This window comes from Dyella koreensis, from assembly GCF_044904565.1.
GTDB lineage: Bacteria > Pseudomonadota > Gammaproteobacteria > Xanthomonadales > Rhodanobacteraceae > Dyella_D > Dyella_D koreensis.
On sequence record NZ_JADIKD010000012.1, the window covers coordinates 1,438,266 to 1,493,070 of the forward strand.

The 54,805-nt window shown below is 64.3% G+C and carries 60 protein-coding genes (2 of these 60 only partly in view); 20 read left to right on the forward strand and 40 right to left on the reverse strand.

Going from position 1 to position 54,805, the window contains the following annotated elements; genetic code table 11:
- The 4 genes from ISS97_RS21485 to kynU form a co-directional block, all read left to right on the forward strand.
- On the forward strand, positions 1–907 hold the 3' portion of the coding sequence (locus tag ISS97_RS21485) for an FUSC family protein (protein ID WP_379984136.1). The gene continues 1,181 nt to the left of window position 1, outside the view; only the last 907 of its 2,088 coding nucleotides appear in the window; its start codon lies off the left edge, out of view; its stop codon occupies positions 905–907.
- Positions 908–977: 70 nt separating this feature from the next.
- On the forward strand, positions 978–2,015 hold the full coding sequence (locus ISS97_RS21490; RefSeq protein ID WP_379984135.1) for an amidohydrolase family protein: 1,038 nt from the start codon (positions 978–980) through the stop codon (positions 2,013–2,015).
- A 22-nt stretch (positions 2,016–2,037) separates the two neighbouring features.
- The gene (locus tag ISS97_RS21495) at positions 2,038–2,544 is read left to right on the forward strand and encodes a hypothetical protein (RefSeq protein WP_379984134.1); all 507 of its coding nucleotides are present in this window, start codon (positions 2,038–2,040) and stop codon (positions 2,542–2,544) included.
- Between the two features lie 514 nt (positions 2,545–3,058).
- Positions 3,059–4,339 (forward strand): kynureninase, encoded by a 1,281-nt coding sequence (kynU, locus tag ISS97_RS21500; protein WP_379984133.1) that lies wholly within the window; start codon positions 3,059–3,061, stop codon positions 4,337–4,339.
- A 15-nt stretch (positions 4,340–4,354) separates the two neighbouring features.
- On the opposite strand, the gene ISS97_RS21505 is transcribed toward kynU, so the two are convergent.
- The 14 genes from ISS97_RS21505 to ISS97_RS21570 form a co-directional block, all read right to left on the reverse strand.
- On the reverse strand, positions 4,355–4,729 hold the full coding sequence (locus ISS97_RS21505) for a nuclear transport factor 2 family protein (RefSeq protein WP_404580157.1): 375 nt from the start codon (positions 4,727–4,729) through the stop codon (positions 4,355–4,357).
- Positions 4,719–6,017 carry a glutamate-5-semialdehyde dehydrogenase gene (locus tag ISS97_RS21510; RefSeq protein WP_379984131.1) on the reverse strand — a complete coding sequence of 433 codons (1,299 nt, stop codon included), beginning with the start codon at positions 6,015–6,017 and terminating at the stop codon, positions 4,719–4,721. The genes ISS97_RS21505 and ISS97_RS21510 overlap by 11 nt, the downstream gene beginning before the upstream one ends.
- Positions 6,014–7,156: a glutamate 5-kinase gene (gene proB / locus ISS97_RS21515; protein WP_379984130.1), complete on the reverse strand. Its 1,143-nt coding sequence runs from the start codon at positions 7,154–7,156 to the stop codon at positions 6,014–6,016. The genes ISS97_RS21510 and proB overlap by 4 nt, the downstream gene beginning before the upstream one ends.
- Positions 7,149–7,496 carry a cupin domain-containing protein gene (locus tag ISS97_RS21520; RefSeq protein WP_379984129.1) on the reverse strand — a complete coding sequence of 116 codons (348 nt, stop codon included), beginning with the start codon at positions 7,494–7,496 and terminating at the stop codon, positions 7,149–7,151. Before ISS97_RS21520 ends, proB begins: the two co-directional genes overlap by 8 nt.
- An 8-nt stretch (positions 7,497–7,504) precedes the next feature.
- Positions 7,505–8,800, reverse strand: coding sequence for an argininosuccinate lyase (argH, locus tag ISS97_RS21525; protein WP_379984128.1), 1,296 nt, complete (start codon positions 8,798–8,800; stop codon positions 7,505–7,507).
- Between the two features lie 45 nt (positions 8,801–8,845).
- Positions 8,846–9,799, reverse strand: a complete 954-nt coding sequence (gene argC / locus ISS97_RS21530) for an N-acetyl-gamma-glutamyl-phosphate reductase (protein WP_379984127.1) — start codon at positions 9,797–9,799, stop codon at positions 8,846–8,848.
- Positions 9,800–9,803: 4 nt separating this feature from the next.
- Positions 9,804–11,069, reverse strand: coding sequence for an acetylglutamate kinase (locus ISS97_RS21535; protein WP_379984665.1), 1,266 nt, complete (start codon positions 11,067–11,069; stop codon positions 9,804–9,806).
- A gap of 37 nt (positions 11,070–11,106) precedes the next feature.
- The gene (locus tag ISS97_RS21540; protein ID WP_379984126.1) at positions 11,107–12,207 is read right to left on the reverse strand and encodes an acetylornithine deacetylase; all 1,101 of its coding nucleotides are present in this window, start codon (positions 12,205–12,207) and stop codon (positions 11,107–11,109) included.
- A 34-nt stretch (positions 12,208–12,241) separates the two neighbouring features.
- Positions 12,242–12,682, reverse strand: a complete 441-nt coding sequence (locus ISS97_RS21545; protein WP_379984125.1) for a GNAT family N-acetyltransferase — start codon at positions 12,680–12,682, stop codon at positions 12,242–12,244.
- A gap of 14 nt (positions 12,683–12,696) precedes the next feature.
- The gene (locus ISS97_RS21550; protein ID WP_379984124.1) at positions 12,697–13,899 is read right to left on the reverse strand and encodes an argininosuccinate synthase; all 1,203 of its coding nucleotides are present in this window, start codon (positions 13,897–13,899) and stop codon (positions 12,697–12,699) included.
- A 32-nt stretch (positions 13,900–13,931) separates the two neighbouring features.
- Entirely contained in the window at positions 13,932–14,408 is a 477-nt protein-coding gene (locus ISS97_RS21555; protein ID WP_379984123.1) for an OsmC family protein, read from the reverse strand.
- Positions 14,398–15,030, reverse strand: a complete 633-nt coding sequence (locus ISS97_RS21560; protein WP_379984122.1) for an FMN-binding negative transcriptional regulator — start codon at positions 15,028–15,030, stop codon at positions 14,398–14,400. Before ISS97_RS21560 ends, ISS97_RS21555 begins: the two co-directional genes overlap by 11 nt.
- A gap of 19 nt (positions 15,031–15,049) precedes the next feature.
- Positions 15,050–16,057, reverse strand: coding sequence for an N-acetylornithine carbamoyltransferase (locus ISS97_RS21565; RefSeq protein ID WP_379984121.1), 1,008 nt, complete (start codon positions 16,055–16,057; stop codon positions 15,050–15,052).
- 426 nt (positions 16,058–16,483) lie between these two features.
- Positions 16,484–17,014: a glycine zipper 2TM domain-containing protein gene (locus ISS97_RS21570; RefSeq protein ID WP_090450564.1), complete on the reverse strand. Its 531-nt coding sequence runs from the start codon at positions 17,012–17,014 to the stop codon at positions 16,484–16,486.
- A 181-nt stretch (positions 17,015–17,195) separates the two neighbouring features.
- Between ISS97_RS21570 and cysS the strand changes: the two genes are divergently transcribed.
- Both cysS and ISS97_RS21580 read left to right on the forward strand, forming a co-directional pair.
- The gene (cysS, locus tag ISS97_RS21575) at positions 17,196–18,578 is read left to right on the forward strand and encodes a cysteine--tRNA ligase (RefSeq protein WP_379984120.1); all 1,383 of its coding nucleotides are present in this window, start codon (positions 17,196–17,198) and stop codon (positions 18,576–18,578) included.
- A 98-nt stretch (positions 18,579–18,676) separates the two neighbouring features.
- On the forward strand, positions 18,677–19,114 hold the full coding sequence (locus ISS97_RS21580; RefSeq protein ID WP_379984119.1) for a SufE family protein: 438 nt from the start codon (positions 18,677–18,679) through the stop codon (positions 19,112–19,114).
- A 66-nt stretch (positions 19,115–19,180) separates the two neighbouring features.
- Here ISS97_RS21580 and dksA read toward each other — a convergent pair whose 3' ends face one another.
- On the reverse strand, positions 19,181–20,284 hold the full coding sequence (gene dksA / locus ISS97_RS21585) for an RNA polymerase-binding protein DksA (RefSeq protein ID WP_379984118.1): 1,104 nt from the start codon (positions 20,282–20,284) through the stop codon (positions 19,181–19,183).
- Between the two features lie 147 nt (positions 20,285–20,431).
- Here dksA and yidD point away from each other — a divergent pair, with 147 nt between their 5' ends.
- From yidD to ISS97_RS21600, 3 genes are read left to right on the forward strand one after another with little or no spacing between them, the layout of a single operon-like run.
- The gene (yidD, locus tag ISS97_RS21590) at positions 20,432–20,671 is read left to right on the forward strand and encodes a membrane protein insertion efficiency factor YidD (protein ID WP_379984117.1); all 240 of its coding nucleotides are present in this window, start codon (positions 20,432–20,434) and stop codon (positions 20,669–20,671) included.
- Positions 20,661–21,998, forward strand: coding sequence for a dihydroorotase (locus ISS97_RS21595; RefSeq protein WP_379984116.1), 1,338 nt, complete (start codon positions 20,661–20,663; stop codon positions 21,996–21,998). Before yidD ends, ISS97_RS21595 begins: the two co-directional genes overlap by 11 nt.
- Positions 21,995–22,810, forward strand: coding sequence for a M23 family metallopeptidase (locus ISS97_RS21600; RefSeq protein ID WP_379984115.1), 816 nt, complete (start codon positions 21,995–21,997; stop codon positions 22,808–22,810). The genes ISS97_RS21595 and ISS97_RS21600 overlap by 4 nt, the downstream gene beginning before the upstream one ends.
- Positions 22,811–22,819: 9 nt before the next feature.
- Here ISS97_RS21600 and ISS97_RS21605 read toward each other — a convergent pair whose 3' ends face one another.
- The 9 genes from ISS97_RS21605 to efp all read right to left on the reverse strand — a co-directional run bounded on the left by ISS97_RS21605 (position 22,820) and on the right by efp (position 29,706).
- Complete coding sequence (locus tag ISS97_RS21605) at positions 22,820–23,257, reverse strand: YbaY family lipoprotein (RefSeq protein ID WP_379984114.1); 438 nt, start codon at positions 23,255–23,257, stop codon at positions 22,820–22,822.
- Between the two features lie 49 nt (positions 23,258–23,306).
- Complete coding sequence (folE2, locus tag ISS97_RS21610) at positions 23,307–24,257, reverse strand: GTP cyclohydrolase FolE2 (protein WP_379984113.1); 951 nt, start codon at positions 24,255–24,257, stop codon at positions 23,307–23,309.
- A 112-nt stretch (positions 24,258–24,369) separates the two neighbouring features.
- Positions 24,370–25,224: a squalene/phytoene synthase family protein gene (locus ISS97_RS21615; protein ID WP_379984112.1), complete on the reverse strand. Its 855-nt coding sequence runs from the start codon at positions 25,222–25,224 to the stop codon at positions 24,370–24,372.
- Entirely contained in the window at positions 25,221–25,898 is a 678-nt protein-coding gene (locus tag ISS97_RS21620; protein WP_379984111.1) for an HAD family hydrolase, read from the reverse strand. Before ISS97_RS21620 ends, ISS97_RS21615 begins: the two co-directional genes overlap by 4 nt.
- The gene (ubiG, locus tag ISS97_RS21625) at positions 25,895–26,602 is read right to left on the reverse strand and encodes a bifunctional 2-polyprenyl-6-hydroxyphenol methylase/3-demethylubiquinol 3-O-methyltransferase UbiG (RefSeq protein ID WP_379984109.1); all 708 of its coding nucleotides are present in this window, start codon (positions 26,600–26,602) and stop codon (positions 25,895–25,897) included. Before ubiG ends, ISS97_RS21620 begins: the two co-directional genes overlap by 4 nt.
- Before the next feature lie 43 nt (positions 26,603–26,645).
- Complete coding sequence (locus tag ISS97_RS21630) at positions 26,646–26,900, reverse strand: YciI family protein (RefSeq protein WP_379984107.1); 255 nt, start codon at positions 26,898–26,900, stop codon at positions 26,646–26,648.
- Positions 26,897–28,249 carry a TRZ/ATZ family hydrolase gene (locus tag ISS97_RS21635; protein ID WP_379984106.1) on the reverse strand — a complete coding sequence of 451 codons (1,353 nt, stop codon included), beginning with the start codon at positions 28,247–28,249 and terminating at the stop codon, positions 26,897–26,899. The genes ISS97_RS21630 and ISS97_RS21635 overlap by 4 nt, the downstream gene beginning before the upstream one ends.
- Positions 28,250–28,251: 2 nt before the next feature.
- Complete coding sequence (locus ISS97_RS21640; protein ID WP_379984105.1) at positions 28,252–29,055, reverse strand: PA3715 family protein; 804 nt, start codon at positions 29,053–29,055, stop codon at positions 28,252–28,254.
- Positions 29,056–29,136: 81 nt separating this feature from the next.
- Positions 29,137–29,706: an elongation factor P gene (gene efp, locus ISS97_RS21645; RefSeq protein ID WP_379984104.1), complete on the reverse strand. Its 570-nt coding sequence runs from the start codon at positions 29,704–29,706 to the stop codon at positions 29,137–29,139.
- An 84-nt stretch (positions 29,707–29,790) separates the two neighbouring features.
- On the opposite strand from efp, the gene epmB reads away from it, so the two are divergent.
- A complete protein-coding gene (epmB, locus tag ISS97_RS21650) occupies positions 29,791–30,801 on the forward strand; it encodes an EF-P beta-lysylation protein EpmB (protein WP_379984103.1) in 1,011 nt (336 codons plus the stop codon).
- A gap of 144 nt (positions 30,802–30,945) precedes the next feature.
- Positions 30,946–33,003 (forward strand): EAL domain-containing response regulator, encoded by a 2,058-nt coding sequence (locus ISS97_RS21655; protein WP_379984102.1) that lies wholly within the window; start codon positions 30,946–30,948, stop codon positions 33,001–33,003.
- Positions 33,004–33,141: 138 nt separating this feature from the next.
- Here the strand turns inward: ISS97_RS21655 and rplS are convergent, their stop codons facing one another.
- The 5 genes from rplS to ffh form a co-directional block, all read right to left on the reverse strand.
- Positions 33,142–33,531 carry a 50S ribosomal protein L19 gene (gene rplS, locus ISS97_RS21660; protein ID WP_379984101.1) on the reverse strand — a complete coding sequence of 130 codons (390 nt, stop codon included), beginning with the start codon at positions 33,529–33,531 and terminating at the stop codon, positions 33,142–33,144.
- Positions 33,532–33,562: 31 nt separating this feature from the next.
- Positions 33,563–34,324: a tRNA (guanosine(37)-N1)-methyltransferase TrmD gene (gene trmD / locus ISS97_RS21665; protein ID WP_379984100.1), complete on the reverse strand. Its 762-nt coding sequence runs from the start codon at positions 34,322–34,324 to the stop codon at positions 33,563–33,565.
- A gap of 33 nt (positions 34,325–34,357) precedes the next feature.
- Positions 34,358–34,873 (reverse strand): ribosome maturation factor RimM, encoded by a 516-nt coding sequence (gene rimM / locus ISS97_RS21670; protein WP_379984099.1) that lies wholly within the window; start codon positions 34,871–34,873, stop codon positions 34,358–34,360.
- Between the two features lie 2 nt (positions 34,874–34,875).
- Positions 34,876–35,130 carry a 30S ribosomal protein S16 gene (gene rpsP / locus ISS97_RS21675; protein WP_379984098.1) on the reverse strand — a complete coding sequence of 85 codons (255 nt, stop codon included), beginning with the start codon at positions 35,128–35,130 and terminating at the stop codon, positions 34,876–34,878.
- A 143-nt stretch (positions 35,131–35,273) separates the two neighbouring features.
- Entirely contained in the window at positions 35,274–36,653 is a 1,380-nt protein-coding gene (gene ffh, locus ISS97_RS21680) for a signal recognition particle protein (protein WP_379984664.1), read from the reverse strand.
- 107 nt (positions 36,654–36,760) lie between these two features.
- Here ffh and ISS97_RS21685 point away from each other — a divergent pair, with 107 nt between their 5' ends.
- Positions 36,761–37,558 carry a cytochrome C assembly family protein gene (locus tag ISS97_RS21685; protein ID WP_379984097.1) on the forward strand — a complete coding sequence of 266 codons (798 nt, stop codon included), beginning with the start codon at positions 36,761–36,763 and terminating at the stop codon, positions 37,556–37,558.
- 29 nt (positions 37,559–37,587) lie between these two features.
- Entirely contained in the window at positions 37,588–38,202 is a 615-nt protein-coding gene (locus ISS97_RS21690; protein WP_379984096.1) for a glutathione S-transferase family protein, read from the forward strand.
- Between the two features lie 25 nt (positions 38,203–38,227).
- Here the strand turns inward: ISS97_RS21690 and ISS97_RS21695 are convergent, their stop codons facing one another.
- The 8 genes from ISS97_RS21695 to ISS97_RS21730 all read right to left on the reverse strand — a co-directional run bounded on the left by ISS97_RS21695 (position 38,228) and on the right by ISS97_RS21730 (position 46,291).
- Complete coding sequence (locus ISS97_RS21695) at positions 38,228–39,919, reverse strand: hydrogenase maturation protein (protein WP_379984095.1); 1,692 nt, start codon at positions 39,917–39,919, stop codon at positions 38,228–38,230.
- A 202-nt stretch (positions 39,920–40,121) separates the two neighbouring features.
- Positions 40,122–41,501 (reverse strand): DNA repair protein RadA, encoded by a 1,380-nt coding sequence (gene radA, locus ISS97_RS21700; protein WP_379984094.1) that lies wholly within the window; start codon positions 41,499–41,501, stop codon positions 40,122–40,124.
- Positions 41,502–41,581: 80 nt separating this feature from the next.
- Positions 41,582–42,670, reverse strand: a complete 1,089-nt coding sequence (alr, locus tag ISS97_RS21705; protein ID WP_379984093.1) for an alanine racemase — start codon at positions 42,668–42,670, stop codon at positions 41,582–41,584.
- A 212-nt stretch (positions 42,671–42,882) separates the two neighbouring features.
- Complete coding sequence (locus ISS97_RS21710; protein ID WP_379984092.1) at positions 42,883–44,277, reverse strand: replicative DNA helicase; 1,395 nt, start codon at positions 44,275–44,277, stop codon at positions 42,883–42,885.
- 199 nt (positions 44,278–44,476) lie between these two features.
- Positions 44,477–44,926 (reverse strand): 50S ribosomal protein L9, encoded by a 450-nt coding sequence (gene rplI, locus ISS97_RS21715; protein WP_379984091.1) that lies wholly within the window; start codon positions 44,924–44,926, stop codon positions 44,477–44,479.
- A gap of 101 nt (positions 44,927–45,027) precedes the next feature.
- Positions 45,028–45,258: a 30S ribosomal protein S18 gene (gene rpsR / locus ISS97_RS21720; RefSeq protein ID WP_090450590.1), complete on the reverse strand. Its 231-nt coding sequence runs from the start codon at positions 45,256–45,258 to the stop codon at positions 45,028–45,030.
- A 14-nt stretch (positions 45,259–45,272) separates the two neighbouring features.
- Positions 45,273–45,698 (reverse strand): 30S ribosomal protein S6, encoded by a 426-nt coding sequence (gene rpsF / locus ISS97_RS21725; protein WP_379984090.1) that lies wholly within the window; start codon positions 45,696–45,698, stop codon positions 45,273–45,275.
- Between the two features lie 266 nt (positions 45,699–45,964).
- Positions 45,965–46,291, reverse strand: coding sequence for a HesB/IscA family protein (locus ISS97_RS21730; RefSeq protein WP_379984089.1), 327 nt, complete (start codon positions 46,289–46,291; stop codon positions 45,965–45,967).
- 157 nt (positions 46,292–46,448) lie between these two features.
- Between ISS97_RS21730 and asnS the strand changes: the two genes are divergently transcribed.
- The 7 genes from asnS (at position 46,449) to ISS97_RS21765 (ending at position 52,576) form a co-directional block, all read left to right on the forward strand.
- Positions 46,449–47,849 (forward strand): asparagine--tRNA ligase, encoded by a 1,401-nt coding sequence (gene asnS, locus ISS97_RS21735; protein ID WP_379984088.1) that lies wholly within the window; start codon positions 46,449–46,451, stop codon positions 47,847–47,849.
- Positions 47,850–47,863: 14 nt separating this feature from the next.
- The gene (locus ISS97_RS21740) at positions 47,864–48,742 is read left to right on the forward strand and encodes a MalM family protein (RefSeq protein WP_379984087.1); all 879 of its coding nucleotides are present in this window, start codon (positions 47,864–47,866) and stop codon (positions 48,740–48,742) included.
- Between the two features lie 31 nt (positions 48,743–48,773).
- Positions 48,774–49,091: a hypothetical protein gene (locus ISS97_RS21745; protein ID WP_379984086.1), complete on the forward strand. Its 318-nt coding sequence runs from the start codon at positions 48,774–48,776 to the stop codon at positions 49,089–49,091.
- Positions 49,092–49,115: 24 nt separating this feature from the next.
- Positions 49,116–49,907 carry an SDR family oxidoreductase gene (locus ISS97_RS21750; protein ID WP_379984085.1) on the forward strand — a complete coding sequence of 264 codons (792 nt, stop codon included), beginning with the start codon at positions 49,116–49,118 and terminating at the stop codon, positions 49,905–49,907.
- A gap of 114 nt (positions 49,908–50,021) precedes the next feature.
- Positions 50,022–51,473, forward strand: coding sequence for an aldehyde dehydrogenase (locus tag ISS97_RS21755; RefSeq protein WP_379984084.1), 1,452 nt, complete (start codon positions 50,022–50,024; stop codon positions 51,471–51,473).
- 9 nt (positions 51,474–51,482) lie between these two features.
- Complete coding sequence (gene can / locus ISS97_RS21760) at positions 51,483–52,151, forward strand: carbonate dehydratase (protein ID WP_379984083.1); 669 nt, start codon at positions 51,483–51,485, stop codon at positions 52,149–52,151.
- Positions 52,148–52,576 (forward strand): RidA family protein, encoded by a 429-nt coding sequence (locus tag ISS97_RS21765; protein WP_379984082.1) that lies wholly within the window; start codon positions 52,148–52,150, stop codon positions 52,574–52,576. Before can ends, ISS97_RS21765 begins: the two co-directional genes overlap by 4 nt.
- Before the next feature lie 75 nt (positions 52,577–52,651).
- On the opposite strand, the gene ISS97_RS21770 is transcribed toward ISS97_RS21765, so the two are convergent.
- From ISS97_RS21770 to gorA, 3 genes are all read right to left on the reverse strand, one after another.
- The gene (locus tag ISS97_RS21770) at positions 52,652–52,906 is read right to left on the reverse strand and encodes a hypothetical protein (protein ID WP_379984081.1); all 255 of its coding nucleotides are present in this window, start codon (positions 52,904–52,906) and stop codon (positions 52,652–52,654) included.
- A 189-nt stretch (positions 52,907–53,095) separates the two neighbouring features.
- The gene (gene hutG / locus ISS97_RS21775; RefSeq protein ID WP_379984080.1) at positions 53,096–53,875 is read right to left on the reverse strand and encodes an N-formylglutamate deformylase; all 780 of its coding nucleotides are present in this window, start codon (positions 53,873–53,875) and stop codon (positions 53,096–53,098) included.
- 23 nt (positions 53,876–53,898) lie between these two features.
- On the reverse strand, positions 53,899–54,805 hold the 3' portion of the coding sequence (gene gorA / locus ISS97_RS21780) for a glutathione-disulfide reductase (protein ID WP_379984079.1). The gene runs 440 nt beyond the window's last position; the window shows 907 of its 1,347 coding nt (coding positions 441–1,347); the start codon falls outside the window, past its right edge; the stop codon is at positions 53,899–53,901.

Below are 54,805 nucleotides of genomic sequence, written 5' to 3' on the forward strand. Positions count from 1 at the left end.
CTGGCTGCCGATGACCGCCGCCATCGTGCTGCGCCCCGACTTCGCCGCCACCTTCAACTTCGGTTTGCTACGTGTGGTCGGCACCATCCTCGGCCTGATCCTCACCACCGCGTTGCTGCACATCAGCCCGCACGAACCGTGGGCGCATCTCGCCCTGATGGCGGTGCTGTGCATGGCGTTCCGCTACCTCGCCACCGCGCATTACGGTATCGCCGTGGCCGCGCTTACCGGCACTGTGGTGATTCTGCTCTCGTTCGAAGGCGTCAACTCCAGCGACGCGGTGATGGACCGCGTGATCAACACCGCGCTGGGCAGCGGCATGGCCTTGCTTGCCTACGTGCTATGGCCCACCTGGGAACGCGGCCGCGCGCGCGCCGCCCTTGCCGACATGCTCGACGCCTACGCTGGCTATCTGCACGCACTGTCCCGTCCGGATCGCCGCGACAGCCATCGCGAAGCACGCACGGCCGCGCGCACCGCACGCAGCAATGCGCAAGCCTCGCTCGATCGCATGCGCGCCGAACCGGCGACGCCAGCGCACCTGCTCGACCTCGCCAACGCGCTGTTCGCCAACGGCAACCGCCTCGCGCGTACCGCGATGACCCTGGAAGCCCTGCTCGACGATCGCGAGCCGCTCCCCGAACAAACCGAAATCTCCGCCTTCGTCGAACACACTGCTGCCGCCCTGCACGCCATTGCTATCGCCCTGCGCGACAGCCAGTCCCCCGCCGACCTTCCCGACTTGCGGGCGCTCCAGCGCAGCCTCGCATCCCTGCTCGCTATGGCCGAAGACCGCCACACCGCCGATCTCCTCGGTCGCATCAGCGATCGCCTGGTCGACAACGTGAATACGCTGGCGCATATCGTGGGGCGTGGCGAACGGCAGAAGAGCGCTGCCACGGCATAAGGTTGAAGCGTCGCACAGAGCGCTGACCAGCAAGGAATCCGGCCTTGCGGCGGCGCGGCAAGGCCAGACCGTGCGGACGCTTTACACTGGCCGCATGCTCAAGATCGATACCCACGCGCACATCCTGCCCCGTGACTGGCCGAATCTTGCGGCCAAGTACGGCAACGACCGCTTCCCGGTGATGATCCATAACGACGGGCGTCACCGGATCTACAAGGACGGAAAGTTCTTCCGCGAAGTGTGGGAATCGGCCTTCGATCCCCAGCATCGCATCGACGACTACGCCCGCTTCGGCGTCGACGTGCAGGTGATCTCCACGGTGCCGGTGCTGCTCTCCTACTGGGCGCCGGGTTATCAGGCGCTGGAACTGCACCGGCATCTCAACGACCACGCCGCCTGCCTGTGCCGCGATTACCCGCGCCACTACGCCGGCATCGGCACCGTGCCGCTGCAGTCGCCCGAGCTGGCGATCCGCGAACTGGAACGCTGCATCGACGAACTCGGCCTGCAAGGCGTGCAGGTCGGCTCGCATTGCAACGAATGGAACCTCGATGCGCCCGAGCTGTTCCCGTTCTTCGAAGCCGCCGCCGATCTTGGTGCGGCCGTGCTGGTCCACCCCTGGGACATGATGGGCTCGGCCGAGATGCCCAAATACTGGTTGCCCTGGCTGGTCGGCATGCCGGCTGAGCAATCGCGTGCCGCCTGCTGCCTGGTGTTCGGCGGCGTGTTGGAGCGGCTGCCCAAGCTGCGCGTAATGATGGCCCACGGCGGCGGCAGCTTCCCGTGGACCATCGGTCGCATCGAGCACGGCTTCCGCATGCGTCCCGACCTGGTCGCCACCGACAACCCGCGCAACCCGCGCGAGTACCTGAAAAAACTCTATTTCGACTCCTGCGTGCACGACCCGCAGGCCCTGCGATATCTGCTGGATGTGACCGGCGTCGACCGCGTGATGCTCGGCACCGATTATCCTTTCCCGCTGGGGGAGCAACACCCGGGCAGCGGCATCGAAGCCCTGGGTCTGGACGACACCCAGCGCGCGCGCCTGTTCCACGGCACCGCACTGGAATGGCTGGGGCTGCCCCGCTACCGTTTCGCTACTGACTGAACTCGCACGCACAGGACCCGGCATGAGCTTTTTGCGCAACACCATCGCGGCTGGCGCCCTGCTGCTGGCAGGTACCACCCACGCCACCGACATCACCATGGCCAACGGCAGCGTGCACTTCAGCACGCCCGATAGCTGGCTGGGCATCATGGAAACCCAGGGCGACCCCGAACTGCGCGTATTCCAGGTCCCCGACACCTCCCCCACCGGCAGCACCGCCCTCGCCCGCGTCACCGTGACCGTAAAACAAGTCACCGACGTCAACGAATTCCAGCAATACGTAAGCGGCTTCACCGTCAAAGCCAAAGGCCTGACCGGCTACCAGCCCGGCAACACCCAAGGCCCCAACAGCGCCGCCTACACCGCCCAGGAAAACGGCGCCCAATTCAGCTACCTCGAGCGCTACTGGTTCAAAGATGGCCACGCCATCCAGCTACGCTGCGTGCGCCCCGCCCAGAGCCAGGCCGGCCCGGCATGGAAGGCGGCGTTCGATAAAGGTTGCGATGCGATCGCGGAACGCTTGAAGTAAATCGCCCCGCTCCACTAGAAAAAGCGCACGCAACGCGTGCGCTTTTTTCTTTTCGGCTTCTGACCTTGGGTCCCCTGTGGAGCGGTGAGGGTTGGACGATCAGGCCCCGAAGGGGGCATCGACAGGACGTCGATGCCTTTTCGACACGACATGGATGTCGTGTCGAAAAGCCTGGCCAACCCTCACGGACCCGCAGGCGTAGCCGAAGGGCGCGTAAGAGGGGTGCCTTTTCTTTTGGTTACTTTTCTTTGGGCAAGCAAAGAAAAGTAACTCGGACCGCGGCAGCGGTTCGAAACTCCGCCGCAGGCGGACCCAGTCGCGACAACGCGAACATCGAAGCGCTTCACTACTGGATCCCTGCCTACGCAGGGATGACGAGTAGGCAGGGATATCGCAAGGGCCGAACCCTCACCCCCGTCCCCCTAATATAGGGAGAGAGGGCAGAGCCGCAAAAGCGGAGAACCCACCCCAATCCCGCTAAGCTGTACCCACACCCATCCGAGATCCCCCTCCGATGTCGATCCCGTACCAAGCCACCGCCGAATGGGCCCACGCCCAGGATGCCGCCGACCCGCTGCACGCCTTCCGCGACGAATTCCTGATCCCCCCGCACGAGGGCCGCGACAGCCACTACTTCTGCGGCAACTCGCTGGGCCTGCAGCCGCGCGCCGTGCGAGAAGCCATCAGTTCGGAGCTGGATTACTGGGGTGAGCTGGCGGTGGAAGGCCATTTCAAAGGCCGCCTGCCGTGGATGGACTACCACGAATTCGTGCGTGACGACCTCGCCGAAGTGGTCGGCGCGCTGCCATCCGAAGTGGTGGCGATGAATACGCTGGGCGTAAACCTGCACCTGATGATGGTGAGCTTCTATCGCCCCACACCCGACCGGCACGCCATCCTCATCGAAGCCGGCGCGTTTCCCACCGATCGCTACGCGGTGGAATCGCAGATCCGCTATCACGGTTTCAGCCCCGCGCTCTCGCTGATCGAGCTGCAGAGCGACGAGCCGAACGGCACCATTTCGATGGCCGCCATCGAGCGCGCATTGGCGGAACACGGCGAACGTATCGCGCTGGTGCTGCTGCCCGGCGTGCAGTACCGCACGGGCCAGGTGTTCGACCTTGAGGCGATCACCGCGCTGGCGCACAAGCAGGGCTGCATGGTCGGCTTCGACCTCGCGCACGCGGTCGGTAATCTGCCGCTGCAACTGCACGACAGTGGCGCTGACTTCGCCATCTGGTGCAGCTACAAATATCTCAACGCGGGCCCCGGCGCGGTCGGCGGAGCCTTTGTGCACGAACGGCACGCCAACACTCACCTGCCCCGTTTCGCCGGCTGGTGGGGACACAACAAGAACACGCGCTTCCAGATGGGTCCGCATTTTGAAGCCACGCCTGGCGCGGATGGCTGGCAGCTATCCAATCCGCCGATCCTGGCGCTGGCGCCATTGCGGGTATCGCTCAAGATTTTCCGGCGCGCCGGCATGACGCAGTTGCGCGAGAAGTCGCTGCGCCTCACCGGCTATCTGGAATGGCTGGTGCATAGCCAGCTCGCCGATGTGCTGGAAGTGGTCACGCCACGTGAACCGTCGCGCCGCGGGTCGCAGCTTTCGATCCGGGTACTTGGCGGCCGCGAACGCGGCAGAGCCTTGTTCCAGTACCTGATGGACCACGGCGTTATCGGCGACTGGCGCGAGCCGGATGTGATCCGCATTTCGCCGGCACCGCTGTACAACCGCTTCGCCGACTGCCTCGCGTTCGCCGAAGCGGTGCGCGCGTGGGCTCATCACGGCTAGCGGCTTCGGGGGCACCTAGACCATGCGAGGTGTCCCCAGCTTGAACCAGGCGCGTACGATCTTGCCCGCCTCGACTTCGTAGATCGCCATCACGTCGACTTCGCCGCGACCGTCGGGAAAGGTGCGTTGCACGATTTCCTGATCGACTACCACGTTGCCGACGACGATACGTTTGATCAGCTCGCCGTGCAGACCGGGCTCCTTGAAGCGCTCGACATGCCGCGCGCGAATCTGTGCGGCACCATCGGCAAGCAAGGTCGAAGGAAATGCGTAGTACCGGCAGTCGTCCGCCCACCATTGCATGAAGCGTTCGATGTCGCTGGCGTTGTAGGCATCGAGTTGCTGTTGCACCGGGTACTCGATATTCACAGCCGATGATTCATCCTGCATGGGCGTTGCCCTTCTCTGTCTCGTTCGGCACCCGGCTCTGCGGATGACGCACCTGCCCTTCGCCGCGCACCACGAAACGCTCCACCGTCAATGCTTCGGCCCCCATTGGCCCGTAGGCATGCAGGCGTGTAGTGGAGATGCCGATCTCAGCGCCCAGGCCCAGCTCGCCACCGTCGGAGAAGCGCGAGGAAGCGTTGATCATCACCACCGCCGAACGGATGGCCCGCACGAAGCGGCGCGCGGCCTCCTCGTTACGAGTGGCGATAACCTCGGTGTGATCGGAGCTGTAGCGATGGATATGCGCCAGCGCATCGTCGAGGTCGTCGACGATGCGTACAGCGAGTATCAGGTCCAGGTATTCGGCGGCATAGTCGGTTTCATCGGCCGGCTTCATCTGCGGCACCAGCACGCGACTGCGCTCGCAGCCGCGGAGCTCGACCTGACGACGACCAAGCGCATCAGCGGCGCGCGGCAGGAAGTCCGCGGCGATGTCCTTGTGCACCAGCAGCGTTTCCAGTGCATTGCACACACCGGGACGTGACGTCTTGCCATCCACCAGCAAGTCCAGCGCCAGCGCATGATCGGCGGCGCTATCCACATACAGATGGCAGACGCCCTTGTAGTGCTTGATGACTGGCACGCGCGCATGTTCGGCGACGAAGCGGATCAAGCCTTCGCCGCCACGGGGAATCGCCAAGTCGACAATGTCGGTGAGTTGCAGCAACTCGACCATCGCTTCGCGGCTCAGATCGGTGACCAGGGTAAGCGCCGCTTCCGGCACGCCATTCGCACCGAGCGCGCCGCGCAAGACGTTCGCGATCGCCGTATTCGAATGCACCGCTTCGGACCCCCCGCGCAGGATCACACCATTGCCAGCCATCAGGCACAGCGCGGCGGCATCCGCGGTGACGTTGGGACGGGCCTCGTAGATCATCGCCACCACGCCCAACGGCACGCGCACGCGTTCCACCTGCAGGCCATTGGGGCGCGTCTCGCGCCGCGTCACCACGCCTACCGGATCGGGCAGTTCGGCCACTTCGCGCAGGGCGCCAGCGATGGCGGTGACGCGATCCGCATCCAGTCGCAGGCGATCGAGCATGGCGCCTTGCAAGCCCTTGTCCCGCGCCGCGGCCATGTCCTTGGCATTGGCTTCCAGCACGGCGCCGCTCGCCGCCTGCAAGGCATCGGCCATCGCACGCAGCAGATGGCGCTTGGTTTCGCTGTCGAGCTCCGCCACGGCCAGCGCCGCGTCACGGCAGGCCAGTGCCTGGGTTCGTAGTTCGCTCATGCGCCTGCCTCCGTTAGTACGACCAGATCGTCGCGGTGCACGACCTCTGCGCCGTAGCTGTAACCCAGCACCGCATCGATTTCGCGGCTGTGCTTGCCTGCCAGCCGGCGTACTTCGGCGACGCCGTACTGGCACAGACCGCGAGCTATCGGATGCTGTGCGGCATCGACAATCTCCACCATGTCGCCGCGATGGAACTCGCCCTCAGTACCGACGATGCCGCCGGGCAATAGCGAGGCGCGGCCACCGCCGAGCGCGCGTGCCGCACCATCGTCGACGCGGATGCGGCCCGGCGCGGCCGGCGCATGCCGCAACCAGTATTTGCGCGCCTGCATGCGGTTGCCCGACGCATCGAACAGCGTGCCGTGCAGTTGGCCATCGCTCAGCGCTTGTGCGGTAACCGCATTGCGGCCGTCGAACAGCACGGTGGGAATGCCCGCCGCGGCCGCCTTGATGGCTGCCTCCAGCTTGGTGTGCATGCCGCCGGTACCGACCGCGCTGCCGCTGCCGCCGGCCATTGCCATCACTTCCGGCGTAAGCACGGGCACATGGCCGATCGGCACGGCCTGCGGATCGCGGCGTGGATCGGCGCTGTACAAGGCGTCGATATCCGACGCGATCAACAGTAGATCGGCATCGACCAGAGCGGCGACGATGGCGGCGAGATTGTCGTTGTCGCCGAGCTTGAGCTCATCCACGGCTACCGTGTCGTTCTCGTTGACCACCGGCAACACGTCCAGCAGCAGCAACTCACGCAGGGTGGCGCGCGCGTTGAGGTAGCGGCGGCGATGGCGCAGGTCATCATGGGTCAGCAACACCTGCGCCACGGGACGCTGCGCCAGCGACTGCCATAGCGCGATCATCGGCGCCTGACCCAGCGCGGCCAGCGCCTGACGTGCAGCGAGATCGTTGCCGGGAAGTGCGCGTTCGCGCAGCAGCGCGCGACCGGCGGCCACCGCACCCGAGGACACCAGCACCACCTGACGGCCCTGCGCATGGCTGCTGGCGACGAACCCCGCCAGGGCCTGCGCGTGACGCGCCGTAAGCCCGCCACCGTCTGCAGCGAGCAGATTGCTGCCGACCTTCAACACGGCGCGCCGCCAGCGCGGCAAGGTCTGCGCGGGCAAGGACTCAGCCATCCGCCACCTCACGGTCGCCGTGGCTCTTGGGCGACGACACCACGATGAAGCGGACTTCGCCGGCCGAGTCGTTGCGCATCTGGTGCGCCGCGCCCGGTGGCACATGCAGCCCCTGGTTCGCACCGAGGCGATGCGCCACGCCATCCAACTCCAGCAGCGCCTCACCCTCCAGCACATAGAAGAACTGGCGCGCGCGTGCGTGGCGATGGCGCACTTCGGCGGCACCGGGCGGCATGCGTTCCTCGATCACGCTGAGGTCATCGCCCTGCAGCAGGTGCCAGCCGTCGCACTGCTGGCCCCAGATGTAATGCGGTGCGTTGGCAGTGCTGACGGCGCTCATGGATAACCTCAGTGATCGAGCGCGGCCAACCGCGCAGTCAACTCATCCAGCCGCAGATCGTGCCCCGAGCCGGGCGACACGCGCGCGGCGAGGCTGCTTTCGGGCGAACGGCCCTCGCCCGCCGACGCGGCGGTTTCGGCAGCAGCGCGGTACGCATCGCGGAATGGCACGCCGGCAGCAGCCTGCTCGATTGCCACATCGGTGGCATACATCGCCGGCTCGATCGCCGCGCGCATGGCGGCCTCGTTCCACTGCATGCGCGCCAGCAGATCGGGCACCAGTTCGAGTGCGGCCAGACCATGGCGGCAGCCATGGAACAGCGAACCCTTGGAGAACTGCAGGTCGCGCTGATAGCCGGACGGCAGTGACAGCAACTGTTCGATCTCGGTGCGTGCGGCCGCGACACTGGCGTAGCTGGCGCGCAGCAACTCGACCACATCCGGGTTGCGCTTGTTCGGCATGATCGAGCTGCCGGTGGTGTACTCGGAGGGCAGCTTCACGAAGTTGAACTCGGCCGTGGTGAACAGCGAGAGATCCCAGGCCAGACGACGCAGGTCGAGCAGCGCACCGGCGATGGCTTCAAGCACGGCCATTTCGAACTTGCCGCGCGAGAGCTGCGCATAGATCGGCGACACCTGCATGCGCGCGAAGCCGAGTGCCTTGGTGGTGTGCTCGCGATCCAGCTTGAGGTTCACGCCATAACCGGCCGCTGTGCCCAGCGGATTGGCATCGATCAGCAACGCGGTCTGCCGCGCACGCAGTGCGTTGTCGATGAATCCCTCGGCAAAGCCAGCGAACCACATGCCGGTGGAAGACACCACGGCACGCTGCAGATGCGTGTAACCCGGCAGCGGCAGTGCCGGCTGCGCGGCACGCTCGAGGCAGACCTTGGCAATAGCGCTGCAATGCGTTTCCAACGCGGCGAGCTGATTCTTCAGCCACAGGCGCGTGGCAACCAGGATCTGGTCGTTACGACTGCGGCCGGTGTGCACGCGGCGACCGGCGTCGCCGAGACGTTCCGTGAGGCGCGCCTCGATGGCCGAGTGGCCATCTTCGTAGCGCTCGTCGAGCACGAAGCTGCCGTTGCGGAAATCCTCCGCCAGCACATCCAGCTCGCGCTTCAGCGCCTGCGCCTCGTCGGCACTGACTACGCCGATATTGGCGAGACCTTCGACGTGAGCCTTGCTGGCGGTGATGTCGTGCAGGAAGAACTCGCGATCCAGCAGCACGTCGTCGCCGGCCAGGAATTTCATGATGCGGGCGTCGATCTTGATGTCGGATTTCTGCCAGAGGGGCTGAGTCATGGGGAGTCCTGTTGAAACGGGTAGCGAATAGGCGAGCGAATCACTTCAGAGCGGGATCGCGGTGAACTCATCCACGCCGATCGCGCGATTGATGTTCTGGATCGCCTGAGTGGCCGCGCCCTTGAGCAGATTGTCGAGCGTGGCGACCACCACGACCCGCTTGCCGTCCACCGACACCGCGAAGCCGCCGACTTCGGCGTGATGCTTGTGGGCGATACGGCTGACCCACGGCGCGTCGTCCAGCACCTTAACCAGCTTCTCGCCGTCGTAGGCATGGTGGAAGCGTGCCAGGACGTCTTCGCGCTTGATCGGACGCACCAGATAGAGATTGGTGGTTACGGTAAGGCCGCGGAAGTGCGGCGCCACGTGCGGCATGAATTCGACCGGCAGACCAAGATGACGGCTCGCTTCCTTCTCGTGCATGTGCCCGGTAAGCGAATACGGCATCAGGTTGTCGCGCAGTTTCTCGGGGTCGTTCTTGTCCGACGGCGTAGTGCCGGCGCCGGAGTAGCCCGACACGCCGAAGCTTACGGGCGGCGCGGCCAGCAGATCCTTCAGCGGAGCGATCGATAGCTGCACTGCGGTGGCATAGCAACCGGGATTGCTGATGCGCTTCTCGCCGCGCCACTTGTCGCGGGTCAACTCCGGCAAGCCGTAGTACCAGCGCTCGTCGAAACGGTAGTCGGCCGACAGGTCGAGGATCAACGTGTCGGGCTTCGCCGCGTCCAGCACCTCGACATAGGCCGCCGCCTTGCCGTTCGGCAGTGCGAGGATCACCACGTCGGCGCCCTGCGCGGCTACGCCCGCTGGATCAAAGCTGGCGTAGCGCAGTTCGCCGGTGTAGCCGTCGATATGCTCGGCCACACGCTGCCCGTCCAGTTCGCGCGACGAGACGAAGACCAGTTCCAGCGCTGGATGCGCCGCGATCAGGCGGATCAGCTCCGCGCCGGTATGACCGCGCGCGCCCACGATGCCGATGGTTTTCTTGGATGTGTTCATGAGGTCAGTCCACCAGGGTCGCCGGACGGGTGGCGCAATGCGCGACGCAACGCGCGATTTCGTCGAAATCCTTCAGGCCGTACCAGAACACTTTCCAGCGCTCTTGCTTGAAGCAGCCGTCGGACTCGGCGTAGTAGAAAATGTTGACCTGATTGCCGTGGCGCGAGCGCCAAAACAACTGCGGGTTCTCTTCGCGCATCACCTGCCACACCGCGCGGCCCAGGCCTTCACCCTGCGCGTCGTCCAGCACCGCGAACTTGTCGAGATAGGCCAGGCCTTCGTCCTTGGTCAGGATCATCGCGGCACGATAGTTTTCGCTGACGTAAATGCGATAGGGCTTGGTGCGTTCGAAGTAGTCCGGCACCACGGCACGGCCGAAGCTGGATTCGATCAGCTCGCGCATGCGGGCCTGATCGATGCCGTCCCACGATTCGAAACGCTGCACCTTTTCGCCACGGCGCACCAGGGTGCCGGAACCCTTGTGGGTGAACAGTTCCTTGGCCAGTTCGGCCGGCCGTGTGATCGACACCGACGAGGTCAGCGGCAGGCTCGACAGCAAGTCGGCGATCTGTTCGATCTTCACGCGCATGCCGCCATTGATCCACGGCTGCGCCATCAGGTGGTCGTATTCCGTGCTGAGGTTGATCGAATCGATCACCTTGCCCTGATCGTCCAGCAGGCCACCGGTGCCAGTGAGGAACACGATCTTGTACGGCTGCAGCACGCGTACCAGTTCGTTGGCGGCGAAGTCGGCGTTGATGTTGAGGATCTGCCCCTCCTCGGTCTCGCCCAGGCTGGCGATGACCGGAATGGAACCGGCACGCAGGCTGGCTTCGATCGGGGCGAGATTGATACTGCTCACTTTGCCGACCAGACCGTAAACATCGCGGTCCAGATAGGTGGAAGTGAACACGCCCGACGGCACCGAAGTGGCGCGGGTATCCATCGATTGCAGCGCTTCCACCAGACGCAGGTTCTGCTCCTGGAACACTTTGCGCACGATGGCCAGCGCCTTTGGCGACGTCACGCGCAGGCCGTTAACGGTCTGCTTCTCGATGCCTGCGGCCGACAGCTCTTCGTCCAGCTGCGGACCAGCGCCGTGCAGCACGATTGGCGTCAGGCCGACCTGCTGCAGGAAGGTCAGCGATGACGTCAGCGCAGGCAGATCGTCGCGCAACACCGCACCGCCGACCTTGACCACGGCAAAGCGCTTCGCGTCGAGCTGCGAAAAACGCTTGAGGTATTGCTGAATTTCCTTCGCGCTGCCCATGCTCGACAGCAGTCGAACGATGGTCTTGCGGGTGTGCTTATGCGCTTCCACGGTCAATGATCCGGCAAATGGTTTGTGCGTAATGGTCGAGCTGGTCCAGCGCCACCCATTCATCGGCGCTGTGCGCCTGAGCGATGTCGCCGGGGCCATAGACGAAGGAGATGTAACCGGCGGCGGAGAACAGTGCGGCTTCGGTCCAGAAGTTCACGGCATTGCCGACCGGGATGTTCAATTCGTCGGCCAGATCGCGCGCGGCCAGCCGGCGCGTTTCCGCCGTCGCCGTATCGCCCGCCGGCAGCGAGTCGCCGCGGAAGGTTTCGCCGTATTCCACCGGATGGGGTTCGACCAGGGTGCGGAAAGTTTCCAGCATCTGGTCGGCATCCATCGACGGCAGCGGACGGAAGCCGAAACGCACATCCGCCGTCGGTGCGATCACATTGGCCTTGATGCCGCCTTCGATCTTGCCGATGTTGAAGCGCAGGCCGGTGAGGCCGCCGAAGCGTTCATGCGATTGCGCCGCGACAAAATCCAGTGCCGCCGTGCCCCAGCGCACCGCCTGATGCAGGGCGCTGTCGGACGCCTTCTGTTCGCCCGAGGCATGGCCGGCCTTGCCGGTGAACCGCATCTGCACCGAATGGATCCCGCGATGCGCCAGCACAGCTTCGCCCTTGGTCGGCTCGGCGACGATCACCGCCTCGTAAACCGGCTTGTCTTTGAGGAACCCATCAATGCAGCGCGCATCGTTGGCTTCTTCGTCGGTCGACAACAACAGCGCCATGTCGCCTTTGGTGGCGTTGGCTACGGCGACCAGGGCCGCCGCCGCGCCCTTGATGTCGCATGCGCCCAGGCCGATCGCGCGATCGCCTTCGATCCGCAGGGTATGCGGGTCGGCAGTCCAGTGCGGTGAATCGGGCACGGTGTCCATGTGTACGTTGAACAAGTACTTCGGCTTGCCGCGAACGGCGTAGAGATTCACCGCACCCGCGCCGAAATCGGTCACGATTACTTCGAAGCCCGGCAGGTGTTCGCGCAGGTAGTCAAAAATGCCGCCGGTACCGATTTCGCGTGGCGGATTGCGCGTATCGAAGCCAACCAGGGCCCGAAGATGCTTCAGTGTTTCGTCGAGTAGTGCGCTCATGAGGTCCGTCTGTGGGATGGCGTAGTCGAAGTGATCATCGTCGGATGGCGGACGCATAGACGTCCGGCTTGTAAAGTTCCATCAGCGTCTCCGGCCGCTGCGGCGGGGTAAAACCGTGGCGTGCGTACAGCGCGTGGGCGTCGCCGGTGGCGAGGGTGAAGCGGCGCAGCCCCTGTAATTCAGGATGATCCAGCACCGCCTGTACCACTTGCTTGCCATAGCCATGGCCGCGGTACTCGGGAAGCACGAATACGTCGACCAGGTTAGCGAAGGTCGCGAAGTCGGAAATGACCCGCGCGAACGCGACCTGAGCCTTGCCGACAAAGCCGCCGAAGCACAGCGAGTGGTCGATCGACTTATGCACCAGCTCCAGCGGAATCCCCTTGGCCCAATACGTGTGAGTGGAAAGGAAATGATGGATCAGGGCGAGATCAAGCTCGCTCCGATCCGTACTGATGCGCAAATCGCCGCTCATCGCCGCGCTCCCGCTCAGGCCTTGCCGCTGCGGTTGATTTCCGCCCACAGCGTGCTGCTCATGCCGAACAGCTTGATGAAGCCCTCGGCCTCTTCCACGCCCCAGTCGGCCGACTGTGCGTAGGTGGCGCCCTTGGCGTTGAGGATATGCGGCGAGCGGATTTCCACGGCGGTGACCTGCGCGCCGGAGGTTTCCAGCACGACCTCACCGTTGACGCAGCTCTGGCTGGACGCGAGATAGGCCTCGAGGTCGGTTTTGATCGGGTCGTGGAAGAAGCCTTCGTAGACGACCTCCACCCACTTGCGTGCGACCTCGGGCTTGAAGCGGTTCTGCTGCTTGCTCAACACGGCTTCTTCCAGCGCGCGGTGTGCGGTGAGCAGCGAGATCAGGCCGGGGGCTTCATACACGATGCGGCCCTTCAGGCCGATAGTGGTGTCGCCGGTGTACATGCCACGGCCCACGCCGTAGGGCGCGAACAGCTCATTGAGCTTGGCCAGCAACTTGGCGCCCGGCAGCTTCTGGCCGTTGAGCGACACGGCTTCGCCCTTCTCGAAACCGATGGTCACCGACAGCTTTTCGGACGGCCATTCGGCGCGTGGCTTGCACCAGCCGCGCGCGCCCTCGCCCGGGGTCTTCCAGTGGTCGATCTCGCCACCGGAGAGCGTCACGCCCAGCAGGTTCTCGTTGATGGTGTAGCTCTTCTGCTTGGCGCGCACGTCGAAGCCGCGCTCTTCCAGATAAGCCTGCTCATAGGCGCGGGTCTGGGTGTGTTCCTTCTGGATCTCGCGGATGGGCGCCACGATTTCGTAATCGCCCAGCGCCTTCACGGCCAGGTCGAAACGCACCTGGTCGTTGCCCATGCCGGTGCAGCCGTGCGCGATGGCCTTGGTGCCCAGTTCGGCAGCGCGCTTGATCGCGGCGTCGACGATCAGATAGCGATCCGACACCAGCAACGGATACTGTCCCTGGTAACCCTCGCCCGCCTGCACAAACGGCTTGACGAAGCCTTCCCAGATCGCCGGGCCACCGTCCACGGTGACATGACTGGCCACGCCCAGTTCCTTCGCGCGCGCTTCGATGTAGGCGCGCTCTTCGGCATCGACACCGCCGGTATCGGCGAACACGGTATGCACGGCCCAGCCGCGCTCCTTCAGATAAGGCACGCAGAAACTGGTGTCGAGACCACCGGAGAAGGCGAGAACGATGTCTTTGCTCATGGCTTGCGAAATCCTGGGTATGAAATGAAAAGTCAGGCGGATGCAGTAACGATGCGCGGTTCGCAGCGCACCGGGAAATTCATGGAGTTGGCGATGAAGCAGGCGTGGTGCGCGTCTTCATGCACCGCCGAGGCTTTCGCGGCGTCGCTCTCCGCGGTGATGGTCACCAGCGGATGCAGTACGACTTCGGTGAAGCGGCCACCCTTGTCGTCGACCACCAGCAAACCTTCGGCCTGATCGACGTAGTCGGTCACCACCACGCCGGCGACAGCGGCCAGATGCAGGTACCACAGCATGTGGCAGCTCGACAGCGAGGCCACCAACATGTCCTCCGGATTGTGCTTGCTGCCGTCGCCGCGGAACGCAGCATCGGACGAGCCGGCAATCACCGGCTTGCCGGCAATACGTACTTCATGTTCGCGGCCGTAACCCTGGTAGGTACGGGTGCCGGTGCCGCGGTTGCCGGTCCACACCACTTCGACTGGATACCGGTGCTGGTCATGCGCCATCAGAGAACTCCTTGGTCTGGATCATCAGCTTGGCAAGATCGTGGTCGTGGCGGTGTGCGCGCTGACGCAGACCTTCGACGACACCAGAGCGATTGGCTGCCGGATGGTTCTGGCTGAGCTTGAACTTGCCTTCGATACGATCGATGGCGATTTCTAGGCCGACGATGGCCTTCAAGAGTTTGTCGGTATGGTCCGCCGGTGCGTCGGTCACTCGCCAGGGTTGAGGCTGCCCTGCTTCATGGTTGTCGGTCAGCCGGTGCAGCAGCGCGAGCAGCCACGCTTTGTCTTCGACGACGCGCAGACGGCCGTGTACGTGCACGACGGCGTAGTTCCACGTGGGCACTTCGCGGCCTGTTTCGTGCTTGCTCGGATACCAGTTGGGGCTGACGTAAGCATCCGGCCCCTGGAAGATCACCAGCACATCGGCACCATCGGCCTGAGCCAGTTCGTTGCCGCGCGCGACGTGACCGTGCAGGATGGTGTCGTCGATCAACTCCAACGGCAAGTGATTGGCGGCAAGACCGGCAGAAGCGCCGGTCACCACCGTGGCAAACGGATATTCGCGCATCAACGCCTGCAGGACGTCGTTGCGTGTTTCCTTGAATGACCGGGGCATGTACATGCGGCGGACTCTGTCCTGCTCAGCGCTGGCTGATGAGCGAAGCCATCACGGCCTTCTGCACGTGCAGACGGTTTTCGGCTTCATCGATGGCGATGCAGGCGGGCGAATCCATCACCGCATCCGTGGCCTTGATGTTCCGGCGCAGCGGCAGGCAATGACTGAAGAGGCCTTTATTGGTCAGCGCCATCTTCTGCTCGTCGACGATGAAGTGCTTGTGCGCGTCGCGGATAGGCTTCTCCTGCTCCCAGCGGCCGAAGAACGGCAATGCGCCCCAGCTCTTGGCGTAGACCACGTCGGCGCCGCTGTAGGCTTCCTCGATGTCGTGGCTGATCTTGAGCGAGCCGCCGTTCTCTTTGGCGTTCTGATAGCCGTAGGACATGTAGCGCTCGTCGAGCACGTAATCAGGCGTGGGACACAGCAGGGTCACGTCCATGCCGAGCTTGGTGGCGATCAATAGCGCCGAGTTGGCCACGGCGGTGTTGAGCGGCTTGGGGTGATAGGTCCAGGTGAGCACGTACTTCTTGTTCTGCAGATTGCCGAGGTGCTCTTTCATCGCCAATGCGTGGGCCAGTTCCTGACAGGGATGGGTGATGGTTTCCATGTTGATCACCGGCACCGTCGCGTACTGGGCGAAGGCCTTGATCACCTTGTCCTCGCGATCCACCGACCAGTCCTGGAACTTGGGGAAGGCACGCACAGCGATCAGGTCGACGTAGCGGCTGAGCACGCGCGCCACTTCGGCGATGTGCTCTTCGGTGTCGCCATCCATCACGCTGCCGACTTCGAACTCGATCGGCCATGCGTCCTTGCCGGGCGCCAGCACGATGGCGTGACCACCGAGATGGAAGGCGCCCAGCTCGAAGCTGGTGCGTGTGCGCATGGAAGGATTGAAGAACAGCAGCGCCACTGATTTGCCGGCCAGCTGCTGACCGCGCGGGGAGCGCTTGAATTCAGCCGCCTGCGCGAGCAGACCCTCGATCTCGGCGCGGCTGTAATCCTGGGTGGTAAGGAAATGGCGAAGCGTCATGACGTGGTGCCTTTGAATGTCCAATCCGAAACGAAGAGCCCCGCAGTGCGCGACCACCCGCAGGCGGCGAGAACCTAAGGACAGCTACCCGGCCATGCCGGTCCAACCGAAAACCTGAAACCGAAAACAAAAAAACCCGGCGCGATGGCCGGGTCTTTGTCGTCGATACACATGAAATGCGTGCGACAGCCTACCCGGCCGAATGTCGGACCAGCGGTCGGCGCGCACGCGACGTCATGCCAGCGGCCATGCGGGCGCTGGTGAGTACGGTAGCGGTATAGACGGCTGCGGACATGAGGGTTCCGGACAGGTGAGCGCGCATCATGACGGGATTTCCGCTGCCGTGCAACATGGGGCCGGCGACCGCACAAAAAGAACCGCCGCCCGAAGGCGGCGGCGGGTTGGACTCCCCACGACAGGTCCGGCTCAGTCGGCCGGGGCCACGCTGACCCGTACACGCAGGCGCTCGCCCGGGTCGTAGTTCAGCCGCGACACATAGACCTCGCCGCGGTAACGGTATTCCACGTCATAACCCATGATGCGGCGCTGCTCGCTGACGGCAGCCACCTGGCGACAGCGGGTCTCGGTGGATTCGTACTCGCCACCGCCGCTGCGCGACACGCTGTTGCCGACCGCACCGCCGGCTACCGCGCCAGCCACCGTCGCCGCCTTGCGCCCGTCGCCCTTGCCGACCGTGCTACCCAGCACGCCACCGACCACGGCACCCAGGATGGTGCCAGCCGCGCTACCGGTACCCGGATCGCGGCGGACCACTTGCTGGTCGTAGCACTCCTGGCGCGGCACTTCAGTGCGCGAGACGCCGTAGACCGGGTCCACGCGCAGCACATCGGCCCAGCCATAGTGGGTATTGTCGTCATTGGGGTAACGCGCATCCTGCGCACCGACGCTGGCGGCTGCGAGACTCAGCACCAGCGCGGGGAAAAACAACTTGGTCATCGCGACCTCTCCAGCGGGGGGCTTCGGGCGCTTCTTTGCGCTTATGTGAATTCCAACAAAACCACTCTGAATCCACCCTTAGAATAACCAGGTCCCAGCGACCCTGCTTACACCTTGTTAAGATGCCCGGCTGGCCTGCGCCCTGCCCGTGCGGCCTTCCACCGGACCGGAACCCTCGTCGATGCCGATTTCGCTCTACAACAGCCTCACCCGCCGCACCGAACCGTTCGCCCCGCGCGACCCGCAGCGGGTGACCATGTATGTGTGCGGCCCGACGGTCTACAACTACGTGCACATCGGCAATGCGCGCGGCCCGGTGGTGTTCGACGTGCTCGCCAACCTGCTGCGGCGGCATTACCCGGAGCTGATCTACGCCCGCAACATCACCGACGTGGACGACAAGATCAACAACGCGGCCAAGCAGCTTGGCTGCGAGATCGGCGCCATCACCGAGCGCTACACCGCCGCATATCGCGAGGATATGGCCGGCTTGGGCATCGCCCCGCCGGACATCGAGCCGAAGGCCACCGCGCACATCAGTCAGATCATTGCGATGATCGAGAACCTGATCGCCAGTGGCCATGCTTATGCCGCTGAGGGGCACGTGCTGTTTCAGGTATCGACCTTCTCGGAGTACGGCGCCCTGTCCGGCCGCGACACCGAGGAATTGATCGCCGGTGCCCGCGTAGAAGTGGCCCCGTACAAAAGGAACCCCGGCGACTTTGTGCTGTGGAAGCCTTCCACACCCGACCTGCCCGGCTGGGACAGCCCCTGGGGCATTGGCCGACCGGGCTGGCATATCGAGTGCTCGGCCATGTGCGAGGCGCACCTGGGCGAGACCATCGACATCCACGCGGGTGGCGTGGATTTGCAGTTCCCGCACCATGAGAACGAAATCGCCCAGTCCACCTGCGCCCACGGCGGCAAGACCTTCGCGCGCTGGTGGCTGCACAACGGCATGCTGACCTTCGATGGACGCAAGATGTCCAAGTCGCTGGGCAACGTGCTGCATGTCCACGAGCTGCTCAAGCAGCACCCACCGGAAGCCCTGCGACTGGTGCTGCTGCGCGGTCATTACCGTCAGCCGCTGGACTGGTCCGACGCCGCCATCACCCAGGCGGTAAGCACACTGGATGGCTGGTACCGCGTGCTGCGCGATCTGGCCCACGTCGATCTGCCGGAAGCCCCCTTGCCGGTGCCGCCGACTATCGAAGCGGCGCTGTGCGACGACCTCAACACGCCCCAGGCCCTGGCCGAGCTGTCGCAGCTCGCCGATGCCGCGCGGCAGGCTGACGCCGATGCGCAACGCCAGGCCAAGGCCGCCCTGCTCGGCGGCGGCGCATTGCTGGGCCTGCTGCAACAGGACCCCGAGACCTGGTTCAAGCAGGCCGGAGCCACCGAAGTCGATGCAGCCCATGTCGAGCATTTGCTGGAAGAGCGCCGCGCCGCCCGCGCCGCCCGTGACTTCAAGCGCGCCGATGCGATTCGCGACGAACTGACCGCGCTTGGCGTGGTGATCGAGGATGGCGCGCAAGGCACGCGCTGGAGCGTGGCGAAGGGCTGAACCCACTTCGGCACGCGCGGTAGGAGCGCACCCTGTGCGCGAACACCACGCGATCGCCCGCGCGGTGAGCTCCTCCAAAACGCGCGATAATGCGTGATATGAACGCTATCGCCCCATCCAGCGCCGAGCAGGCGCAGCAAGACATCGTTGACGAATTCGCCTTCTTCGGCGACTGGACCGAGCGCTACCAGTACCTGATCGACCTCGGCAAGCAACTGCCTGACTTCCCGGAAGACCTGAAGACCGAGGCACACCGCGTCCACGGCTGCCAGTCGATGGTCTGGCTGGTGCCGAGCGGCGACGCCTCGAAGATGCATTTCGCCGCGATCAGCGACTCAGCCATCGTGTCGGGCCTGATCGCCCTGGTACTGCGGGTGTATTCGGACCGCTCCGCCCGCGAGATCGTATCGACCGAGCCGCGCTTTATCGAAGCCATCGGCCTGGCCAAGCACCTGTCGCCAACCCGCTCCAACGGCCTGGCCGCCATGCTGGCCAAGCTGAAGGCGTACGCTGCCGCCACGCTGGCAGAAGCCTGAGCCGTCGCCAAAAACAAAACCCCGCGCATGGCGGGGCTTTGTCACAACGAGTGCGAACGTCAGCGATCAGTCGCCCATCTGCTTCTGCAGATGCTCGCGACGCTCCTGCGCATCCAGCGACAGGGTAGCGATCGGCCGCGCTTCGAGGCGCTCCACGCCGATTTCCTCGTCGGTTTCCTCGCAGTAACCGTAGCGGCCTTCCTCGATCCGGCGCAGGGCCTTGTCGATCTTGGAGATCAGCTTGCGGTAACGGTCGCGGGTGCGCAGCTCCAGCGAGTTTTCGGTTTCGCGGGTGGCACGTTCGGCTTCATCGCCGACATCGCGTACCTCATCGCGCAGGTTTTCCATCGTCTGGCGCGACTCTTCAACCAGCTGATCGCGCCAATCGCGCAGCTTGTTGCGGAAGAAGGCCAGCTGACGCGGGTTCATGTACTCCTCGTCGTTCGAGGGGCGGTAGCCCTTCGGCAGATCGATGGAGGTGGTGGAAGGCAGGGCGTAGCGCCCGTCTTCCTTGGTGATGCCATTGTCGAGTACGGCTGCGGAACTATTCATCGAGGACTGCGGGGTCTTCTGTTTTTTGGAAGAGGTATGACGGGCGGTGGCGGTGGCCACGCGCGGGGGCGTCACGGCGACGGCGCTCGCTACTTTGCCCATCAGAGGCGCGGCAGCGGGCTTCGGTGGTGCGGTGCTGGCGGCCGCTGCTGCCGGCTTGGTGGCCGGCTGAACCGGCGCGGCCTTGGCGGCGACCACTTTCTGCGGTTTCTTGGCCGGCGCGGCCACAGGCTTGGGCGCCGGCTTTACAGCCGTTTTCACGGCAACTTTCTTGGCCACCGGCTTGCTGACCGGCGCGGCTTTCTTCGGCTGCGGCTTGGCAACGGCCTTCTTGACCGGAGCGGCGCGCTTGGCGACGGGCGTGGCCGCTTTCTTGGCGACCGGCTTCTTGACGACGGCTTTCTTCGCAGCGGCTTTCTTGACCACGGCCTTCTTCGCGACAACGGCCTTCTTGACCGGCGCAGATTTGGCCGCGGCCTTCTTGGCTACCTTGGAAGCGGTACCCTTTATAGCCTTAACCGCTACTTTCGACTTGCTGGTCTTGACATCTTTGGCCGTGGACGCAGCTTTTCCTTTCTGCGCTTTGGCCGCGGTCGAACTACGCGTCGTTTTCGCCATTTCCCTTCACCATTTTGGCCTTGGCGGCGGGGTGTTATAGCCCATGAGCCTTACACCGGCAACCATGCATCTGGAATACTTGCAGCCTACCCATGCCGCAAGCTGTTTCGGCAGCGTAAAACCCAGGTGACACGACTCATACTTTTCATGCTCGGGTTCTACAAGCGCTGGCTAAGCCCTTTGCTGGGTCAACGCTGCCGTTTTCACCCCAGCTGCTCCGATTATGCACGGATTGCTGTTGCACGCTTTGGTCCGTGGCGGGGCGCCATACTGACAGGTTGGCGGCTGCTGCGCTGCCAGCCGCTGTGCGCGGGCGGCGAGGATCCGGTGCCCGAGCAATTCTCTTTCCGCCGCTGCCGTACCCACGAGGAACCCCATGTCCACTGACTGGCTGATCAAGAACGCCGAACTGGTCAACGAAGGCCGTCGCTTCCACGCCGACCTGCGCGTCAGGCAGGGCCGTATCGAAACCATCGCCGGCAACCTTGACGCCCGCCCCGGCGAGCAGGTGATCGATGCCAGCGGCTTGTGGCTGCTGCCAGGGATGATCGACGACCAGGTCCATTTCCGCGAGCCGGGGCTGACCCACAAGGCGGACATCGCCTCCGAATCGCGCGCCTGCGCGGCGGGCGGCATCACCAGCTTCATGGAAATGCCCAACACCAAGCCGCCGGCACTGGACCGCGACACGCTGGAAGCCAAGTACGCCCGCGCGGCCAAGACCTCGGCGGTCAACTACGCCTTCTATATGGGTGCGAGCAACGACAACCTCGAAGCGATCCGCTCGCTCGATCCACTGGCGGCACCGGGCATCAAGGTGTTCATGGGCGCATCCACCGGCAACATGCTGGTGGACAACCCCGAGGTGCTCGACGGCATCTTCCGCGACGCCCCCACCCCGATCATCACGCATTGCGAAGACACGCCGATGATCGACGCGCTGCATGCCAAGGCGCGCGTGAAGTACGGCGACCATATTCCGCCCAGCGAGCACCCGCTGATCCGCTCTCGCGAGGCCTGCATCAAATCCACGCGCCTGGCGATCTCACTGGCGCAGAAACATGGCACCCGCCTGCACGTGCTGCACATTTCCACCGCGGACGAGCTGGCGCTGTTCCAGCCCGGCCCGATCAAGGGCAAGAAGATCACCGCGGAAACCTGCGTGCACTTCCTGCATTTCGATGACCGCGACTATGAGCGGCTCGGCTTTCTGATCAAGTGCAACCCGGCGATCAAGACCGCCGCCGACCGTGAGGCGATCATCCGCGCGCTGGCCGACGGGCGCATCGACGTGCTCGCCACCGACCATGCACCGCATCTGCTGGAAGAGAAGGCGCAGCTCTACGACAAGGCCCCCTCCGGCCTGCCGCTGGTGCAGTTTGCCCTGCAGGCGGCACTGCAGCGCGTATTCGAAGGCCAGCTGACGCTGGAGCGGGTGGTGGAGGCGGTGACCCACGCCCCCGCAACGCTGTTCGATGTGAAGGAACGCGGCTATCTGCGCGAAGGCTATGCGGCCGACCTCGTGTTGGTCGATCCGAAGAAGCCACATACCGTGCGCCGCGAGGAAGTGCTGTCCAAGTGCGGCTGGTCGCCATTCGAAGGCGTTACATTTGATAGCTCGATTGTCGCCACCTTCGTCAACGGCGAGCGTGTATGGGACGGCACGTCGATCAACGATGCGGTACGCGGCCAGCGGCTGGCCTTCGATCGATGACAGGTACGAGGCGCGCGTTAGCGCTGCTCGTGCTGTCGTTGAGCTCCCTGCCCGCGCTGTCTGCCGATTTGCCCACCAGCATTTCGCAAGGCGGCCTGGTGGTTGCGACGCTGCCGGGCGTTACCCAGGCCAGCATCGGCGGCAAGCCCGTACGCGTCGGCGATGACGGTACTCTGGTGTTCGGCGCCGGTCGCGATGAAACCGGGCCACTAACCGTCAACCTTGCGTACCGGGATGGCCGGCGCGAAACCGTGCGCATCGCTGTCACGCCACGGGATTGGCCGATCGAGCGCGTCAATGGCGTGCCGCCCAAGACGGTGAATCCACCGCCCGCGCTCGCCGAGCGTATCCGCCGCGAGCAGGCCGAAGTGACGGCGGCGCGACATCGCGACGACAGCCGGGAAGATTTTCTTTCCGGCTTTATCTGGCCAGTGCAGGGACGCATCAGCGGGCGCTTCGGCAATCAGCGCATCTACAACGGCGACCCGAAGGCGCCACATTCAGGCATGGATATCGCCGTGCCCACCGGCACGCCGGTCAAGGCGCCGGCGGCGGGTGTGGTGACGTTCGCAAAACCCGATCTGTATCTCACCGGCGGCACGGTGCTGCTCGATCACGGCTTCGGGCTCAGCTCCAACTTCCTCCACCTTTCACGCCTGGATGTGAAAGTCGGTCAGCGCGTGCGCCAGGGCGAGGTGATCGGTGCGGCTGGCATGACTGGGCGTGCTACTGGGCCGCATGTGCACTGGGGTTTCAACTGGTTCGGAACACGACTGGATCCACTGCTGCTGCCAGGCATACGCACGCCCTGACGCCGTCGCTCAGGGTACGGCTTTCAGGCGCACACGTACCGGCCCTTGCTCACCCGAACGACCCAGCACACTGACGCGCTCGTCGCTGATGGCAAGCAGGCGGTCACCTTGTTGCAAGCGCGCCGATACGGCGAAATCGACACCCTGGGCCAGATCGCCCGGGTCATAGACGAGTTGAAAATCCACCGGCGAAACACCGACCGGCGCAATGCGCTCCTTCGCAATCACACGAGCCGGCGCATCCTGGCGACTGACGTCCGACAGGCTTACCTCAAGCACCGCGTCGGCCGGCACGGCCTGCGGCAGGTCGTAAACCACGATACCGGTCAGCGAACGCACCAGCGCTTGCGAGACGGGCGCCGGCTTGGATGTCTTGCCATGCGGCCACCAGCCGCAGCCGGAGACGAGAAGTACGGCGGCGACGGGAAGCCATTTAAGTAAGCGCATGAGCCGTTCCTTGCGATGGAACCGCATCCTAACAGGCGCGACGTTCCGGTCAGCAGCGCTTGTCACCGTAGCCGCCGGGCACGCCCTTGCTGGCATAGGCCACAGCGTCGTGCGGATGCAGGCTTTCCTGATGTTCCACACGAATATGGAAGTCGCTCAGCCGCGCGTCGACGTCGAGCGCCTTTTGAATGCGTCGAGCAGCGTCTTCGCAGAACATCAGATTGCTGCCGTTGGCCAGCGCAAAGGCCTGCTCATCTTCGCGCTTCACCGCTGTCTGCACGGGTGTGCCGAGTGCGTGCTCCACCTCATCGATCAATGCGATCAGATCGAACTTCGCATCCTTTGTCATGCGTACACGCAACCGCGCCACACTGCGCTGCGCATGCGGCGTGGCCACGATGCCGCGCTCGGTGCCGAGCCAGGCCAGTACGGCGGCGTGATCGATGGGCTTGCCTGCATCGAAATCCTTGGCGAACTGATCCTGGATCAGCTGGCGCGACAACGCCGCCGAAGCCGGACAGGTCGAGGAATAAACCACTTCGGTGCCGAACTCCAGCAGGAATTCCTCGCCGACCAGACTGGCCTCGATACACACCGGATAAGCACGCCAGCCACTGTTGCCACTACGCAGCGCAGGACGCCGCACCAGATGCTCGAAGCGGATGCTCAGGCAGGCGCGATCAGATAGATCTTTGTGTGAGTCGAGAAAACCGCGCAGCAGCGTGTGCAATGACTCCGCACTCAACGTCTGCGCACTCAATGCCTGCTCGACCTGCAGATAAAGCCGCGACATATGGATGCCGCGCTTGTCCGGCCGGTTCAGATTGACGAAGGCGCCGACTCGCGCACTGGCGCGCTGTACATCGCCGTCGCCAGCATCGAAACGCACCGGCACCTCGATACCGTCCATGCCGACCCAATCGAGCGCACCGGCCAGATGCGGCTGCGCGTGGACGGCAACGTCGGGAAGAAGACGGGCAGTGTTTTCCTGGGCGTACATGGGTGAATCCTGTGACTTGCCAGCGATGGGGCGCTGCGAGATTTCCTAATCTTGGGGCATGGCCCCCGGGTCGCAATAGTGGCGCGGCGGAAACGCTGCGTCCGCCCAGGCGTCAACCGGCCTGACGCCGCCATGCGCGGGCGGCGCGCCAGGCTCGCCAGACGGTACCTGGGCCGCTGCGGGACTGCCCCTTGCGCAGTTCGGCTAGTGGATCGGCCGCCTTATGGGCTTGTTGCGCAAGGCCGCGCGCGCCCGACGACTCCAGGCTACGAAACACGCTCAGCGGCCCCGGCAAGCGGTCCGCATCGCGCCAGGCGCCCTGCAGATCACCCAACTGGGCCTGGATCGCCTGCTCGCGTGCCGCACCCGGCGCACGCAGATCGGCGCGACTGAGGCCAAAACGCGCCATGCGCGCCATCGGCAGGGAGAGACGATCGCGCTCGGCATCCTCTTCGAGCCGCAGCAGGGCATAAAACAGATGTGCCAGCGTGGCCACGCGCGCGGCGCGTTCGGATGACGCACCTTCGCCGTACCACCATGCGGTTTCCAGCTCAGCCAATGCGCCGTGCAGAGGTGCACCGGCCGCCAGCTGCGCGGCGAAATCGGCAGCGGTGCCCTGCTCGAGCTGCGCCATCGCGGCCAGCACCGGTGCCAGCCAGCGTTCGTTCGAGATCGCGTGCGCTCGCTCGTCGTCGAACAGCACCTGGGTCAGCGGATGCCGGCCGCCGCTGGCCGCCGCACCGGAAAGCTCCTCCGCCCACCAATTCAGCTTGGCCGCCGCCACCTGCGGCTCTTGAATGCCATAGGCGGCGGAAAGCAGTTCCTGCTCCAGCGCGGCCAACGCGATGTGCCCCGGATAGTGCGCCGCATCGACAAAGGCCAGCGCGATACGCTGCCGCGGCTGCACCGCCAGCCATTTGTCGACGTAGCTCTGCCATGCCACGCCTGCTTCTTGCGTTGAACTCATGCCATTACCGGCCGGCGCAATAGCGCGGTGAGCTGGGCCGGTGTATCCAGTACCAGGTCGGCATGCCACTGGTGTGGATCGCCGCCGTCGAGATAGCCCCAGTTCGCTGCCACCGTATAAAGACCCGCTGCCGCACCGGCCTGCACATCACGGCGATCGTCGCCGACGAACAGGCAACGCGAAGGCTCCAACCCTGCCTGCTCGCAGGCGAGCAACACCGGGGCTGGATCGGGCTTCTTCACCGGCAGGGTATCGCCCGATACCACTGCACCAGCACGTACTGCCCAGCCGATCTGCTCCACCAATTCATCGGTGAGGAAGCCCGGCTTGTTGGTGACGATGCCCCAGCGCATGCCTTGCGCTTCGATCAGCGCCAGCAATTCGTCGACACCATCGAAGGCGCGCGTCTGCTGCGCCATCACGTCCTGATAGAGCTCGAGATAGCGCGGCACCAGCGCCAGCCGGCCCGCTTCGTCGCGGTCTGCGAAACCGCAAGACAGGATCGCGCGCGATCCGCGCGAAACCACTTCGCGCACCGGTGCAAACTCGGGCCTGGCGACACCCTCTTCCTCGCACAGCATGACAAGGGCGGTGTAGAGATCGACGGCGCTGTCCAGCAAGGTGCCATCCAGGTCGAACAGCACGCCCTGGATGTTTTCGGGCAACGGATTCATGCCGGCTTACGTGCGCACAGCACGTAGTTGATGGCAGTGATGCGGCTCAACCAGGCCTTGCGGCTCACCGGGTTGTAGCCAAGGCCGGAAACGTCTTCCAGTTCCAGGCCCGCATGACGCAGCAGGCGCCCCAGCTCGGATGGCTTGAGAAACTGCGAGTAGTGATGGGTGCCGCGCGGCAGCATGCGGGTGATGTATTCGGCGCCAAGAATCGCTGCGCCAAACGCCGCCGGCGTGCGATTGATGGTCGACATGAAGACCAGGCCGCCCGGCTTCACCATCGCCGCGAGATCCTCAACCAGCGCGGCTGGATCGGGCACATGCTCGATCAGCTCCATGCAGCACACCGCATCAAAGCTTGCCGGTTCCGTTGCCGCCAGCTCGGCGGACGACTGCACGCGATAGTCCACCTGCAGATCCGACTCGTGCAGATGCAGGCGCGCCACATCGATCACCTTGTCGCCCAGATCGATGCCGGTGACGTGCGAGCCAGCGCGCGCTAGCGCCTCGCTGAGCAACCCACCGCCGCACCCCACGTCGGCCACTTTGGCACCACGCAGATCGACCCGCGCGGCGATATAGCCGGCGCGCACCGGATTCAGATCGTGCAACGGGCGCGATTCGCCGTTGGGATCCCACCAACGCGACGCCAGCTTGCCGAAGCGGGCGATCTCGTCGGGGCTTACGTTACTGGCAGCCTGCATCATAAATTCCTCTTGCGCATGGCATTTCGACCAAGCGCGTAGCTTAACGCGCCTGCCATTCGTACACGGTGATATCCCAGCCGCCGCTGGTATGGGCCGGATCGCTGTGCGCGATGCGCAGCGCTTCATCGAAATTTTCGGCAAACAATAGGTAGGCACCACCGGATTTGTCACTGAACGGCCCGGACATCTCCAGCTTTCCGCCGGCTCGCAGCCCTTCAAGAAAATCCTTGTGAGGCTGCACCATTGCTGGGTCGTAATGCGGCCGGCGCATCACCAGGATCAAATAGCGGTTCATGCAGTCACCGGCTCCGGCGCATCAATGGCCGCAATGCGCTCGCGCCACGCATGCGTACGCGCGAGGATGCCATCCGTATCCATATCCACCAGCACGCGACTGGCGAGCTTGCGTGCGCCGGCGATCCACACATCGGTCACCTGATGGCGGCCGGTGGCGTACACCAGCTGCGAGGCGACGTGGAACAGTGGCTGCGTTTCCAGATCGGACAGCCGCACGGCGGCAAAGTCGGCCTGCTTGCCCGGCTCGATGGAACCGATCTTCGCGTCCAGCCCCATCGCACGCGCGCCGTTGAACGTGGCGGCGCGCAAGGCATACGCGGCGTCGAACGCCGCGGCATCATTTGCTACCGCCTTCGCCAGCATTGCGGCCGTGCGCATTTCACCGAACATGTCCAGATCATTGTTGGACGCGCAGCCGTCCGTACCAATCGCCACGTTCACGCCGGCCTTGCGCAGCTTCTCGGCAGGGCAGAAACCGGAAGCGAGCTTGAGATTCGACTCCGGGCAATGCGCCACCGACACGCCGGCTTCGGCGCATGCCGCGATCTCGCCATCGGTCATCTGGGTCATGTGCACCGCGATCAGGCGATCGTTGACCAAGCCCAGCTTCTGCAAACGCTGGAACGGGCGCAGCCCGCTCTTCTTCTTTTCTTCCTCCACCTCATGCTCGGTTTCGTGCGTATGCAGGTGCACCGGAATATCCAGCTGGTCGGCCAGCACGCGAATGCGCTCGAAGCTCTGGTCCGACACCGTGTACGGCGCATGCGGCGCGAACGCCGTGCTGACCAACGCATCGCCACGGAAGCTGTCATGCACTTCGGCGGCGCGCTCGAAATACTCGTCCTGGCTCTTGGCCCAGGCGGTGGGAAACTCGATCACCGGCAGGCCGACCACGGCACGAAAGCCCAGGCGCCGATAGGTCGCACCGATCACGTCCGGAAAAAAATAGTTTTCGTTGGCGCAGGTGGTACCGCCGCGCAGCATCTCGGCTACCGCCAGCTCTACACCGTCGCGCACAAATTCCGGCCCGATCACCTTGGCCTCGGCCGGCCAAATATGCTGCTGCAACCACACCATCAGCGGCAGGTCGTCGGCGAGACCGCGCAGCAGCGTCATCGGATTGTGGGTATGACAGTTGATCAGGCCGGGAATCAGTGCGTGCTCACCGAGTTCCACGCGTTCGCGCGGAGTATAGGTGGCTCGTGCTTCAGCGATCGGCAGCAGCGCCACGATGGCTCCCTTGTCTACCGCCACGGCATGATGGTCCAGGACTACGCCGTGCGGCTCGACGGGGATAACCCAGCGCGCCTCTATGAGAAGGTCGATGTCGGTGCGGCCGGAGTTCATTGCTACCTCGCTGAATCGGGATACCAGAAGTTACGGAACATATCGGAGCCGTATGACTTCCCATCGTACTTGAGCACGGTCCGGGCGGTTCGCTTGCCCGTATCCGCGTATTCGTTGTTCTTGCGCTGCGTCTGCGTGATATGCGCGGTGATCGAAAGATCGGCGAAGCCGTGGCTCGAGGTCTTCTCTACCGCAATCGTCATGTGTGCCGACTCGCTGCGCGCATCGCCCGTGCCGGCGCCGCAAGCCGTGCCCTCCACACTGGTCCAGCCTTCGAGGTTGGTGCCCATGACAGCGTGCAGACGGTTTCCCTCGCGAATCCACAGAGTGAGCTCGTTTTCGGCGCTGGCATCCGGGCAGCTCGCTCCGCGGGCACTGCTGGTGAACACGACACCGAAAGCACGGACGTCAGGAGACAGCCGATAAGGCGCCGTATCGATGCGATAGCTGCCGACCACGGTAGCCGCGTCTTCTTCAACTACGGAGCGATCGGCGGCAACCACCTTGCCCGCCTCGACCAGTGCAATCACCTGCGCCTTGCTTCCGCTGTCGCCACCCGGTCCCTCATGGTTCGTGTCGAATGCGATGGCTGCGATCGTGGTGCCGGGCGCGTTGGGCACGGCCTTGCACGCCGCGGCCGCGACCAGTCCGCCCTGCTCGTCCCAGGAAACCAGCTTGCCCTTGATTCCGGCCCAACGGGCGACCGCTGCGATGGTGCCGTCGTCGCAGGGCTGAGCGTCGTCGGCATAGGCCAGCGGCGCGACAGCCAGGGCGAGCAAGGGAATGAAGGGGAGAATCCTGCGCATGAGACGGCATTCCTTGTGTCCGATAAAGAAAACGGCACGGCGCCCCAGAGGTCGCCGTGCCGCTCGATACTGCGCGCGACCTTACTTGCCGACGCGGCTGACGTACTCGCCCGTGCGGGTGTCGACCTTGATCATTTCGTCGGTGGTGACGAACAGCGGCACGCGCACCACAGCGCCCGTCTCCAGCGTGGCCGGCTTGCCGCCGCCGCCGGAGGTGTCGCCGCGCAGGCCCGGGTCGGTCTCGGTGATCTTCAGCTCGACGAAATTCGGCGGCTGCACGGCGATGATTTCGCCGTTGAACAGCGTGACCACGCACTCTTCCTCGCCCTTGAGCCACTTGGCGGCGTCGCCCATGCCGACTTTGTTGGCCTGGTGCTGCTCGAAGGTCTCCTGCTGCATGAAGTGCCAGTATTCGCCATCGGAGTACAGGAACTGCATGTCGGTATCGACCACGTCGGCGACTTCGAACGAGTCGCTCGACTTCATCGTCTGCTCGGTGGTGCGTCCGTTCTTCAGGTTGCGGATGAAGATACGGGTAAAGGCCTGCCCCTTGCCGGGTTTGATGAAGTCCGCGTCGGTGATCACCCAAGGGTCATTGTTGTGAAGGATCTTCATACCCTTCTTGACGTCGTTCAGACCGGCGGTGGCCATGCGCTTTGTGCTCCAGATGTGACGCCGCCGGCGGGCGGCTAGAATAGGAAGTTGCCGGGCCTTTGGCCCGATTTAAGACCCCCTATGATAACCGCAAGCCCCATCGCCCGCCTATCACCGCCCGGGGCCAACTGGCGCCAGCTCTGGCGCGAATCGGTCACCGATGCCCGCGAACTGCTGCTGATGCTCCAGCTGGGGCATCTGGCCGACCGCCTCCCCGCCAGCGACGCAGGTTTCGCGCTGCGCGTGCCGCGTGGCTTCGCGGCGCGCATGCGGCCCGGTGATCCACGCGACCCGTTGCTGTTGCAGGTACTGCCGCAGCTGGCCGAGCTGGACGAAGCCGAGGGTTTCACCCGGGACGCCGTGGGCGACATGGCCTCGCGATCGGCACAGGGCGTACTGCACAAATACCAGGGCCGCGCGCTGTTGATTGCCAGCGGCAGCTGCGCCATCAACTGCCGCTACTGCTTCCGCCGGCATTTCCCTTATGGCGATGAGATGGCGGCGGCGGGCCAGTGGCGGAAGGCGCTGGAGCACGTGGGCCAGGATCCGTCCATCAGCGAACTGATCCTGTCCGGCGGTGACCCGCTTTCGCTAGCCACGGGCAAGCTGGAGGAGCTGAGCCGTGGACTGGCTGCGATTCCACACGTCACGCGCTTGCGTATTCACACCCGACTGCCGGTAGTGCTGCCGGAACGTGTCGATGGCGCGTTCCAGGACTGGCTGGCCTCCCTGCCTCTGCAGAAGGTGGTGGTGTTGCACGCCAACCATGCCAATGAATTCGACCCCGCTGTGGACGACGCCTGCGTTCGCCTGCGCGAAGCCGGCGCGACCGCGCTCAACCAATCGGTCTTGCTGCGCGGGATCAATGACAACGCCGACACGCTGGAGGCACTTTCCGAGCGCCTGTTTGCAGCCGGGGTGCTGCCCTATTACCTGCACCAGCTCGATCGCGTGCAGGGCGCGGCGCACTTCGAAGTGAGCGACGAGCGCGCGCTGGACTTGCTGGAATCCCTGCGCCATCGCCTGCCCGGCTACCTGGTGCCCAAGCTGGTGCGTGAAGTGGGTGGCGACGCCTCCAAGCGGCCGCTCTAGGGAAAGCTCGGACTACGATGAGCGGCGCGTCACTCTAGGGATATTTCCGCTGGCGGTTGTCATCGGAATCCGTTAAAACCCCTGAGCGGTGCTGCTCGCGCATACGCGGTGCCGGCACTGCTCGTTTTTGGGGGAAAGCGCAACGTGCCAACGAAGACAGACCTCGTCATCAAGATCCTTTTCATCGAAAAGTCGGTCGAAGACGCAGAACAAATCATCAGCTTGCTGCGCAACAACGGCATTGCCGTGCGGCCCGCGCGCGCCACCAGTGCGGAGCAGGTGCAGGCCGCGCTCGATGAACTGGGGCCGGATATCGTGCTGTTCGATCCCTCGATCGGCTCACTGGATCTGCCGCAAGTGGTGCACCTCCTGGACGCACACGGCCGCGACATGTCGCTGATCGCACTGGTATCCCAGGCGGACAACGCCAGCGTTGCCGACCTGTTTGCGGGCGGTGTCCGCAGCATCGGCCTGCGCCCCCAGCCGCGGCAGCTTATGGCAGTGATCCAGCGTGAGTACGAATCGCTCAACACCCGCCGCCAGCTGCGCCGCCTGGAAACCGCACTACGCGAATCGGAGCGCCGCTGCGACGCGCTGCTCGACTCCTCTACCGACGCTATCGCGTATGTTCACGAAGGCATGCACGTGCGCGCGAACCAGGCTTACCTGGATACGTTCGGCTACCACGAATTCGACGACCTGCTCGGCCTGCCGGTGCTGGACATGATCGGCTCCACCGATGCAGACGAATTCAAGGCCACCCTCAAGAGCCTCTCGCGTGGAGAGAAGCTGGCCAACCGGCTGGAGCTGCAGGCGCGCCGTGCGGATGCCAGCAGTTTCAAGGCCACCGTTGAATTTACCCATGCGACATTCGAGGGGGAGCCCTGCCTGCAGATCGTGTTCCGCCGCCAGCAGGTGGACCCGGCGATGCTTGAGCAGTTGCAGCGCGACCCGGTCACCGGCCTGTTCAATCGTGCGCGCATGCTCGAATGCATTGACCAGGCAGTGGCCGCCGCGACCGAAGGCACCAAGGGCCAGTCGCTGCTGCTGATCGAACCCGATAACTGGCAGACCATCGTCTCCGGCATCGGCCTGGGCAAGGCTGACGAACTGCTGGCGGCTTTCGCTGCGCGCATCAATGCCCTGCTGGGCCTGGAAGATACCGCCGGCCTGCTTGCCGAACACACCGTCGGCGTGATCCTGCATTCGCGTAACGACGAAGGCATCAAGGAGTGGATCTCCAATCTGCAGGCGAGCATCGCCAATGGCATCTTCGACGTCGGCGCCCGCTCGCTCACCGTCGCCGCCAGCATCGGCGGCAGCCTGCTTGGCGAGAAGAACGCGAATACCGAGCTGTTGCTGGATCAAGCTAACCAGGCCCTGCGCAACGCACAGAGCCAGGGCGGTAACCGCAGTGACTTGCACGACCCTTCCGCACGCGAGAAAGCCGATGCGGAGCGCGAACGCTACTGGCTGGATCTGCTGAAGCAGGCGCTGAGCCAGGACAACTTCGTGCTGTACCACCAGCACACCATCAGCCTGCAGGACGCCGAGGGCGAATTCTCTGAAATCCTGCTGCGTCTCGATGGACCCCAAGGCGAAGTGTTGCCCGGCTTCTTTATGCCGATCGCCGAGAAGTACAACCTCACTCCGGCCATCGATCGCTGGGTACTCAACCAGACCATCCAGGCACTCGCGGCACGCGAGCGGTTTGGCTCTCCGACCACCTTCTTCGTCAAGCTCACCGCCGGCTCGCTGCAGGACGATCAGTTGCTGCCGTGGCTGGGAGCGCGCCTCAAGCAGGCAAACCTCAAGCATGGCCGCATGGTGCTGGAGATGACCGAGAGCAAGGTGGTCACCTCGCTGCGCCCGGCTCAGGAGTTCGTGCGTGCGTGGAAACAACTGGGCGGCCAGTTTGCACTGGAGCAGTTCGGCTCCGGCCTCAACTCGTTCCAGTTGCTCAACCACATCGACGCGGACTATCTGAAGATCGACCGCAGCTATATGGCCAACCTGCCGCAGCAGCCGGAGAGCCAGAAGAAAGTGGCCGAACTGTGTCGCCAGGCGCGTGAGATCAATCGACTGACGATTGCCGAATGGGTGGAGGACGCAGCCAGTACGTCGCTGCTGTTCGCCTGCGGCGTCGACTTCGTGCAGGGCAATTTCCTGCAGGAGCCGCAGCGGCTGCTCATCACACCGTAAGAGCCACCCTCTACGCGAAAGCCCCGCCACAGCAGGGCCATGCCTCGAACAAGCAGGACCCAGCTTGAACACCCGGAAACAAAAACCCCGCGGATTCCGCGGGGTTTTTGTTGCAAGCCTTGAAGACCTGGCGCCGAATTACTTGGCGGCAGCAGCAGCCTTCGCCTTGTTGGCGGCGACAGCGGCGACGTCTTCCTTGATGCGGGCCGCCTTGCCTTCCAGACCACGCAGGTAGTACAGCTTGGCGCCGCGCACCTTGCCCTTGCGCTTCACCTGGACCGAATCGATGGCCGGGCTGTGCGCCTGGAACACGCGCTCCACGCCGGTGCCGTGCGAGATCTTGCGCACGGTGAAGGCCGAATGCAGGCCACGGCTGCGCTTGGCGATGACGATGCCCTCGAACGCCTGGACGCGCTCGCGGTTACCTTCCTTCACCTTCACGTTGACCACCACGGTGTCGCCAGGGCCGAATTCCGGCAGCTGGCGGGTGATCTGCTCGGCTTCGAACTGTTCGATGATCTTGTTCATGGCAACACCTGTTTGATTTCAATTGCTGCGGTCACTGTTCGGCCGCATCGTTTTGCCGCGTATGCTCGCGACGGAATTCATCCAACAACGCCCGGGATTCCGCATCCAGCGTGCGTTGCACCAAGAGATCCGGACGTCGCAGCCAGGTCCGTCCCAGGGCTTGCTTGAGGCGCCAACGGCGAATCGCCGCATGGTCACCGGAAAGCAATACCTCCGGCACATCACCCAGTGCGTCACGCACCGGTTTCGCATAGTGCGGACAGTCCAGCAACCCGTCCGAAAACGAATCCTGCTGGGCCGACTGCGCGTCGTTCAGTGCGCCCTCCTGCAAGCGGCCCACGGCATCGATGATCACCGCGGCACCCAGCTCGCCACCGGACAGCACATAATCGCCGATCGACAGCTCTTCGTCGACCTCGTGCGTCAGCAAACGCTCGTCCACACCTTCGTAACGCCCACAAAGCAGAGCGATGCGCGGCAACTTCGCCAGCGCTTCTACCCTGCCCTGCGTCAGCCGCGCGCCTTGCGGGCTGAGGTAAATCACATGCACCGGTTCCGATGCCGCTTCACGTACCGCCTTGAGGGCCGCGCGCAAAGGCTCGATCAGCATCACCATCCCGGGTCCGCCGCCGCAGGTGCGGCCGTCCACGGTGCGGTAATTGTCAGTGGCGTAGTCGCGCGGGTTCCAGGTTTCCACCTGTAGCAGCTCGCGCTGCTGGGCGCGCCCAACGACACCGACGGCGGCACACTGGCGCACGAAGTCGGGAAAAAGCGTAACGACGTCGAAGCGCATGATCCTCAAACTCCAGCTGCGGCGTAACCGCCGTCAGAATTCAGGATCCCAGTCCACCACCATGCGCCCGCCGGACAGATCCACCGAACGCACGTAAGAACCCTGGACGAAGGGAATCAGCCGCTCTCGCTCGCCGTCCCTCACTACCACGACGTCGTTGGCCCCGGTGGCGAACACATGAGTGACCCGCCCCAACACCACGTTGTCGATGGTGACGACCTCAAGACCCTCGAGATCGACCCAGTAATACTCATCCTTGCCGGGAGGCGGCAACTGCTCGCGGGAGACGTATATGTCCTGCCCCACCAGCGCCGCTGCCGTTTCACGATCTTCCACCCCGGGCAGATAGGCGACGATGCCTTTGCCCTGCGTGCGACCCTTGACTCCCTTGATCTCCGTTTCCGTACCCGGCGCCGCACTGAGCAGCCAGGGCTGGTAGCGGAAGATCTGCATGCGGGGCTCGGTCCAGGATTCGACCTTGAGCCAGCCCTGCACGCCGTACAGCCCGACGATGCGTCCGACCAGGACGCGCCGACCGGCTGCCGTCATACTCAGGCAGCCTGCTGCTTGCCGGCTTCCTTCACCAGGGCGGCGACCTTGTCGCTCAGCTGGGCACCCTTGGACACCCATTCCTGGACGCGGGCGACGTTCAGCTCAAGGCGCTTGTCCTTGCCCGAAGCCACCGGGTTGTAGAAGCCCACGTTCTCGATGTTGCGACCGTCACGCGCGCTGCGCGAGTCGGTGACGATGACGTGGTAGAACGGACGGCCCTTGGCGCCGCCGCGCGAAAGACGAATCTTGACCATAAGTAAAAGCTCCAGAATTGCCGGAAGCGCCGGCAGCACGCCCGAGCACGGGCGCGGTAAACGCGGCATTTTAACCAAATTTGAGGAAAAGGGAATAGGGAACGGGCATTTGGCGCTGAACCGGCCCTTCTCCTCACCCAGGCTTACCGCATCGGCGGCAGCCCACCCATGCCACCCATGCCCTTCATGGCGCCACGCATCTGCCGCAGCAGACCCTTGGTGCCGCCCTTGGAGAGCTTGGACATCATTTTTTCCATCTGCATGTACTGCTTGAGCAGACGGTTCACGTCGGCCGGCTGAGTGCCCGAACCGCGCGCCACACGGGCACGGCGCGAGCCGTTCAGCAGATCGGGATGGCGACGCTCTTTCTTGGTCATCGAACCGATGATCGCGACCATGCGCTTGATCTCGCCGTCGTTGACCTTGGATTTCACGTTGTCAGGCAGATTGGACACGCCCGGCAGCTTGTCCATCAGGCCGGCCAGGCCGCCCATATTGGACATCTGCTCGAGCTGGTCGCGCATGTCGTTGAGATCGAAGCGCTTACCCTTGATGACCTTCTCGGCCAGCTTCTGCGCCTTCTCCTGATCAACCTTGCGCTCGACCTCCTCCACCAGCGACAGCACGTCGCCCATGCCGAGGATGCGCTGAGCCACGCGGTCCGGATGGAACGGCTCCAGCGCGTCAGTCTTCTCGCCGGCGCCGAGGAACTTGATGGGACGGCCAGTGACATAGCGCACCGAAAGTGCGGCACCACCACGGGCATCACCATCGGTCTTGGTCAGCACCACGCCGGTGAGCGGCAGCGCTTCGGCAAAGGCCTTGGCGGTATTGGCCGCATCCTGACCGGTCATGGAGTCGACCACGAACAGGGTTTCGACTGGCGTGATCGCGGCGTGCAGCGCCTTGATCTCCGCCATCATCGCCTCGTCCACGTGCAGACGGCCGGCGGTATCCACCAGCAGCACGTCGACGACTTCGCGACGCGCGGCAGCGATCGCGTTCTTCGCGATATCCACCGGATTCTGGCCGGCTTCGGACGGGAAGAACTTCACGCCAACCTGTTCGGCCAGCGTGCGCAGCTGCTCGATAGCGGCCGGACGATAGACGTCGCAGCTCACCACCATCACTTTCTTTTTCTTGCGCTCGGTAAGGAAGCGCGCCAGCTTGGCGACGGTAGTGGTTTTACCGGCACCCTGCAGGCCCGCCATCAGCACCACGGCTGGCGGCTGCTGGGCCAGATTGAGCTCGGTATTGACCGTGCCCATGACTGCGGTCAGCTCGTCGCTGACCACCTTCACCAGGGCCTGACCCGGGCTCAGGCTCTTGAGCACTTCCTGGCCTACCGCGCGCACTTTCACGCGCTCGACCAGCGCCTGCACCACCGGCAGCGCTACATCGGCCTCGAGCAAGGCGATACGCACTTCGCGCAGCGACTCGCGAATGTTTTCCTCGGTCAGCCGCCCACGGCCGCGCAGGCGGTTGACGGTGGCGGAAAGGCGTTGGCTGAGCGACTCGAACATGGCGGAGTACGGCAGGTGGAAAGCGGACAAGTATAGCGGAGTGCGTCGCCGAGTCTGTGCCATACCGCATTCACCTGGACTCAGGCGCTATGCGACACTGCCGGGTCATGACCATCCACCTCTTCGCTCTGCTCGCTATCGCGCTCTATCTCGCTGCCGCGGGAGGTCTGGCGCGGCCGCTGCTGGGCGGCGGGCAGCCGCTGAACAAGTCGGCGCTGGGGCTGGCCGGCGCGGCCGTGCTGATCCATACCGGCATCCTGCTCGGCATCCATCGGGGGGCGGTGGACCTGCACTTCTTCGCCGCATTGTCGCTGGTCGCCTGCGTGGTCTCCGCCCTGACCTTGCTGGTGAACATGACCCGCCCCGTCGCCGCGCTCGGCGTGATCGTTTTCCCGCTCACCGCGCTGCTATTGGCCGCGGACAGCTACTTCGCCCCCGCCACCGCGCCGCTCGCGCTGGATTGGCAGATCAAGCTCCATGTGACGGTCGCCCTGCTGGCCTTCAGCGTGCTCTCAATCGCCGCCGTACTGGCCATCCTGCTGGCGGTGCAGGAGCGCGCGCTGCGCCATCGCCAATTCGGCCCTTGGCTGCGCGCCCTACCCCCGCTGACGCTGACCGAGACGTTGCTGTTTCGCCTGATCGGCGCCGGCTTCCTGCTGCTCACGCTGACGCTGCTCACGGGTGCGTTGTTCGTGGGCGATCTGTTCGGCCAGCACCTGATTCACAAGACCGTGCTTTCGATCATCGCCTGGCTGGTGTTCGGCGCCCTGCTGTTTGGACGCTGGCGCTATGGCTGGCGAGGACGCAGCGCCGTGAACCTCACCTTGATCGGTATGGGCGTGCTGCTGCTGGCGTTCTTCGGCACCAAGGCCGTACTGGAACTGATCCTTCATCGCACCGCCTGATCTTTACACGTCATGGCGCAGGAGCCTTCATGAAACTGATCGGCATGCTCGACTCGCCCTATGTCCGCCGCGCCGCGATCACCCTGACGCTGAAGGGCATTCCATTCGAACATCTGTCGCTGTCGCTGTCGGTGTTCCGCAACTTCGGTGAGTTCCAGTCGATCAACCCTCTGGTGAAAGCGCCCACGCTGATCGGCGATGAAGGCTGGCAGATGGTGGATTCGTCGATGATCATCGACTGGGCCGAATCCGTCGGCACCGGCGCCAGCCTGATGCCGAGCGAGCCTGCGGCGCGCCTGCGCGCACTGCGCCTGCTCGGGCTCGCGCTGACGGCTTGCGAGAAAAGCGTGCAAATCGTCTACGAAGGCAAGCGCGACGAGAACCATCGCGATCCGGCATGGCTAAGCCGCGTCCAAGGCCAGCTCACCTCGGCGTATGCGGCGCTCGAACAGGAAGCCACCGGCCGCAACGGCTGGCTGATTGGCGAAACACTGACACAGGCAGATATCACCGTGGCGGTTGCCTGGGGTTTTACCCAGCTGATGCAGCCGGAGTTGATCATCACCGCGCGCCACCCCGCGCTTGCCGCATTGTCGGCACGCGCGGAGCAGTTGCCCGCTTTCATGGCGCTGCCGCCGACCTGAGTCGACGGCAGCCATGCGAACGCGCTCAGGCGCGCTCGGCCGCCATGCCATCCACGACAACATCCTGCTTGCGCACAAAAGCGCGGCGAGCCAGGTGATAAGCCGGATCCGGCCCGAAGAAATTACGCTGCATCTCCGCCAGCTCCTCTTCGGCGTAACGCTCTAGCGGCTTGCTGTGCTCATCGTTGCGCCGATGCTCGGCCTTGTCGGATAGCGTCTTGCGCCACAGCCGGACTTCGTTGCCCGATGCCAGCTCCGCTTCGACGGCTTCAAGCAGGTTATGCCCCGACAGAACGCCGTCAAGCAAACCGATGCGCCGCGCGCGTGACGTGCCCAGAGGCAGCAGGGATTCCGTCAGCAGTCGCGCCGCCGTATCGCCTACGCGCTTGGGCAGCAGGTAGGTCCAGTACTCCGAACCGTATAAGCCACCCATGCCTTTGTAATGGGGATTGAGCACGATGCCTTCCCGCGCGTAGACGCGATCCGCCGCCAACGCCAGGATCACGCCGCCCGCCCCCGCATTGCCGCGCATCAGCGCGACTGTGCGCTTGTCGTCGGTCAACACGATCTCACGCACCAGCGCATTCATAGCCAGGATGTTGTTCCACGATTCCTGCGCGGGATCGGCGGCGGCCTCGATCGCATTGAGGTCGATGCCGTTGGACCAGAAATCCTCACCACCACACAGCACGAGAGTACGCGTGGGTCGTGAACGCGCATGCCGATAGGCCGCCAGCAGGCGCTCCAGCACGACGGTACTCATCGCGCCATTCATCAGATCGAAAGACAGATAACCGTTGTGTCCCTGCTCGCGATAGCGGATTGTCTGCCAGGTAGATACCGACGGCCGTGCATGGGGAGCGAGACTGCGCTCTGGCACGTCGGCCAGCCGATCCTCGAGTACCTGGGTGGCGGGCAATTTGATGTCGTATCGCGGATCGCCCTGGCGCAGCCCCTGACGACGGCGCAGATGACTGATCCAAAGCGCACCGTCGCCGCAGGCAACACACACCGCGCCGTCGCGCTTCGCGAGCAACTCACCTGGCCGGCCGCGCAAACGCCCCTCCGGATGCGCGCCATAGAGACGCACCTTGACGCCCGCAAGCGTGGCCAGCAGGCCAGGCGCACTGTCGGCGGAACGGATATGCCGCAACACCCGCTCCAGCGGTGCATCCCAGTCGATCTGGCGATCGGCTTGCCGGCACGGCGGCCGCTCGCGGCCGCTTGCCGCCGGGATATAGGCACCAAAAGGTGGACGCTCGCCAGCCTGGAATCGCTCGAGCGCTTCATGGACTGCCAGCATTGCGGTGTCGGTGGTTTCGCTGCGGTAGATCGTGCTCTTGCTGGCCTCGCGCAACGGAAATTCCCGGTGCGCCCAGATCGGCCCGCCGTCCATTTCCTCGCGCGCTTCCAGCACAGTCACGCCCCACGAAGGCTCGCCTTCCAGCATCGCCCAATCCAGCGCCGAGGGACCGCGGTCGCCGGGAATACCGGGGTGCACGATCAGGCAGGTGTACTTGCGCCACACGCTGGCTGGAATGGCGGACTTGAGCATCGGCGCAAGGATCAGGTCCGGACGAAACCGTTGCGCCGCCGCCTCCATCTGCGAACCGTGACTGACCTCGGCGATATCGAGGTGATGCCCGAGTTCTTCCAGCTCGACCTGGGCGCGTTGAGACAATCCGTTGTGGCGAGTGCACAGAAACAAAATCCGCATGTCGCTCTCCTTGATAAGTGCGTTGTCACGCACGGGAGCGGCGATGCTGACAGTGGCCCGGGCCGGCGACGTTGATCCATTGCACAGCCCGATAAAGGCGCATCGTGCGCCGAAGAATCGATCGACGAGTGCGCCCGGAACGCCTATGAATTCACAAGGATTCCACGCGTGACATGCTGCACGTGCGACATTCGAAATGAACCTATCGCGTGGCGTCAATAGCCTGTGCAAGACGCTCCACGCCAACCACTTCCATGTCACCTACACGGCCTTTCTTGGGTGCGTTCGCCTTCGGCACGATGGCCCGCTGGAAGCCGTGATGCGCCGCCTCTTTCAGGCGCTCTTCGCCATTCGGAACGGGACGTATCTCACCCGACAAACCCACTTCGCCAAAGGCCACGGCTTTTTCCGGCAACGGGCGATCGCGCAGGCTGGACAGCACCGCCAACAGCACTGGTAAATCAGCCGCGGTTTCCTGCACACGAATACCACCCACCACGTTGACGAACACATCCTGGTCGTACGCAGCTACGCCGCCGTGCCGGTGCAGCACCGCCAGCAACATCGCCAACCGGTTCTGCTCAAGGCCCAATGCCACGCGACGTGGATTGCCCAGCGACGACTGGTCCACCAGCGCCTGCACTTCCACCAGCAGCGGGCGCGTGCCTTCGCGGGTCACCATCACCGCACTGCCCGAGGTCGGCCCCGCATGTGCGGAGAGGAAGATCGCCGAAGGATTAGGCACTTCGCGCAGCCCTTTCTCGGACATCGCGAACACGCCCAGTTCGTTCACCGCGCCGAAGCGATTCTTGAAAGCGCGCAGCACGCGGAAGCGGCTGCCCGATTCGCCTTCGAAATACAGCACCGCATCCACCATGTGCTCCAGCACGCGCGGACCGGCAATGCCGCCTTCCTTAGTGACATGCCCTACCAGGAATACCGAAGTACCGGTCTCCTTGGCGAAACGCGTGAGCTTGGCGGCCGATTCGCGCACCTGGCTGACCGAACCTGGCGCAGCGGTGAGCAGCTCCGTCCAGATGGTCTGGATGGAATCGATCACCAGCACGCGCGGACGCGAAGCCACTGCCTGTTCGAGAATGCGCTCGATGCAGGTCTCGGCCAGCGCGTGCAGCGGTCCCAGCGGCAAGTCCAGTCGCTGCGCGCGGGCAGCCACCTGCCCCAGCGACTCCTCGCCGGTCACGTAAACACTGGATAGCTGCTCGCCAAGCTTGCCGAGCATTTGCAGCAGCAGGGTCGATTTGCCGATGCCCGGATCGCCGCCGATCAGCACGACCGAGCCATCCACCAGTCCGCCACCGAGCACGCGATCCAGCTCGCCAATACCGGTGAACGTGCGCATTTCGGCTGTCAGCGCGACCGACGTCAACGGCGTCACTTTGGGCGCCCCGGCTGCCGCACCGGCATAGCCACTGCTGCGCGCAGCACCCGCGGACTTCACCGCCGGCTGTACCACGAATTCGCTCAGCGTGTTCCAGGCACCGCATTCAATGCACTGGCCCTGCCATTTCGAATGCTCCGCGCCGCAATCGGCACAGACATAGGCGGTTTTGGCTTTGGCCATGAAGATTCCCTGCGGACGGAAAAGGCGAGCTTAGCCCGCCGCCATCGCAAACCGCGAGACGCAGCCGCCGCGATAACGAGTCAGTTTTCGTCTTCGACGAACAGCACGCGCTTGGTCATGCCACAGGTAAGGTCATAAGAGATCGTGCCGGCCTGTGCCGCGATGTCTTCCACCGGAAGCTCCGGCCCCCACAGGGTCACCCGGTCGCCGACCTTGGCCTGCGGTGCATCACGCAGATCCAGCGTGATCAGATCCATCGAGACGCGGCCGACCAGCGGCACCCGCCGATCGCCCACCAGCACCGGCGTGCCTGACACCGCACTGCGCGGATAGCCATCGCCATAGCCAACGGCGGCGACGCCGATGGGCATGTCTTCCGGGCAGGTCCAGATGCCGTTGTAGCCGATACGCTCACCACGGCGGATGTGATTGATCGCTACCAGACGCGTATGGAGGGTCATGGCCGGGCGAAAGCCGAAATCGGCCCCGGTCTTACCCGCCACGACCGATAGGCCATACAGCAAACCGCCCGTGCGCACCCAATCGGCGCGCGCCTCGGGCCAGCCCAGCACGCCCGCGGAATTGGACAGGGCGCGCGGCCCGCTCAGGCCGGCAGTGGCTTCACTGAAACGGAGGATCTGTGCCGGCGTCTCCGTGCCTTCGAATTCCTCCGACTCGGAGAAATGCGTGAGCAATCCGATTTCCGGATCGATACCCGGCATCGCTGCCAGCCGCGCATACACCTCTGCCGCGCGTTCGGGCGCAAAGCCGAGCCGATGCATGCCACTGTCCACTTTCAGCCAGACCCGCAGCAGCCCGCGTGCCGGAGAAGCGTCGGCCAGCCATTGCAATTGCGACTCATGGTGGATCGCCGCATCGAGCTGCAGACGCTGCATTTCCGCGATATCACCGGCGCGATCGGGACCGGACAACACCACGATGCGCTGACGATGTCCGGCCGCGCGCAGACGCAGGCCGTCACCCTGGGCTGCCACAGCGAAAGCATCTGCCGCACCATCTAGCGCACGCGCCACCCGCTCCAGCCCGTGGCCATAGGCATCGGCCTTGACCACCGCCATCACCTTGGCCGGCGCCGCCATCTCCTTGATGCGGGCGAGATTGTGGCGCAGGGCGCCGAGATGGATGGTGGCGACGGTAGTGCGGCTCATGATTCCAGTTTGGCCGCGACGCGCAGACGGCGGCTTCGTAGCTAGGGGAAAGCCGGACGAGGCTCAACGGCTCCGGCGGACCTAAACAACGCGAGAGGTTACCAGCCCTCGCCGCCGTCCATCTCCAACCTTAGGGCCGGGGCCGGATGGGCAGGTGGCGCGATCGGGGAAATTTGCGGGCAAGGTTTCCCTTACCCGCATGATGCTTGCCGTTACTCGAAAGCGCCGACGAAGGAGTCCGGTGCGTAATTCTCGAACTTGGTGTAGTGCCCCAGGAAGGTCAGCTTCACCGTGTCGGTAGGACCGTTACGCTGCTTGCCGATGATGATCTCGGCCAAGCCTTTGTCCGGCGATTCCTTGTTGTAGTACTCGTCGCGGTAGATGAACATGATCACGTCCGCATCCTGCTCGATAGCGCCGGATTCGCGCAGGTCGGACATCATCGGGCGCTTGTCGGCGCGCTGTTCCAACGAGCGGTTGAGCTGCGACAGCGCAATCACCGGGCAGTTGAGCTCCTTCGCCAGACCCTTGAGCGAACGCGAGATCTCTGAAATCTCGGTCGCGCGGTTTTCCTTGTTACCGGGCACCTGCATCAGCTGCAGGTAGTCGACCACGATCAGGCCGAGACCACCGTTTTCGCGATGGATACGGCGCGAGCGCGAACGCATTTCCACCGGCGAGAGGCCTGGCGTGTCGTCGATAAAGATCTTCGCCTCGGACAGGATCGCGATGGCGTTGGTGACGCGCGGCCAATCTTCTTCGGCGAGATCGCCATTGCGCAGATGTTGCTGATGGATACGCCCGATCGAGGAAATCATACGGAAGGCCAGCTGCGAGGCCGACATTTCCATCGAGAAGATCACCACCGCCTTCTTGCCACGTAATGCGGCGGCTTCGGCGATGTTGACTGAGAACGCCGTCTTGCCCATCGACGGACGCGCCGCGACGATGATCAAGTCCGACGGCTGCAGGCCGGACGTCAGCTCATCGAGATCGGTAAACCCGGTAGAGATACCGGTGAGCTGGCCGCGATTCTCGTAACGCTCGGACAGCAGGCGGAAGGCATCCTTGACCGCCTCGCGCATGGTGACTGTGTCTTTTTTGCCGCGCGCGCCGGACTCAGCGATCTTGAACACGCGCTGCTCGGCGCTTTCCAGCACCTCCTGCACGCTCTTGCCCTCGGGACGGTAGCCGTCCTCGGTGGTTTCGACGCCGGCGTCGATCAGCTGCCGCAGGATGGACTTCTCGCGCACGATATCGGCATAGGCACCGATATTCGCGGCGCTCGGCGTGCCGTTCGCCAGCTCGATCAGGTACGCCGCACCGCCGACCATTTCGGCCAGGTTGTTGGCCTCGAACCAATCGCCCAGGGTCACCGCGTCACAGGGCATGCCCTTGTTCGCCAGCTCGGTGATGGCGCGCCAGATCAGGCGGTGGTCCTTGCGGTAGAAATCCTGTTCGCCGAGGCGGTCGGCCACCTTGTCCAGCGCGTCCGGGGCCAGCATCAGGCCACCCAGCACCGCCTGTTCCGCATCGATGGAATGCGGCGGCACACGCAGCGCCTCAATGGCGGCGTTGCCGGACTTGCGATCGGGTGCAAAGGACATCGAGTCTCCTCGCGACATGGCGGGCGAGTCCGACCAACGTTGGTCGTCGGACTCAGAGGATACGCGGCGTTTTCTCATGCGGCGAGACAATAACTCTGTGGATAAGCTGTGGGTCGCGGTGGATAAAACCGCGTTGCCCACCAAAGCAAACGGGCGCCCGAGGGCGCCCGTCTGGATCAATGCAGGCGATGGGTTCGGCTTACTTCTCGCCGACCACGATCACCTTGACCGAGCTCTGCACGTCGGCGTGCAGCGCGATCACGACGTCGAACTCGCCGGTGGCGCGGATCGGGCCTTCGCCCTGGATCACTTCGTTCTTGTGCACGTCATGACCGGCGGCCTGCAGGGCCTCGGAGATTTCACGCGGACCGACCGAGCCGTACAGCTTGCCTTCCGGGCTGGAGTGCGCGGCGATGGTCACCGACACGTCGACCAGCTTGGCCTGGCGAGCCTGAGCATCGGACAGCTGCTTGTTGGCCTTGGCCTCGTACTCGGCGCGACGCTTCTCGAAGGCTTCGAGGTTAGCGGCGTTGACCGGCACAGCCTTGCCCTGCGGCAGCAGGTAGTTACGGCCGTAACCCGGCTTGACCTTGACCTTGTCGCCCAGGTTGCCGAGGTTGCGGACTTTTTCGAGAAGAATCAGTTCCATGGTGGTTCCTTTTCGTTAGCACCGGTGTGGCCCGATGCAGCCGTGGACGGTTGTCCGAAGGGTTGACCGCCACGCCCGGCCGGAGCCGGGCGCGGTTTCGATCAGACGTCGTGGTTGTCGGTGTAAGGCAGCAGCGCCAGGAAGCGTGCACGCTTCACAGCGATGGCCAGCTGACGCTGGTAGCGAGCCTTGGTACCGGTGATGCGGCTGGGAACGATCTTGCCGTTCTCAGTGATGTACTGGCGCAGGGTGTTGAGATCCTTGTAGTCGATCTCTTTGACCTTTTCGGCCGTGAAGCGGCAGAACTTGCGGCGGCGGAAGAACTTGGACATGTCGTGGCTCCTGATCAGTCGTCGCTGTCGCGATCGTTGTCGTCACGGCCGCCGCGGCGGTCGTCACCATCGCTGTCGTCATCGCGGCGACGCGAAGACTTGGCATCATCCTTTTCCTTGGACTTCAGGATGAAGGACTGCTCGGTATCGGCTTCGTCGCGCTTGATCACGAGGTGGCGCAGCACGGCGTCGTTGAAGCGGAAACCCGACTCCAACTCGTTCAGCGCGTTCTGGCTGACTTCGATGTTGAGCATGACGTAGTGAGCCTTCGCCAGGTTCACGATCGGGTACGCCAGCTGGCGGCGGCCCCAATCTTCCAGGCGATGGATCTTGCCGCCGTCGGTTTCGATCAGCGACTTGTAGCGCTCGATCATGGCCGGGACCTGCTCGCTCTGGTCAGGGTGGACCAGGAACACAACTTCGTAATGACGCAGGGTCATTGATAGGTAACTCCTTGTGGATGCGGCCTTGCGGCCTCGCAGCCTCCCGTCGGTACGGTGAGGCAAGGTCCTGTCCGGGCCTTTTAAGCCTGGACAGAAGCGGAATTGTAAGCGGGCGCAGGTGCTTGGCGCAAGCGACTGAAAATATTGGAGGTAGGTGCCTGCCCTGTGGGCGACAGACCGGCAGGGTCGCCTTTTGTAGACCTGTCGGCACCCGGCCCCGCTTTGCAGGGCGTTCGCGCACAGGGTGCGCTCCTACGGGAGGCTCAGGCGACGGTGAAACTCTCGCCGCAGCCGCATTCTCCGGTGGCGTTGGGGTTGTGGAAGACGAAGCTCGCGTTCAGGCCCTGGCGCTGGAAGTCGATCACGGTGCCGTCCACCAAGGGCAGACTCTTGGGATCGACAATCAGGCGCACGCCATCCACTTCGACCGTCTGGTCGTCGGCAGTCACGCTGTCGGCCAGGTCCACCACATAGGCGAAACCCGAGCAACCGGTGCGCTTCACGCCGAACCGCACACCGGCCGCAGCTGGCGTGCTGGCCAGGAACTGGCGCATGCGTTCGTTGGCGGCGGGTGTGATGGTGATGGTCATGGCTGTGATCTGAAGTGCGGAAATAACCGCCGGAACCGTCGCGGTTCGGGCGAAGCCTACATTATCATGCCGGTTTGCCCCGAAATGACCTGCCTCGCGGCGCATTTCGTCCCGGTTCCACGTGCCAGATGCGGCGCATAAGCAGGAGTTTCAATCCATGACGGTGGTCAGCGTCAAACAGGCTCTTTCCGGCAAGATCGAAGCCGGCAGCAAAGTTACGGTGCAAGGCTGGGTACGTACCCGCCGCGACTCCAAGGCTGGCCTGTCCTTCGTCAATATCACCGACGGCTCCTGCTTCGCCCCGATCCAGGCGGTGGTCCCGGCCACGCTGGACAATTACGAGAATGAGGTGAAGCACCTCACTGCGGGCGCTGGCCTGATCGTCAGCGGCACCCTGGTGCCCTCGCAGGGCCAGGGCCAGAGCTTCGAACTACAAGCCGAGAGCGTGCAGGTCACCGGCTTTGTCGACGACCCGGAAACCTATCCGATCCAGCCGAAGCAGCACTCCATGGAATTCTTGCGCGAGGTCGCCCACCTGCGCCCGCGCACCAACCTGTTCGGCGCAGTGACCCGCGTGCGCCACACCATGATGACGGCGATCCATCGCCATCTCACCGAACAGGGGTTCTTCTGGATCAATACGCCGATCATCACCACCTCTGATGCCGAAGGTGCCGGCGACATGTTCCGCCTGTCCACGCTGGATCTGGCCAACCTGCCGCGCGACGACAAGGGCAAGATCGATTTCCGCAAGGATTTCTTCGGCCGCGAAGCCTTCCTCACCGTGTCCGGTCAGCTCAACGTCGAGGCCTACGCACTGGCGATGAGCAAGGTCTACACCTTCGGCCCGACCTTCCGCGCCGAGAACTCCAACACGCCGCGTCATCTGGCTGAGTTCTGGATGGTGGAGCCGGAAATCGCCTTCGCCGACCTGGCCGCCGACGCCGACTGCGCCGAAGCTTTCCTCAAGGCGATCTTCAAGGCCGTGCTGGACGAGCGTGCAGACGACATGGCGTTCTTCGCCGAGCGTGTGTTGCCCGAGGCCGTCACGCGCCTGGAGAACTTCATCGCCCAGCCGTTCGAGCGTATCGACTACACCGACGCGGTCGAGATCCTGAAGAAGTCCGGCCAGAAGTTCGAGTTCCCGGTGGCCTGGGGCATCGACCTGCAGACCGAGCACGAGCGCTACCTGGCCGAAAAACATGTCGGCCGCCCGGTGGTCGTGATGAACTACCCGGAGCAAATCAAAGCCTTCTACATGCGCCTCAACGACGACGAGAAAACCGTCGCCGCCATGGACGTGCTCGCCCCGGGCATCGGCGAGATCATCGGCGGCAGCCAGCGCGAGGAGCGCCTGGACTACCTCGACCGCCGCATGGCCAAGTTCGGTCTCGATGCCGCCACTTATGGCTGGTACCGTGACTTGCGCCGCTACGGCAGCGTGCCGCATGCCGGTTTCGGGCTCGGCTTTGAGCGCCTGCTGGTTTATGTTTGCGGCTTGTCCAACATCCGAGACGCCATTCCCTATCCGCGTGCGGCGGGAACGGCAGAGTTCTGACAACGATCCGAGTCATGCTCCAGCGCCAACCGGTACTCACCCTACTGCTGCTTGTCCTCACTTTGCTGCTTGGCGCCTGCCATACCGCAAAGATCCTGGTGCCGCCCAATCTGCGGCCGCCGGAGGAAAACAGCTCCGCGCTGGATCAGGCCAGGACAGCGCTGCAGCAGGCCACGCCCTGCTGCAGCAGCTTCGCGGACTTCTCGTTCCAGACGCCCATGCCCTGGCAGCCCAAGGAGTTCGAACTGGGCCCGGGCAGCATGGTGGCCAGCATCAACGGTGAGCGCAGCTATTTCCTCGCCTTCCGCTTGCCCTCCGACACCAAGCTGCCTTACCGCGTGGCGCTAAAGTCGGAATTGAACGGCCGCTGGTTGCGCGCCAGTTATCTGTTCGCCCCCACCGTGACCCTGCTCGACGAAGGTTTCCAGCCGATCAGCACGGAAGACGTCGGCCTGTGCGAGCACATGGGCTGGACCAGCGAAACCACCGGCGCGTTCGGCAGCATCAAGGTGACCAACAAGCAGGCGCGCTATCTGGTGCTGTACAGCTCGGCCAAGCAGCAGTCCGGCAGCACCTATTGGGAGCAGTCGCCGGCCGCCTTCTCCGCCGAGGCGCCGGTGAAGATGGCCGCCGCCGGCAACTTCCGCATCCCACACGGACCGGATGGCTCGGTATGGATCGGCCTGATGAACAAGACCTATGCCGACGCCGTCGACAACGCCATCTGCGCCAAGGCGCAGAAGGGCGACGGCGTGCTGAATACCTTGCGCACCGTCCTGCCCCTCGCGCCGCTATGGCCGGGCACCAGTCCCACCACCGACGACAAATCGGCGACGGAAACCAAACCCGCCGGCCAGGGCGGCGACAGCAAGCCCACCGGCACCAGCAACTAGCCGGTCGCCGGCTTCCAGGAAACAGAACCGCATGATCACGCTTTACCTATCACTGCTGTTCGCCGGCGTGGTGTTCTTCCTGCTGCACTTCCTGGCGCAGTACCGCATTGCCGTATTGATGCGCACGCGGCACGCGGCGCAATGGCAGATCATTGCCGAGCCCGAAGGCAACCAGAAACCCGGCCTGCTGCGTGTATGGATGAGACTGCAGCTTGCGCTGCGCTCGCCCATCCTGCCGGCGCTGGAAGATGCAGCCATCACTCGCTGGCGACGCGTCTGGCGTTATTGTCCCTGGGCTGCGTGGCTGTGCTGGTTCGCCGCGCTGAGCATGCAGTGGATGGCACGCTGACCCGCAATCGACAGGAGTAACACGATGCAGCTGGATTTAAGCGGACGCCATGCCCTCGTCTGCGGCGCCTCGCAAGGCATCGGCCGGGCAACCGCCATCGAGCTGGCCCAACTCGGCGCCAATGTCACCGTGCTAGCGCGCTCCGCCGATACCTTGAAAGCGCTCGTCGACACCCTGCCGCGCACGCATGCCGAACAGCAGCATCGCTGGCATGCCGCCGACATGCTCGACACCGCGCGGCTGCTCACCGCAGCGACCGATGTCGCGGCCACCGAACCGGTGCAGATCCTCATCAACAACACCGGTGGCCCGCCCGGCGGCGCCGCGCATACGGCCGATCCAGCCGCATTCGAGGCAGCCTTCCGCCAGCATGTGCTGGCCGGCCAGGCGTTGGTGCAATCGGTACTGCACGGCATGCGCGCCAGCGGCTACGGCCGCATCGTCAACGTGATCTCCACTTCGGTGAAAGAGCCGATTCCCGGCCTGGGCGTCTCCAACACCATCCGCGCCGCGGTGGCGGCCTGGGCCAAGACCCTGTCCAGTGAACTCGCCGCCGATGGCATCACCGTCAACAACGTACTGCCGGGCTACACCCGCACCGGCCGACTGGATGGCCTCCTGGAGGCCCAGTCCGCCAGCACCGGCCGCAGCAAGGAAGAACTCGCGCGCGGCATGCTCGCCACGGTACCGGCCGCCCGCTTCGGCGAACCCGAGGAGATCGCCTCGGTGATCGCCTTCCTGTGTACGCCCGCCGCGGCGTACGTCAACGGCGTGAGCATTGCGGTGGACGGCGGGCGCACGCGGGCGTTGAGCTGATTGGAACGATGAACGGCAAAGGCTTCGAGCTTTCCAAGCCGGCGCTCCCGTACTCCGATCCACATACTCCCCCGTCCGGTGCAATCGCCGGCTGCACGAATTAAGCTTGCACGAATGCCAAGCCTGCGCCTTGCCAACCTCATCGACGGTCGCCTGCAGGCGCCGCGCCGGGATCGTTGGCTCGATGTGTTCGAGCCAGCCACCGGCGAGGTTTTTGCGCTTTGCCCCGATTCCGATAGCGACGATGTCGCCGCCGCCGTAGCCGCCGCACAGCGCGCGGCGCCCGCGTGGGCCGCGGCATCCACCGAACAGCGCGCCCGCTTGCTCCACCGGCTGGCCGACCTGATCGAAGCCCGCCTCGATGAGGTCGCCGCGCTGGAATCGCGCGACAGCGGCAAGCTGCTTAGCCTCGCGCGCAGCCTCGACATTCCTCGCGCGGTGAGCAACCTGCGCTACTTCGCTGCGGCGGTGGTGCCGTGGAGCAGCGAGTCGCATGCGATGGAACTTGGCGCGATCAACTACACGCTGCGCCAGCCACTCGGCGTAGTCGGCTGCATCAGCCCATGGAACCTGCCGCTCTATCTGTTCACCTGGAAGATCTCACCCGCACTTGCCGCCGGCAACACCGTGGTGGCGAAACCTTCCGAGATCACGCCATGCACAGCCGCACTGCTGGGCGAGTTGAGCATCGAAGCCGGCTTCCCCGCGGGCGTGTTGAACATCGTGCAGGGCAGCGGTCCGAGTGTGGGCCAGGCCATCGTGGAGCACCCCGGGATCAAGGCGGTGTCGTTTACCGGCAGCACAAAAACAGGCGCCCAGATCGCCAAGGCTGCCGCGCCGCACTTCAAGAAGCTCTCGCTGGAACTTGGCGGCAAGAACCCCGCCATCGTGTTTGCCGACGCCGATCTCAGCGAGGCCAACCTCGACACCATCGTGCGCTCCGGCTTCGCCAACCAGGGCGAGATCTGCCTGTGCGGCTCGCGCCTGCTGGTGCAACGCGCGATCTACGACAGCTTCCGCGAACGCTACCTCGCGCGCGTACGCGCGTTGCGTGTCGGCGACCCGCTCGACGCCTCCAGCGATCTGGGCGCGCTCGTTTCCCAACCGCACTTCGAAAAGGTGATGGCTTGCATCGCGCAGGCGCGCGACGAAGGCGGCAGCATCGTCTGCGGCGGTGAGGCCATCACGCTACCCGGCGCCCACGCCGGCGGCTGGTATGTCGCCCCTACGGTCATCGAAGACCTTGCTTCCGATGCAATCACCAACCAGCAGGAAATCTTTGGCCCCGTGGTCAGCCTGATTCCGTTCGATGATGAGGCTGAAGCACTCGCCATCGCCAACGGCACCGGCTATGGCCTGGCCGCCTCGCTCTGGACCACCGACCTGGCACGCGCGCATCGCTTCGGCGCGCAGCTCGACTTCGGCATTGTGTGGATCAACTGCTGGCTGCTGCGCGACCTGCGCACGCCTTTTGGCGGCACCAAGCAATCCGGACTCGGCCGCGAAGGCGGCGTGGAAGCACTGCGCTTCTTTACCGAACCCAAAAATATTTGCATCCGTTACTGAGAGCGTCCCTTGAAAAGCCCCTTGCAAGACCTGCTCGACAGCAACCGCCGCTGGTCGGCGGCCGTACGCGCGGAAGACCCGCGCTTCTTTGAACGACTCGCCCAGCAACAGGCGCCCAGGTATCTGTGGATCGGCTGCTCCGATTCACGCGTACCGGCCACGCAGATCGTCGATCTGCCGCCGGGCGACATCTTCGTGCAGCGCAATGTCGCCAACGTGGTATCGCACACCGACCTGAACTGCCTCAGCACCATCCAATTCGCCGTCGACGTGCTCAAGGTCGAGCACATTCTCGTGGTGGGTCACTACGGCTGCGGTGGCGTGCAGGCAGTGCTGGACGACCGCCGTCTGGGCCTGGTCGACAATTGGCTTCGCCATGTGGGTGATGTCGCGCAGAAGCACACCGGCATGCTGGCCTCGCTCGACCTGATGCATCTGCGTAACAGCCGCCTGTGCGAACTCAACGCGATCGAACAAGTGGTCAATGTCTGCCGCACCACGATGGTGATGGATGCGTGGGAGCGCGGCCAGAAACTGTCCGTGCATGCCTGGTGCTACAGCCTGTTCGATGGCCATGTGAACGACCTGGGCATGCACGTCAGTTCGCGCGAGGAACTGCTCCCTGCTTACGAACAGGCTCTGCAGCGGCTGATGCAAGTGCAGGAACCGCAGCGATGAGCAACGTCGTGCGCACCGACAGCGCGCCGGCGCCAGTCGGCGCCTATCCGCATGCGCGGCGCGTGGGCCAGTTGTTGTTTCTCTCCGGCGTCGGTCCGCGTACGCCCGGCAGTAACGCCATTCCCGGCAACGTATATGACGCCGATGGCAAGGTGGCCAGCTACGACATCGAAGCGCAATGCCGGCAGGTATTCGCCAACGTGCGTGCGGTACTCGAAGCCAGCGGTGCTCACTGGGAAGATCTGGTCGACGTGACGGTGTACCTCACCGACATGGCGCGCGATTTCACTACTTACAATCGGCTCTACGCAGAGTACTTCGCAGGCGTCGATGCCTGCCGCACCACCCTCGGCATCACGGCGCTTCCCACGCCCATCGCGATCGAACTGAAATGCATCGCCGCACTACCTCAGGCGCCGGGCTGAGCATCGTCAAACAGCGCGCATGAAAAAGCCCCGCCGGCTTGGCCGGCGGGGCTTTGGCGTACCAGCGAGGCTCGATTACTTGCCGGCAGCCGGAGCAGCCGGAGCGGCGGCAGCAGCGTCAGCAGCCGGAGCGGCATCGGCGGTCGCAGCGGCGGCCTTCTTGTGGTGGGTGCTGCTCTTCTTGTGGTGCTGCTTGCCCGCATGATGGGCAGCGGCCGGCGTCTTGGTCGCCGCAGCCGCCTGCGGAGCAGCCGCAGCGTCCTGGGCAAACACAGAACCGGAAAGAGCCACGCCGGCAACGAGCAGGGAAGCGATCGCAAGTTTACGCATGTTAGTGAGCCTCGAAACGAAGATGGCCGCGGACCCGGCCGGAACCCGGCGACGCGGGTGGCGCGGCGGAAGCAACATTGCACGTTTCGTAGCGTATCGGAACTGAATATTTTTGCGTTTGCCGCCTTGTTGTCGCCGCTGACTTATTGACTTTCCATAGCGCCGACTTCGCTTCGAAATTACTTGCGATCAATCGAGGCAGCGTTGCAGTAGTTGTCCGATCAGTACCTGCAGGCGCGCCGCCTTGCCTTCGTCATAAGCGAAGTTGTCCTCGTCCATATAGTTCAACTGCGCCAGCTCCAGCTGGACGGTCTGCACGCCTTGTCCAGGCTGTGCGTAATGCCGGGTGATATAGCCACCCTTGAAGCGACCGTTGATCACGAAACGGTAATCGGACTGCGCTTCCAGCCGATCCCGCAGACCCTGCTGCAATGCTTCGTCGCAGCTGGCACCGTCCGCCGTACCCAGGTTGAGGTCGGGCAGCTGTCCTTCGAACAACATCGGCACGCGGCTGCGGATGGAATGCCCCTCCCACACCACCACGCGACCATGGGCTTGCTTCAGTCGCGCAATTTCCTGCGATATCGCCTGGTGATAAGGCTTCCAGAATTCGTTTACTCGCCGTTGAACTTCGGCGACATCGGGCTCGGCACCGTCCCTATACAACGGCTCGCCATCGAAACCGATGGTGGATACCAGCCCGGTTTCCCGCTGCCCCGGATACAACGCATGCCCATCCGCCGGCCGATTGAGATCGACCACATAGCGCGAGGCCAGCGGTCGCAGCACGCTGGCACCGAGCGCCTTCGCCAACGGCTCATACAGCCGGCCCACATGCCAATCGGTATCCGGCGAACGCTGCGCATAAGGGTGCATGCGCGCAGCGATGTCCGGCGGAATGAAGCTGCCGTCGTGCGGCAGGCTGATCAGCAGCGGCGTGCTGCCTTGGTGCAGAGTGAAGGTTTCCATCCGCGCAGTTTAGCCGTGAGGCGCTACGACATCAGCACCAGCTCTTCGGCGGAACTCGGATGGATGGCGACAGTGGCATCGAGGTCGCGTTTGTGCAGCCCCATCTTCAATGCCACGGCGAAGCCCTGCAGCATCTCGTCCGCACCCGGCCCCAGGATATGGATGCCGACCACGCGCTGATCTTCGCCTACACACACAAGCTTCATGAAGCTCTTGCCGTGATGGCCGGCGAGCGCCCATTGCATCGGCGTGAAACGGCTGCGATGGATCTGCACTTGCTCACCGTATTGCTCGCGCGCCTGCGCCTCGGTCAGGCCGACCCCGGCGAGCGGCGGCTCGGAGAACACCACGCTGGGCACGTTGCCGTAGTCCAAGCGTGCATCGGGTTCGCCGCCAAACCAGCGATCCGCCAGGCGCCGCCCCGCCGCCACCGCTACCGGCGTCAGCGCGAGACGACCGGTGACATCGCCCAGCGCAGCGATACCCGGCACGTTGGTGTTTTGCCACGCATCAGTCAGCACATGCCCCTTTGCGTCGAGCTGGACGCCCGCGGCATCGAGATCCAGCCGCTCGGTATTCGGCACGCGGCCCAGGGCCCACAGCACGGCATCGTAAGGACCGGTGTCGCCGTGCGTCTCGTCTTCCAGCACGATGGCATCATCGACACGGCGCGCGGCGCGAATGCGCGACGGACACATCACGCGGATGCCCTGCCCCCGCATCTGCTCCTCCAGCGCCGTCACCTGCTCCTCATCGAATGACCGCAACAGGCGCTCGCGCACATGCAGGCAGACCTCACTGCCCAGCGCCCTGAGCAAGCCGGCGAACTCGACCGCGATATAGCCCGCACCCACCACGGCGATGCGCCTCGGCAACTCGCGCAGGGAAAACATGTCGTCGGAAACTACCCCCAGCTCGAAACCGGGGATA

What these genes read in the sequence shown, in the direction of transcription:
- ISS97_RS21495 (WP_379984134.1), top strand. Translation starts at nt 2,038, where the DNA reads ATGAGCTTTTTGCGCAACACCATCGCGGCTGGCGCCCTGCTGCTGGCA.
- kynU (WP_379984133.1), top strand. Translation starts at nt 3,059, where the DNA reads ATGTCGATCCCGTACCAAGCCACCGCCGAATGGGCCCACGCCCAGGAT.
- ISS97_RS21505 (WP_404580157.1), bottom strand. Translation starts at nt 4,729, where the DNA reads ATGCAGGATGAATCATCGGCTGTGAATATCGAGTACCCGGTGCAACAG.
- ISS97_RS21510 (WP_379984131.1), bottom strand. Translation starts at nt 6,017, where the DNA reads ATGAGCGAACTACGAACCCAGGCACTGGCCTGCCGTGACGCGGCGCTG.
- proB (WP_379984130.1), bottom strand. Translation starts at nt 7,156, where the DNA reads ATGGCTGAGTCCTTGCCCGCGCAGACCTTGCCGCGCTGGCGGCGCGCC.
- ISS97_RS21520 (WP_379984129.1), bottom strand. Translation starts at nt 7,496, where the DNA reads ATGAGCGCCGTCAGCACTGCCAACGCACCGCATTACATCTGGGGCCAG.
- argH (WP_379984128.1), bottom strand. Translation starts at nt 8,800, where the DNA reads ATGACTCAGCCCCTCTGGCAGAAATCCGACATCAAGATCGACGCCCGC.
- argC (WP_379984127.1), bottom strand. Translation starts at nt 9,799, where the DNA reads ATGAACACATCCAAGAAAACCATCGGCATCGTGGGCGCGCGCGGTCAT.
- ISS97_RS21535 (WP_379984665.1), bottom strand. Translation starts at nt 11,069, where the DNA reads ATGGGCAGCGCGAAGGAAATTCAGCAATACCTCAAGCGTTTTTCGCAG.
- ISS97_RS21540 (WP_379984126.1), bottom strand. Translation starts at nt 12,207, where the DNA reads ATGAGCGCACTACTCGACGAAACACTGAAGCATCTTCGGGCCCTGGTT.
- ISS97_RS21545 (WP_379984125.1), bottom strand. Translation starts at nt 12,682, where the DNA reads ATGAGCGGCGATTTGCGCATCAGTACGGATCGGAGCGAGCTTGATCTC.
- ISS97_RS21550 (WP_379984124.1), bottom strand. Translation starts at nt 13,899, where the DNA reads ATGAGCAAAGACATCGTTCTCGCCTTCTCCGGTGGTCTCGACACCAGT.
- ISS97_RS21555 (WP_379984123.1), bottom strand. Translation starts at nt 14,408, where the DNA reads ATGGCGCATGACCAGCACCGGTATCCAGTCGAAGTGGTGTGGACCGGC.
- ISS97_RS21560 (WP_379984122.1), bottom strand. Translation starts at nt 15,030, where the DNA reads ATGTACATGCCCCGGTCATTCAAGGAAACACGCAACGACGTCCTGCAG.
- ISS97_RS21565 (WP_379984121.1), bottom strand. Translation starts at nt 16,057, where the DNA reads ATGACGCTTCGCCATTTCCTTACCACCCAGGATTACAGCCGCGCCGAG.
- ISS97_RS21570 (WP_090450564.1), bottom strand. Translation starts at nt 17,014, where the DNA reads ATGACCAAGTTGTTTTTCCCCGCGCTGGTGCTGAGTCTCGCAGCCGCC.
- cysS (WP_379984120.1), top strand. Translation starts at nt 17,196, where the DNA reads ATGCCGATTTCGCTCTACAACAGCCTCACCCGCCGCACCGAACCGTTC.
- ISS97_RS21580 (WP_379984119.1), top strand. Translation starts at nt 18,677, where the DNA reads ATGAACGCTATCGCCCCATCCAGCGCCGAGCAGGCGCAGCAAGACATC.
- dksA (WP_379984118.1), bottom strand. Translation starts at nt 20,284, where the DNA reads ATGGCGAAAACGACGCGTAGTTCGACCGCGGCCAAAGCGCAGAAAGGA.
- yidD (WP_379984117.1), top strand. Translation starts at nt 20,432, where the DNA reads ATGCTCGGGTTCTACAAGCGCTGGCTAAGCCCTTTGCTGGGTCAACGC.
- ISS97_RS21595 (WP_379984116.1), top strand. Translation starts at nt 20,661, where the DNA reads ATGTCCACTGACTGGCTGATCAAGAACGCCGAACTGGTCAACGAAGGC.
- ISS97_RS21600 (WP_379984115.1), top strand. Translation starts at nt 21,995, where the DNA reads ATGACAGGTACGAGGCGCGCGTTAGCGCTGCTCGTGCTGTCGTTGAGC.
- ISS97_RS21605 (WP_379984114.1), bottom strand. Translation starts at nt 23,257, where the DNA reads ATGCGCTTACTTAAATGGCTTCCCGTCGCCGCCGTACTTCTCGTCTCC.
- folE2 (WP_379984113.1), bottom strand. Translation starts at nt 24,257, where the DNA reads ATGTACGCCCAGGAAAACACTGCCCGTCTTCTTCCCGACGTTGCCGTC.
- ISS97_RS21615 (WP_379984112.1), bottom strand. Translation starts at nt 25,224, where the DNA reads ATGAGTTCAACGCAAGAAGCAGGCGTGGCATGGCAGAGCTACGTCGAC.
- ISS97_RS21620 (WP_379984111.1), bottom strand. Translation starts at nt 25,898, where the DNA reads ATGAATCCGTTGCCCGAAAACATCCAGGGCGTGCTGTTCGACCTGGAT.
- ubiG (WP_379984109.1), bottom strand. Translation starts at nt 26,602, where the DNA reads ATGCAGGCTGCCAGTAACGTAAGCCCCGACGAGATCGCCCGCTTCGGC.
- ISS97_RS21630 (WP_379984107.1), bottom strand. Translation starts at nt 26,900, where the DNA reads ATGAACCGCTATTTGATCCTGGTGATGCGCCGGCCGCATTACGACCCA.
- ISS97_RS21635 (WP_379984106.1), bottom strand. Translation starts at nt 28,249, where the DNA reads ATGAACTCCGGCCGCACCGACATCGACCTTCTCATAGAGGCGCGCTGG.
- ISS97_RS21640 (WP_379984105.1), bottom strand. Translation starts at nt 29,055, where the DNA reads ATGCGCAGGATTCTCCCCTTCATTCCCTTGCTCGCCCTGGCTGTCGCG.
- efp (WP_379984104.1), bottom strand. Translation starts at nt 29,706, where the DNA reads ATGGCCACCGCCGGTCTGAACGACGTCAAGAAGGGTATGAAGATCCTT.
- epmB (WP_379984103.1), top strand. Translation starts at nt 29,791, where the DNA reads ATGATAACCGCAAGCCCCATCGCCCGCCTATCACCGCCCGGGGCCAAC.
- rplS (WP_379984101.1), bottom strand. Translation starts at nt 33,531, where the DNA reads ATGAACAAGATCATCGAACAGTTCGAAGCCGAGCAGATCACCCGCCAG.
- trmD (WP_379984100.1), bottom strand. Translation starts at nt 34,324, where the DNA reads ATGCGCTTCGACGTCGTTACGCTTTTTCCCGACTTCGTGCGCCAGTGT.
- rimM (WP_379984099.1), bottom strand. Translation starts at nt 34,873, where the DNA reads ATGACGGCAGCCGGTCGGCGCGTCCTGGTCGGACGCATCGTCGGGCTG.
- rpsP (WP_379984098.1), bottom strand. Translation starts at nt 35,130, where the DNA reads ATGGTCAAGATTCGTCTTTCGCGCGGCGGCGCCAAGGGCCGTCCGTTC.
- ffh (WP_379984664.1), bottom strand. Translation starts at nt 36,653, where the DNA reads ATGTTCGAGTCGCTCAGCCAACGCCTTTCCGCCACCGTCAACCGCCTG.
- ISS97_RS21685 (WP_379984097.1), top strand. Translation starts at nt 36,761, where the DNA reads ATGACCATCCACCTCTTCGCTCTGCTCGCTATCGCGCTCTATCTCGCT.
- ISS97_RS21690 (WP_379984096.1), top strand. Translation starts at nt 37,588, where the DNA reads ATGAAACTGATCGGCATGCTCGACTCGCCCTATGTCCGCCGCGCCGCG.
- ISS97_RS21695 (WP_379984095.1), bottom strand. Translation starts at nt 39,919, where the DNA reads ATGCGGATTTTGTTTCTGTGCACTCGCCACAACGGATTGTCTCAACGC.
- radA (WP_379984094.1), bottom strand. Translation starts at nt 41,501, where the DNA reads ATGGCCAAAGCCAAAACCGCCTATGTCTGTGCCGATTGCGGCGCGGAG.
- alr (WP_379984093.1), bottom strand. Translation starts at nt 42,670, where the DNA reads ATGAGCCGCACTACCGTCGCCACCATCCATCTCGGCGCCCTGCGCCAC.
- ISS97_RS21710 (WP_379984092.1), bottom strand. Translation starts at nt 44,277, where the DNA reads ATGTCCTTTGCACCCGATCGCAAGTCCGGCAACGCCGCCATTGAGGCG.
- rplI (WP_379984091.1), bottom strand. Translation starts at nt 44,926, where the DNA reads ATGGAACTGATTCTTCTCGAAAAAGTCCGCAACCTCGGCAACCTGGGC.
- rpsR (WP_090450590.1), bottom strand. Translation starts at nt 45,258, where the DNA reads ATGTCCAAGTTCTTCCGCCGCCGCAAGTTCTGCCGCTTCACGGCCGAA.
- rpsF (WP_379984090.1), bottom strand. Translation starts at nt 45,698, where the DNA reads ATGACCCTGCGTCATTACGAAGTTGTGTTCCTGGTCCACCCTGACCAG.
- ISS97_RS21730 (WP_379984089.1), bottom strand. Translation starts at nt 46,291, where the DNA reads ATGACCATCACCATCACACCCGCCGCCAACGAACGCATGCGCCAGTTC.
- asnS (WP_379984088.1), top strand. Translation starts at nt 46,449, where the DNA reads ATGACGGTGGTCAGCGTCAAACAGGCTCTTTCCGGCAAGATCGAAGCC.
- ISS97_RS21740 (WP_379984087.1), top strand. Translation starts at nt 47,864, where the DNA reads ATGCTCCAGCGCCAACCGGTACTCACCCTACTGCTGCTTGTCCTCACT.
- ISS97_RS21745 (WP_379984086.1), top strand. Translation starts at nt 48,774, where the DNA reads ATGATCACGCTTTACCTATCACTGCTGTTCGCCGGCGTGGTGTTCTTC.
- ISS97_RS21750 (WP_379984085.1), top strand. Translation starts at nt 49,116, where the DNA reads ATGCAGCTGGATTTAAGCGGACGCCATGCCCTCGTCTGCGGCGCCTCG.
- ISS97_RS21755 (WP_379984084.1), top strand. Translation starts at nt 50,022, where the DNA reads ATGCCAAGCCTGCGCCTTGCCAACCTCATCGACGGTCGCCTGCAGGCG.
- ISS97_RS21765 (WP_379984082.1), top strand. Translation starts at nt 52,148, where the DNA reads ATGAGCAACGTCGTGCGCACCGACAGCGCGCCGGCGCCAGTCGGCGCC.
- ISS97_RS21770 (WP_379984081.1), bottom strand. Translation starts at nt 52,906, where the DNA reads ATGCGTAAACTTGCGATCGCTTCCCTGCTCGTTGCCGGCGTGGCTCTT.
- hutG (WP_379984080.1), bottom strand. Translation starts at nt 53,875, where the DNA reads ATGGAAACCTTCACTCTGCACCAAGGCAGCACGCCGCTGCTGATCAGC.